General features: G+C 70.5%; 56 protein-coding genes (1 of these 56 cut by a window edge). 29 read left to right on the forward strand and 27 right to left on the reverse strand.

Annotated features, from left to right (window positions below):
* Positions 1-22: 22 nt before the first annotated feature.
* On the reverse strand, positions 23-1,564 hold the full coding sequence (hutH, locus tag HNO83_RS17300; protein ID WP_175338783.1) for a histidine ammonia-lyase: 1,542 nt from the start codon (positions 1,562-1,564) through the stop codon (positions 23-25).
* An 85-nt stretch (positions 1,565-1,649) separates the two neighbouring features.
* Here hutH and HNO83_RS17305 point away from each other — a divergent pair, with 85 nt between their 5' ends.
* Positions 1,650-2,408, forward strand: coding sequence for an IclR family transcriptional regulator (locus HNO83_RS17305; protein ID WP_175338784.1), 759 nt, complete (start codon positions 1,650-1,652; stop codon positions 2,406-2,408).
* Positions 2,409-2,433: 25 nt separating this feature from the next.
* On the opposite strand, the gene HNO83_RS17310 is transcribed toward HNO83_RS17305, so the two are convergent.
* Positions 2,434-2,910, reverse strand: coding sequence for a GNAT family N-acetyltransferase (locus HNO83_RS17310; protein ID WP_175338785.1), 477 nt, complete (start codon positions 2,908-2,910; stop codon positions 2,434-2,436).
* Between the two features lie 87 nt (positions 2,911-2,997).
* Complete coding sequence (locus tag HNO83_RS17315) at positions 2,998-3,516, reverse strand: Dps family protein (RefSeq protein ID WP_349627283.1); 519 nt, start codon at positions 3,514-3,516, stop codon at positions 2,998-3,000.
* 249 nt (positions 3,517-3,765) lie between these two features.
* Between HNO83_RS17315 and HNO83_RS17320 the strand changes: the two genes are divergently transcribed.
* Positions 3,766-4,191: an Hsp20/alpha crystallin family protein gene (locus tag HNO83_RS17320; protein ID WP_175338786.1), complete on the forward strand. Its 426-nt coding sequence runs from the start codon at positions 3,766-3,768 to the stop codon at positions 4,189-4,191.
* A gap of 54 nt (positions 4,192-4,245) precedes the next feature.
* Here the strand turns inward: HNO83_RS17320 and HNO83_RS17325 are convergent, their stop codons facing one another.
* Genes HNO83_RS17325 through HNO83_RS17335 form a run of 3 tightly spaced genes read right to left on the reverse strand, consistent with a single transcriptional unit; the run spans position 4,246 to position 7,340 of the window.
* Positions 4,246-5,325, reverse strand: a complete 1,080-nt coding sequence (locus tag HNO83_RS17325) for a DUF4434 domain-containing protein (protein WP_175338787.1) — start codon at positions 5,323-5,325, stop codon at positions 4,246-4,248.
* A gap of 32 nt (positions 5,326-5,357) precedes the next feature.
* Entirely contained in the window at positions 5,358-5,798 is a 441-nt protein-coding gene (locus HNO83_RS17330) for an SRPBCC family protein (RefSeq protein ID WP_175338788.1), read from the reverse strand.
* Entirely contained in the window at positions 5,799-7,340 is a 1,542-nt protein-coding gene (locus tag HNO83_RS17335; protein WP_175338789.1) for a phytoene desaturase family protein, read from the reverse strand.
* A 232-nt stretch (positions 7,341-7,572) separates the two neighbouring features.
* On the opposite strand from HNO83_RS17335, the gene HNO83_RS17340 reads away from it, so the two are divergent.
* The 6 genes from HNO83_RS17340 to HNO83_RS17365 all read left to right on the forward strand — a co-directional run bounded on the left by HNO83_RS17340 (position 7,573) and on the right by HNO83_RS17365 (position 12,973).
* Complete coding sequence (locus HNO83_RS17340; RefSeq protein ID WP_175338790.1) at positions 7,573-8,034, forward strand: hypothetical protein; 462 nt, start codon at positions 7,573-7,575, stop codon at positions 8,032-8,034.
* A 35-nt stretch (positions 8,035-8,069) separates the two neighbouring features.
* Entirely contained in the window at positions 8,070-9,332 is a 1,263-nt protein-coding gene (locus HNO83_RS17345; protein WP_175338791.1) for a hypothetical protein, read from the forward strand.
* A gap of 330 nt (positions 9,333-9,662) precedes the next feature.
* Positions 9,663-11,732, forward strand: coding sequence for a DEAD/DEAH box helicase (locus HNO83_RS17350; protein ID WP_175338792.1), 2,070 nt, complete (start codon positions 9,663-9,665; stop codon positions 11,730-11,732).
* 180 nt (positions 11,733-11,912) lie between these two features.
* Positions 11,913-12,203 (forward strand): WXG100 family type VII secretion target, encoded by a 291-nt coding sequence (locus HNO83_RS17355; protein ID WP_175338793.1) that lies wholly within the window; start codon positions 11,913-11,915, stop codon positions 12,201-12,203.
* A 31-nt stretch (positions 12,204-12,234) separates the two neighbouring features.
* On the forward strand, positions 12,235-12,726 hold the full coding sequence (locus tag HNO83_RS17360) for a hypothetical protein (protein ID WP_175338794.1): 492 nt from the start codon (positions 12,235-12,237) through the stop codon (positions 12,724-12,726).
* Positions 12,719-12,973: an EsaB/YukD family protein gene (locus HNO83_RS17365; protein ID WP_175338795.1), complete on the forward strand. Its 255-nt coding sequence runs from the start codon at positions 12,719-12,721 to the stop codon at positions 12,971-12,973. Before HNO83_RS17360 ends, HNO83_RS17365 begins: the two co-directional genes overlap by 8 nt.
* 18 nt (positions 12,974-12,991) lie before the next feature.
* Here the strand turns inward: HNO83_RS17365 and HNO83_RS17370 are convergent, their stop codons facing one another.
* Positions 12,992-15,781, reverse strand: coding sequence for a YhgE/Pip domain-containing protein (locus tag HNO83_RS17370; protein ID WP_217499192.1), 2,790 nt, complete (start codon positions 15,779-15,781; stop codon positions 12,992-12,994).
* Positions 15,782-15,879: 98 nt separating this feature from the next.
* On the opposite strand from HNO83_RS17370, the gene essB reads away from it, so the two are divergent.
* Genes essB through HNO83_RS17385 form a run of 3 tightly spaced genes read left to right on the forward strand, consistent with a single transcriptional unit; the run spans position 15,880 to position 21,946 of the window.
* Entirely contained in the window at positions 15,880-17,013 is a 1,134-nt protein-coding gene (gene essB, locus HNO83_RS17375; RefSeq protein ID WP_175338796.1) for a type VII secretion protein EssB, read from the forward strand.
* The gene (essC, locus tag HNO83_RS17380; protein ID WP_175338797.1) at positions 17,010-21,488 is read left to right on the forward strand and encodes a type VII secretion protein EssC; all 4,479 of its coding nucleotides are present in this window, start codon (positions 17,010-17,012) and stop codon (positions 21,486-21,488) included. Before essB ends, essC begins: the two co-directional genes overlap by 4 nt.
* Complete coding sequence (locus HNO83_RS17385; protein WP_175338798.1) at positions 21,485-21,946, forward strand: DUF4176 domain-containing protein; 462 nt, start codon at positions 21,485-21,487, stop codon at positions 21,944-21,946. Before essC ends, HNO83_RS17385 begins: the two co-directional genes overlap by 4 nt.
* Before the next feature lie 62 nt (positions 21,947-22,008).
* On the opposite strand, the gene HNO83_RS17390 is transcribed toward HNO83_RS17385, so the two are convergent.
* A complete protein-coding gene (locus HNO83_RS17390) occupies positions 22,009-22,482 on the reverse strand; it encodes a MarR family winged helix-turn-helix transcriptional regulator (protein WP_349627278.1) in 474 nt (157 codons plus the stop codon).
* Positions 22,483-22,656: 174 nt separating this feature from the next.
* Here HNO83_RS17390 and HNO83_RS17395 point away from each other — a divergent pair, with 174 nt between their 5' ends.
* Positions 22,657-24,030 carry an NAD-dependent succinate-semialdehyde dehydrogenase gene (locus HNO83_RS17395; protein ID WP_175338799.1) on the forward strand — a complete coding sequence of 458 codons (1,374 nt, stop codon included), beginning with the start codon at positions 22,657-22,659 and terminating at the stop codon, positions 24,028-24,030.
* Positions 24,031-24,108: 78 nt separating this feature from the next.
* Here HNO83_RS17395 and HNO83_RS17400 read toward each other — a convergent pair whose 3' ends face one another.
* Positions 24,109-25,245, reverse strand: a complete 1,137-nt coding sequence (locus HNO83_RS17400; RefSeq protein WP_175338800.1) for a nuclear transport factor 2 family protein — start codon at positions 25,243-25,245, stop codon at positions 24,109-24,111.
* 167 nt (positions 25,246-25,412) lie between these two features.
* Between HNO83_RS17400 and HNO83_RS17405 the strand changes: the two genes are divergently transcribed.
* The 4 genes from HNO83_RS17405 to HNO83_RS17420 all read left to right on the forward strand — a co-directional run bounded on the left by HNO83_RS17405 (position 25,413) and on the right by HNO83_RS17420 (position 27,475).
* Positions 25,413-25,790, forward strand: coding sequence for a hypothetical protein (locus HNO83_RS17405; RefSeq protein ID WP_175338801.1), 378 nt, complete (start codon positions 25,413-25,415; stop codon positions 25,788-25,790).
* Between the two features lie 187 nt (positions 25,791-25,977).
* Positions 25,978-26,184, forward strand: a complete 207-nt coding sequence (locus HNO83_RS17410) for a cold-shock protein (protein ID WP_175338802.1) — start codon at positions 25,978-25,980, stop codon at positions 26,182-26,184.
* 88 nt (positions 26,185-26,272) lie between these two features.
* Complete coding sequence (locus tag HNO83_RS17415; protein ID WP_175338803.1) at positions 26,273-26,605, forward strand: DUF7882 family protein; 333 nt, start codon at positions 26,273-26,275, stop codon at positions 26,603-26,605.
* Between the two features lie 90 nt (positions 26,606-26,695).
* Positions 26,696-27,475, forward strand: coding sequence for a TRIC cation channel family protein (locus HNO83_RS17420; protein WP_175338804.1), 780 nt, complete (start codon positions 26,696-26,698; stop codon positions 27,473-27,475).
* 10 nt (positions 27,476-27,485) lie between these two features.
* On the opposite strand, the gene HNO83_RS17425 is transcribed toward HNO83_RS17420, so the two are convergent.
* Positions 27,486-28,370 carry an aminoglycoside phosphotransferase family protein gene (locus tag HNO83_RS17425; protein ID WP_175338805.1) on the reverse strand — a complete coding sequence of 295 codons (885 nt, stop codon included), beginning with the start codon at positions 28,368-28,370 and terminating at the stop codon, positions 27,486-27,488.
* 139 nt (positions 28,371-28,509) lie between these two features.
* Between HNO83_RS17425 and HNO83_RS17430 the strand changes: the two genes are divergently transcribed.
* Entirely contained in the window at positions 28,510-29,889 is a 1,380-nt protein-coding gene (locus HNO83_RS17430) for a pyridoxal phosphate-dependent decarboxylase family protein (RefSeq protein WP_175338806.1), read from the forward strand.
* 63 nt (positions 29,890-29,952) lie between these two features.
* On the opposite strand, the gene HNO83_RS17435 is transcribed toward HNO83_RS17430, so the two are convergent.
* The 3 genes from HNO83_RS17435 to HNO83_RS17445 form a co-directional block, all read right to left on the reverse strand.
* A complete protein-coding gene (locus tag HNO83_RS17435; protein WP_175338807.1) occupies positions 29,953-30,207 on the reverse strand; it encodes a DUF6458 family protein in 255 nt (84 codons plus the stop codon).
* A 19-nt stretch (positions 30,208-30,226) separates the two neighbouring features.
* Positions 30,227-30,391: a hypothetical protein gene (locus tag HNO83_RS17440; protein WP_167552371.1), complete on the reverse strand. Its 165-nt coding sequence runs from the start codon at positions 30,389-30,391 to the stop codon at positions 30,227-30,229.
* A 69-nt stretch (positions 30,392-30,460) separates the two neighbouring features.
* A complete protein-coding gene (locus HNO83_RS17445) occupies positions 30,461-30,952 on the reverse strand; it encodes a MarR family winged helix-turn-helix transcriptional regulator (protein WP_175338808.1) in 492 nt (163 codons plus the stop codon).
* Positions 30,953-31,049: 97 nt separating this feature from the next.
* Here HNO83_RS17445 and HNO83_RS17450 point away from each other — a divergent pair, with 97 nt between their 5' ends.
* Together HNO83_RS17450 and HNO83_RS17455 are read left to right on the forward strand one after the other, a co-directional pair.
* On the forward strand, positions 31,050-32,381 hold the full coding sequence (locus HNO83_RS17450) for a serine/threonine protein kinase (protein ID WP_349627279.1): 1,332 nt from the start codon (positions 31,050-31,052) through the stop codon (positions 32,379-32,381).
* Between the two features lie 39 nt (positions 32,382-32,420).
* Positions 32,421-33,395: a diacylglycerol/lipid kinase family protein gene (locus HNO83_RS17455; RefSeq protein ID WP_175338810.1), complete on the forward strand. Its 975-nt coding sequence runs from the start codon at positions 32,421-32,423 to the stop codon at positions 33,393-33,395.
* Positions 33,396-33,413: 18 nt separating this feature from the next.
* Here HNO83_RS17455 and gap read toward each other — a convergent pair whose 3' ends face one another.
* From gap to HNO83_RS17490, 7 genes are all read right to left on the reverse strand, one after another.
* Entirely contained in the window at positions 33,414-34,412 is a 999-nt protein-coding gene (gene gap, locus HNO83_RS17460) for a type I glyceraldehyde-3-phosphate dehydrogenase (RefSeq protein WP_175338811.1), read from the reverse strand.
* A gap of 208 nt (positions 34,413-34,620) precedes the next feature.
* The gene (locus HNO83_RS17465; protein ID WP_175338812.1) at positions 34,621-35,562 is read right to left on the reverse strand and encodes a GlxA family transcriptional regulator; all 942 of its coding nucleotides are present in this window, start codon (positions 35,560-35,562) and stop codon (positions 34,621-34,623) included.
* A complete protein-coding gene (locus HNO83_RS17470) occupies positions 35,559-35,990 on the reverse strand; it encodes a MarR family winged helix-turn-helix transcriptional regulator (RefSeq protein ID WP_175338813.1) in 432 nt (143 codons plus the stop codon). The genes HNO83_RS17465 and HNO83_RS17470 overlap by 4 nt, the downstream gene beginning before the upstream one ends.
* 34 nt (positions 35,991-36,024) lie before the next feature.
* Positions 36,025-37,458, reverse strand: coding sequence for an argininosuccinate synthase (argG, locus tag HNO83_RS17475; RefSeq protein WP_175338814.1), 1,434 nt, complete (start codon positions 37,456-37,458; stop codon positions 36,025-36,027).
* 23 nt (positions 37,459-37,481) lie between these two features.
* The gene (locus HNO83_RS17480) at positions 37,482-38,099 is read right to left on the reverse strand and encodes a M15 family metallopeptidase (RefSeq protein WP_175338815.1); all 618 of its coding nucleotides are present in this window, start codon (positions 38,097-38,099) and stop codon (positions 37,482-37,484) included.
* 166 nt (positions 38,100-38,265) lie between these two features.
* Positions 38,266-39,966, reverse strand: coding sequence for an amidase (locus tag HNO83_RS17485; protein ID WP_175338816.1), 1,701 nt, complete (start codon positions 39,964-39,966; stop codon positions 38,266-38,268).
* On the reverse strand, positions 39,963-40,997 hold the full coding sequence (locus HNO83_RS17490; RefSeq protein WP_175338817.1) for an agmatine deiminase family protein: 1,035 nt from the start codon (positions 40,995-40,997) through the stop codon (positions 39,963-39,965). Before HNO83_RS17490 ends, HNO83_RS17485 begins: the two co-directional genes overlap by 4 nt.
* Positions 40,998-41,073: 76 nt before the next feature.
* On the opposite strand from HNO83_RS17490, the gene HNO83_RS17495 reads away from it, so the two are divergent.
* Genes HNO83_RS17495 through HNO83_RS17505 form a run of 3 tightly spaced genes read left to right on the forward strand, consistent with a single transcriptional unit; the run spans position 41,074 to position 42,485 of the window.
* Entirely contained in the window at positions 41,074-41,679 is a 606-nt protein-coding gene (locus tag HNO83_RS17495) for a TetR/AcrR family transcriptional regulator (protein ID WP_175338818.1), read from the forward strand.
* Positions 41,680-41,710: 31 nt separating this feature from the next.
* Complete coding sequence (locus tag HNO83_RS17500) at positions 41,711-41,980, forward strand: type II toxin-antitoxin system TacA family antitoxin (protein WP_175338819.1); 270 nt, start codon at positions 41,711-41,713, stop codon at positions 41,978-41,980.
* Positions 41,973-42,485, forward strand: coding sequence for a GNAT family N-acetyltransferase (locus HNO83_RS17505; RefSeq protein WP_175338820.1), 513 nt, complete (start codon positions 41,973-41,975; stop codon positions 42,483-42,485). Before HNO83_RS17500 ends, HNO83_RS17505 begins: the two co-directional genes overlap by 8 nt.
* Here HNO83_RS17505 and HNO83_RS17510 read toward each other — a convergent pair.
* The 6 genes from HNO83_RS17510 to HNO83_RS17535 form a co-directional block, all read right to left on the reverse strand.
* On the reverse strand, positions 42,478-43,530 hold the full coding sequence (locus HNO83_RS17510; protein WP_175338821.1) for an alpha/beta hydrolase: 1,053 nt from the start codon (positions 43,528-43,530) through the stop codon (positions 42,478-42,480). The two genes, HNO83_RS17505 and HNO83_RS17510, sit on opposite strands and share 8 nt — an antisense overlap.
* Positions 43,527-44,438: an alpha/beta hydrolase gene (locus HNO83_RS17515; RefSeq protein ID WP_349627280.1), complete on the reverse strand. Its 912-nt coding sequence runs from the start codon at positions 44,436-44,438 to the stop codon at positions 43,527-43,529. The genes HNO83_RS17510 and HNO83_RS17515 overlap by 4 nt, the downstream gene beginning before the upstream one ends.
* Positions 44,435-45,181, reverse strand: a complete 747-nt coding sequence (locus HNO83_RS17520; protein WP_175338822.1) for a 3-hydroxybutyrate dehydrogenase — start codon at positions 45,179-45,181, stop codon at positions 44,435-44,437. Before HNO83_RS17520 ends, HNO83_RS17515 begins: the two co-directional genes overlap by 4 nt.
* 151 nt (positions 45,182-45,332) lie before the next feature.
* Positions 45,333-46,310: a Gfo/Idh/MocA family protein gene (locus tag HNO83_RS17525; protein WP_175338823.1), complete on the reverse strand. Its 978-nt coding sequence runs from the start codon at positions 46,308-46,310 to the stop codon at positions 45,333-45,335.
* 26 nt (positions 46,311-46,336) lie between these two features.
* Positions 46,337-47,380, reverse strand: coding sequence for an ABC transporter ATP-binding protein (locus tag HNO83_RS17530; protein WP_349627281.1), 1,044 nt, complete (start codon positions 47,378-47,380; stop codon positions 46,337-46,339).
* On the reverse strand, positions 47,364-48,371 hold the full coding sequence (locus tag HNO83_RS17535) for an ABC transporter ATP-binding protein (RefSeq protein ID WP_175338824.1): 1,008 nt from the start codon (positions 48,369-48,371) through the stop codon (positions 47,364-47,366). Before HNO83_RS17535 ends, HNO83_RS17530 begins: the two co-directional genes overlap by 17 nt.
* Before the next feature lie 166 nt (positions 48,372-48,537).
* Here HNO83_RS17535 and HNO83_RS17540 point away from each other — a divergent pair, with 166 nt between their 5' ends.
* The 7 genes from HNO83_RS17540 to HNO83_RS17570 are packed head-to-tail and all read left to right on the forward strand — an operon-like array spanning position 48,538 to position 56,420.
* A complete protein-coding gene (locus HNO83_RS17540) occupies positions 48,538-49,746 on the forward strand; it encodes a dipeptidase (RefSeq protein WP_175338825.1) in 1,209 nt (402 codons plus the stop codon).
* Complete coding sequence (locus HNO83_RS17545) at positions 49,746-51,362, forward strand: ABC transporter substrate-binding protein (protein WP_175338826.1); 1,617 nt, start codon at positions 49,746-49,748, stop codon at positions 51,360-51,362. The genes HNO83_RS17540 and HNO83_RS17545 overlap by 1 nt, the downstream gene beginning before the upstream one ends.
* Before the next feature lie 19 nt (positions 51,363-51,381).
* Positions 51,382-52,344: an ABC transporter permease gene (locus HNO83_RS17550; RefSeq protein ID WP_175338827.1), complete on the forward strand. Its 963-nt coding sequence runs from the start codon at positions 51,382-51,384 to the stop codon at positions 52,342-52,344.
* Positions 52,341-53,240 carry an ABC transporter permease gene (locus tag HNO83_RS17555; protein ID WP_175338828.1) on the forward strand — a complete coding sequence of 300 codons (900 nt, stop codon included), beginning with the start codon at positions 52,341-52,343 and terminating at the stop codon, positions 53,238-53,240. Before HNO83_RS17550 ends, HNO83_RS17555 begins: the two co-directional genes overlap by 4 nt.
* A 31-nt stretch (positions 53,241-53,271) precedes the next feature.
* Entirely contained in the window at positions 53,272-54,444 is a 1,173-nt protein-coding gene (locus HNO83_RS17560) for a M24 family metallopeptidase (RefSeq protein ID WP_175338829.1), read from the forward strand.
* 24 nt (positions 54,445-54,468) lie between these two features.
* A complete protein-coding gene (locus HNO83_RS17565) occupies positions 54,469-55,377 on the forward strand; it encodes an alpha/beta fold hydrolase (RefSeq protein ID WP_175338830.1) in 909 nt (302 codons plus the stop codon).
* Entirely contained in the window at positions 55,374-56,420 is a 1,047-nt protein-coding gene (locus tag HNO83_RS17570; RefSeq protein WP_175338831.1) for an Lrp/AsnC family transcriptional regulator, read from the forward strand. The genes HNO83_RS17565 and HNO83_RS17570 overlap by 4 nt, the downstream gene beginning before the upstream one ends.
* A 25-nt stretch (positions 56,421-56,445) precedes the next feature.
* Here the strand turns inward: HNO83_RS17570 and HNO83_RS17575 are convergent, their stop codons facing one another.
* Positions 56,446-56,743, reverse strand: partial view of an ATP-dependent DNA ligase gene (locus HNO83_RS17575; RefSeq protein WP_175338832.1) — the end only. 1,298 nt of this gene lie beyond the right edge of the window; the window shows 298 of its 1,596 coding nt (coding positions 1,299-1,596); its start codon lies beyond the right edge, outside the window — the gene reads right to left on this strand; its stop codon occupies positions 56,446-56,448.

The raw sequence follows: 56,743 nt of genomic DNA on the forward strand, positions 1-56,743 counted from the left end.
GATGGCTGGGGTCGGGGGTGGGTCAGGGGAGGGGGAGGGTGGCGGCGGCGCGGAGGGCGCCGGAGGCGACCAGGGCGTGCGCGGCCTCGATCTCGGGGGAGAGGTGGCGGTCGGGTCCGGGCCCCGGCACGGCGGTGCGCAGAGCGGCGATCACGGCTCCGGTGCGCGGGCCGGGCTGCAGCGGGGCGCGGAGGTCGGCGGCGCGGGCCGCGGTCATCGCCTCGATCGCGATCACGCGGGCGAGTCCGTCGAGCGCGCGGCGCAGCTTGCGGGCGGCCGCCCATCCCATCGACACGTGGTCCTCCTGCATGGCCGACGACGGGATGCTGTCCACCGACGCGGGCGCCGCCAGCCGCTTCAGCTCGGAGACGATGCCGGCCGCCGTGTACTGCGCGATCATCAGCCCCGAGTCGACGCCGACCTCGTGCGCGAGGAAGGGCGGGAGTCCCTGGTTGCGCGCCGGGTCGAGGAAGCGGTCGGTGCGCCGCTCGGACATGCTCGCGACATCCGCCACCGCGATGGCGAGGAAGTCGAGCACGTACGCGACCGGGGCTCCGTGGAAGTTGCCGTTCGACTCCACCCGCCCGTCGAGGGTCAGGACGGGGTTGTCGACCGCCGAGGCGAGCTCGCGCCCTGCGACCAGTTCGGCGTGCGCGAGGGTGTCGCGCGCGGCGCCGTGCACCTGGGGGGAGCAGCGCAGGGAGTAGGCGTCCTGCACGCGCGTGCACTCCGGTCCCTTGTGGCTCGCGACGATGGGCGAATCGGCGAGCATCGCCCGCAGGTTCGCGGCGGAGACGGCCTGCCCCGCCTGCGGGCGCAGCCGCTGCAGGTCGTCGGCGAACACCGCATCCGTTCCGAGCAGCGCCTCGACGCTCATCGCCGCGGCGATGTCGGCGTCGGTGAGGAGCCCGTGGAGGTCGTGGATGGCGAGCGCCAGCATCCCGAGCATCCCGTCGGTGCCGTTGATGAGCGCGAGGCCCTCCTTCTCGGCGAGCACGACCGGCGGGATGCCGGCCTCGGCCAGCGCGTCGCCGGCGTCGCGCAGTTCGCCGCCGACGCGGACCCTGCCCTCGCCCATCGCCGCGAGGGCGCAGTGGGCGAGCGGCGCGAGGTCCCCAGAGCAGCCGAGCGAGCCGTACTCGTGGACGACCGGCGTGATCCCGGCGTTGAGCAGCGCCGCGTACGTCTCGACGGTCTGCGGCCGCGCACCGGTGCGGCCGGTCATCAGGGTGGAGAGCCGGAGCAGCATCAGCGCGCGCACGACCTCCTCCTCGACCTCGGGCCCGGAGCCGGCCGCGTGCGAGCGGACCAGGCTGGCCTGCAGCTGCGCCCGCCGGTCGCCGGGGATGAACGTGGTGGCGAGAGCGCCGAAGCCGGTGGAGATGCCGTAGTGCGGCTCGGTGTCGTCGGCCAGCGCTTCGACGATCGCGCGGGAGGCGGCGACGCCGTCGAGCGCGGCGGGGTCGAGCTCGACGCGGGCGCCGTGGCGGGCGACGGCGACGACCTCGTCGATGGTCAACGGGCCCGCGCCCACGGTCACGGTGATGGTCTGGGTCTGGAGCATGCACCGATCATCGCGCCGGGTGACCGGCGGCGGACCGGGACTAGGCTGCTCGGTGTCCGGTATCCCAGACGGAGTGGAGGATGGGATGAGCAAGGTCCCTGCGGCCGAGAACACGCTGCGCATCCTCGGCTTCCTCGGCGCCCAGCGCGGCCCCGTGCCCGCCGCCGCGATCGCGACCGCGCTCGGGCTTCCGCGGTCCACCGTCTACCACCTGCTCGCGGTGCTGTCCGAGCACGGTTACGTGTTGCACTTCCCCGAGGCGCGCCGCTACGGCCTGGGGGTCGCCGCGTACGAGCTCTCCAGCGGGTTCTCCCGGCAGCAGCCGCTCAGCAGGCTCGGGCGGCCGATCGTGGCCTCCCTCGTCGACGCGATCGGCGAGTCCGGTCACGTCGCGGTGCTGCACGGACGCGACGTCGTCTACATCGTGGAGGAGCGGGCGCGACGCCGGCCGCGTCTGGTGACGGATGTGGGCGTGCGGCTGCCCGCCCACCTCACCGCGAGCGGACGCGCGCTGCTGGCGACGCTGCCGGCGGAGCAGCTGCGCGCGCTGTACCCGGACGCCGCCGCCTTCGAGGACCGCACCGGCTCCGGCCCGCACTCCTATCCCGAACTGCGTCGCCTCGTCGCGGAGGCGCGCGAGCGGGGCTACGCGACCGAGGACGGCGACGTGACGCCTGGCTTCGCCTCGGTCGCGGTGTCGGTGCGCGACCATGCCGGCTGGCCGGCCGCGGGCATCGCGGTCACCTTCCCGCGCGAAAACGTGCCGCCCGGCGAATGGGACGCCCTGGCCGACAGGGTCCGAGCGGCGGCCGCGGAGCTCTCCCGCCGCATCCGCGGCAGCTGACCCCGGTCGCGGAATCCGGCGGCACTCAGGACGCGGGCGTGGCCTGCGGCAGCGGCTTCGCGTAGCAGACCGAGTACGGGTCGCCCGCGTAGGGGCCGAAGTTCGGGATGCGGACGTAGCCCGCGCGCTCGTACAGCGCGATCGCCGCGTGCTGCAGCGGGCCCGTCTCGAGCCGTAGCTCGGCGACTCCGGCGGCCGTGGCGGCTTCCTCGACCGCGACGAGCAGCTGCCGCGCCAGGCCGCGCCCGCGCGCGTCCTCGTGCACGAACATGCGCTTCAGCTCGGCCTCCCCCGACTCGCCGAGCACCAGCGCGGCGATCCCCAGTGCGCGTCCGTCGACCCGCGCCGCGAACACCGTGACGCCCGGCTTCTCCAGCTCGGCGACATCCAGCAGATAGCAGCTCTCGGCGGGATAGAGCGAGAAGGCGAACTCGTCGCTCAGCCGCAGCAGCTCCTCCAGGTCGGGCTGACGGGGCGGTTCGAGGCGGATCACGGTCGGCACGCCTCGATGCTATCCGCGGCGTGTGACGACGGCGTTTCGCGCGGCGCGGGGGTGCGGTCGGGAAGGCACCGGCCGCACCCCGCCGGCTCACGCCCGGTCGGGCGTGCGGTTCTCGGCGCTGACCATCCAGGCGAACTGCTCGAGCCGCTCGATGATCGCGTGCAGCAGGTCGGCCGAGGTGGGGTCCGCCTCGTCGACGTCGTCGTGCACGTCGCGCATGGTGCGCACGACCGCTTCGAGTCGCTGGGTGATCAGGTCGACCGTCTCGGACGTGTCGACCTCGCCGTTCGGGAACTCGGGGAGGCTCGTCTGCTCGGCCACCGTGGCACTGCGGCCGTCGGGGGTGGCGTGGAGCGCGCGCAGACGCTCGGCGACGTCGTCGCTGAACTCGCGTGCCGCCTCGACGATCTCGTCGAGCTGCAGGTGCAGGTCACGGAAGTTGCGTCCGACGACGTTCCAGTGCGCCTGCTTGCCCTGCAGGTGCAGCTCGATCAGGTCGACGTGCACGCGCTGCAGGTTCTGCGCCAGCTCGGCCGACGCGACGAAGCCGTGCTCGGCGTGCTCGCGGCGCGTGGGGGCGACCCCGACCGTGCTGGTGCGGCGCACGGCAGCGGTCTTCGGGGCGGTCTTCTTCGCGGTGCTCTTGCTTGCGTTCTTGGTCTGGCTTGCGGCCACGGTGGGTCCCTTCTGCTCGATGGACACCGGTCACCGTAGGCCTCGGCGAGCCAGGAGGGAACCGGGTTGACAGCGAGCGGAAACACTTGGCACTCTCGGTGTGAGAGTGCTAAAATCCTTGGTCGAAAAGAGGGGCGAAAGAGCCTCTCACCAGCTCAATCGAAGAAAGGGGTACATCCAATGGCCATGTCGTTCGATCCTTTCTCGCAGTTGGACCGGATCGCTCAGAGCGTCTTCGACACGAGCCGCCAGCCGCGCCTCATGCCGGTCGACCTGTTCCGTGAGGGCGACCGCTACATCCTGAACGCCGACCTCCCCGGCGCCGACCCGGCGTCGGTCGACGTCGACGTGGACGGCCACCTGCTGACCATCCGCGCGGTGCGCAGCGCCGCCGACCGCGACGGCGCCCGTTGGCTGGCTCAGGAGCGGCCGTACGGCGCGTACATGCGCCAGTTCACCATCGGCGACGACGTCGATCCCGAGGGCATCACCGCCTCGTACGACAACGGCGTGCTGAGCGTCATGATCCCGATCGCCGAGCGGGCCAAGCCGCGGAAGATCGCGGTGGAGTCGACGCGCTCCGAGCAGAGGGCCGTCTCGTCCTGATCGAGTGCGGTCGGCGCCCGATGCCCGGCGGGCGCCGACCGCGTCGACGTCAGGTCAGCGGGCGGAGGTGTTCCACTCGGCGAACGGCGTGTGGAACACGTCTGTCCCGAGCGTCCACGGGCTGTACTGGTTCGTGTAGCTCCAGGATGTGTAACCGCTCACGTAGGGGCGAACGGTCTCCACGTCGCGGGCCAGATCCGGGATCGGCTTCGAGCGACCGAGGCCGTCGTAGAGGTCGGCGTTCGACCAGAGCGCAGTACGGTCGCCGGCCGCCTTCACCGCGGCCGCGGTGGCCGCGAACTTCGTGGTGAGTTGCTGCGCCTGGGTCTCCGCGTCGCGGAAGGGTCCGCACACGCCGTCGGCGCAGTCGCCTGCACCGTCCTGCAGCGCGAGCACGGTCACGGGTGCGGCGGAGAGGATGCGGGTCCACATGCTGGTCCACAGCGAGGCGTTCGGCAGGGCTGCGACGTTGTAGTACGGGGAGGCCATCGTCTTCTGCGCGGTCGACGCGGTGGCAGCTGCCGCCGTGAGACGCGCGTAGTAGGACGTCAGCGCCTCGCCTGCGTTCCAGGACCACGCGTAGTTCGAGTTGACCTCGGAGCCGAGATACCAGCCCTCGATCACGTCGCGGAATTCGCCGTATCGCGTATCGAGATCCTGGATCACGGCCTCGGTCATGGCGGCATTGGCGGTCGTCGTCGCGGACACCGTCGCGTCGTCCGGCGAGAACCAGGACGAATCGGGGAGGTACGTGCCCAGCCAGACCGTCAGGCCGGAGGCGCGGGCACCGGTGAGCAGCGGGGTCACGGCATCCACGGGGGAGCGGCCCTTCGAGGTGGCCTGCTGCACTCCGGGAAGTGCGGTGGGGTAGTAGGCCCGCGCCGCGGCGGTGTCGCGAGCCACCGCGCCGTTGAGGACGACGGTGCTGATGCCGGCCGCCGTGAGGTCACGGAACTCCTGGGACCATCGCGTCGCATCCCAGTCCGCGACGGTGGCGGCTGAGATGAACGACGACGGGATCCGGCTGTCCGGAGGCGCCTCCCCGCGGGCGGATGCGTGCGCGGGCGCTGCTGAGAAGACGCCGGCGGCGGCTGCGGTCATCGCGAGAGCGGCGAGGATCCGGGTGAGTGACATCGCGATCTCGTCCGTCGAGGTGGGGTGCGTCGTCAGGAGGCGGCGCGCCCTCGCGCCACCCATTCCAGGCGCCGCAGGCTCTCCCGGTTCCGGATGTGCAGGATCGCGTCCGCGATCGGCTCCGGGATGAGCGCCACCGGTCCGGAGGCGGCGTGCTCCTCCATCCGGACGACGCAGCCAGCGCCCCTCGGACGCACCTCGACGATCACCCGCTCCGTGCCGAACGGGCGGGTCCTCGCCTCGAGCGCCATCCGCCGCGGAGGATCCCACTCGTCCACCCTGGTGGCGTCGTTGAGCACCAGCGGCCAGACGCCGATCGAGTGGTGCAGCCGCGAGCCCGTGGCGGGGTACCGGTCGTCGGCCGCGCGGAGGCGGGACGCGCCCACGACCCAGGTCGGGTACACCCACGGGTCGGCGAGGACGGAGAAGACCTGCTCCGGGGTGCAGGCCATGCGGCGGACGTTGACGGACATTCAGGGCTCCCGGAGGGTCGGCGGCGTGATGGAGTCGGGGATGGGGAACGACGCGGGCGGCGTGGCGACCTGGCCCGGTGCGGGGGAGAGGTCGGGCATCCGCGTGACGCCGAACGAGTGGCGGAGCGCGCTGCGGGCCGCGTAGTAGCCGCCCAGCCCGTGCACTCCGGGACCCGGTGCGGCGGAGGCGGAGGCCAGGTAGAGCCCGTGGCCCGGCATCCGCCACGGGTCGGAGGAGAGCACGGGACGCGCGACCAGCTGGGCGAAGTCGGGCGAACCGGCGGAGATGTCGCCGCCGTGGTAGTTCGGGTTGTGCTGCTCCATCTGCCGGGCCGTCATCGTGGAGGTGCCCAGGATGAGGTCCCGGAAGCCCGGCGCGAACTGCTCGATGCGCCGGATGATCGCCTCGGTCCGGTCCTCGGTCGAACCGCGCGGCACGTGCGTGTACGTCCACAGCACGTGCTTGCCCGCAGGGGCGCGGGTCCCGTCGAACAGCGACGGCTGCGACACCAGCACATACGGCGGGTCGCTCTCCCATCCCGCGGCGACCGCGTTCTCGGCGGCGGCGATGTCCCGGCGGCTGCCCCCGAGGTGGACGGTGGCGGTCTCGAAGAGCTCGGGGTTCGTCCACGGCACGGGACCGGCAAGCGCGAAGTCGGCCTTGAAGACGCCGTTGCCGTCACGGAATCGGCCGACGCGGCGCAGGTAGCCGGGAGCCAGGCGATCGCCGGCGAGACGGGCCGCGTCCGCGACGTGGGTGTCGAAGACGACGACGCGCGACTCGGGGAGCTCGGCCAGCGACTCCACCGGCGTCCCGGTCACCACCTGGCCGCCGTGCGCCTCGATGTCGGCGACCATCGCGTCCGCGATGGCCTGGCTTCCGCCGACCGGGATGGGCCAGCCGCGCGCGTGCGCGTACGTGGCGAGCGTGAGGCCGGCGGCAGCTCCCGCGACGCTCGGCAGCGGGAGCGTCGTGTGAGCGAAGACGCCGGCGAGCAGCGCGCCGGGCGCCTCGGTGCGGAACGGGAGCCCCCACCACGGGCCGCCCTGGGCGAGCGCGGTCAGCCCGAAGCGGGCGGCGACGAGTGGATGCCGCGGCACCTGGAGCAGCGCCGACCCGGTGAACTGCGCCACGGCATCCGCGTGCTCCACCAGGGGCCCGAGCAGTGCGCGCCAGGCGGGGCCGTCGACGCCGAGGTCGTCGGCCGTGCGCTCCAGGTCGAGGTACGCCATGGCGACCCGTCCGCCGTCGAGCGGTGTGCCGTAGGAGGCGGTCGGCACGACGAAGGGGACGCGCCGGGCCAGCCCGAAGCGCCGGAAGAAGCCGGAGGCGAAGGCCAGCGGGTGCACCGCGGAGCAGATGTCGTGCCGGAAGCCGGGAAGGGTCACCTCCTCGGTTCGCAGCCCGCCGCCGACGGTCGCGTTGCGCTCGTAGACGCGGACGGAGAGGCCCGCGCGCGCGAGCGTGACCGCGGCGGACAAGCCGTTGGGGCCGGATCCGACGACGACGGCGTCCACATGTTCGGCGGATGCAGAGCTCATACGTCCCTGTATACCCCGGGTGCCCGCGGAGGCCGAGGGAGATCGGCAGCCCGCTCACAGCATCCATCGCGGACGAAGGCTCACTCTCGGCGGGGAACGCCGAGACGGTGAGCCGACTCGGGGCTGAGGCAGTCGCGTGGGCCGATGATGGTCCGTACGACCTCGATGTGTCCGGATTGTGGTCGGAACGTTTCGCTTCGAGCGCTGGTGTGAGAGCTCCTCGAGTGCCGCGATGAGTCGGCGTCATCCCGCGCTGACTTTCGTCGCAGCTCGCGCCGTCACTACGCTCTGGTGGACATGGAGCTACTTGAACGCGTTGAAGGGAGTGCCCTATCGCGGCAACGTGCGGCTGCACCCGAGCGAGAGGGCTGTGTTCGTCGCGCCGCTCGAGATGGTGGGAACGGAAACAGACCGCCTGATCGGTTCACGGGGTTCAGAAGTGGTGCTCACCACTCGCCGGCTCGTCGTCAGCAACGGCACCGGTGTGTTCAGCTCCGACGTCTCCGACATCGCCGCTTGCCGGCTCGTGCAAGAACGCTGGCTCCTGCAGAAGGTCAGCTACGTGGCGATCTCCCTTCGCAACGCGGTCGCTTTCGACAATCACGGAGTACTGACCGGATACCGGCTCTACTTCAAGAAACGCTCAGCCGAACGCGACGAACTCGACCGCATCGTCCGCGGCCTCCTCGCATGAGTCCGTCCGAACGCTGCTTCGTCGACGGTGTGCCCATGGAGGGCGTACCCGGTGAGGGGTCGGACGCTCCGCCCTGGTCCGACGGCTCGAACGATCGCGTCGTCAACGCCATCGTCATCAGCGAGGGTTATCTCGTCACAGTGGGTTACTGGCTTCCCGGCTACCGTCTCGTAGACGACGTGGCGTGGGAAGAGGCGCTCGCCGAGGAGTTGTTCGCCGAACTCGAGGCCGTGGTCGTCGTCGACCGTCTCGTGATGACGAACCTTCGGACCCAGGGGAGGCGGGGCCGCGCGATCGAACGCTGGTACCTGTGCCGACTCATCGAAATGCCCGACCTGGACGGTCGAGTGCGATACCTCAGCCGCGACGACGTGGAGAGCGGCCACCTGGAAGACTTGGAGGGAGAATTGCTGCGCACCCTCCTCGACAGCTGGCCCGACTATCTGGACACGCTGGCGGAGGTGCCTCACCCTTCGAGCCTCGAACTGCTGGAAAAAGAGTCGGTGGTCTTCGTCGGAGGCGTGACGAAGATCGAAACAGACGACGACGAGCAACCGATCGCAGGGAGCGGCTCCCAACTGATCATCACGAACCGCAGACTGATCGCCCTCCACGGCCACGACGTGGTCTTCCGCGCCGACGCCTCACAGATCGCACGCTGCGCGCAGGCGGCGGGCGGACTCTTCCACCGTCCGTACGTCATCATCACGTTCTGTACCGCGGTCAGTCTCGACAGCGGGAACCGGCCGCTCACGACCATTCGCGCCCACGTACCCGAGGTCTCTGCGTTCCGCCGACTGGTCACCATCCTGGCCCACCTCGAACGCCCACCCGGAGAGCTCCAGCGAGTCCTCCGTCAACACTTCGAAGAACGAGTGAAGGCGCTCGACGGCACGGCGAAGCTCGAGACGGAGGGCTCCCCCGAGGCATACGAGGGGAGGTCGGTTCCGATCGGTCCGGGATGTGTCGGGGTCGTGCTGTACCTGCCGTCCTACGGCGGCGGAACGGTCTCCCTCGACGACCAAGCGTTCCCGGAGGTGGAGCTCACCGGCGACCCCACCGCCGATATCGCAGAGATCGACGAGGTCCTGGACATCGCGATCGCCGGCCGGGCCACGACATTCCGTTTCGGGTCAGGCGGATGCACAGAAATCACCGGGCCGCGGGGCGTCCAACGGCGCTGGCTCAACGCACTGCCATGGCCGGGATGGCGCCGGCGTGCGGTCACGACCCATTACCTTCCCTACCGGCCTGGTGCCGCCGGGGCCCGGAATGGCGCCGGCGCCCAGAGTGCCTGAGTTCGTACCGGAAGGCTCGGCAGGGCGGAAGCCGCAGCAATGCGGGTGTCGCTCGCGGGTTCACTCCATCGCCCGCATCCCGGTCGTCGGTCGACCGCGCTGGGATCGGCAGCCCGCTCACAGCATCCATCCGGTACAGTAGGTCAGTCGGCTCTTGACACCGCGCCTGCCGCGCGGATGGGTTTGTCAGTCAAGTGGGCCGGTTCCGCACCCGATCGGCGGTGTGGATCACATCAATCGTGAACGGCCCCGGACACAGTTCGCCCGGGATTCATTCGGTACGTTTCGGCGTGCCGCCGCGCACTCTAGACCAACCCAGGAAGCACATCCATGCCCGGATACAACAAAGACCGACGATCGCAGCCCTCCCGCGGCGGCGCCCCCAAGGGCGGCCAGCGGAGCCCGAAGCACCGCGGCTACCGCGCCGAGGAGACGGCTGCGCCCAAGAAGGCGCGCTGGAACGCGGAGGACCGCGCCGCGCGCGGCCGTGCCGTCTACGGCGCCCGCGACGACAACGCCGCCGGCGGCCGTGGCCGCGGCGAGCGTCCCAACTGGGAGCCCCGCGGCAAGGACGCGCGCCGCACCGAGCGCGTGTGGGAGGAGCGGGCGCCGCGTCGCGACCGCGAGGACCGTCCGCGCCGCGAGTACGACGACCGTCCGCGTCGTTCGTTCGACGACCGTGCCGAGCGTCCGCGCCGCGAGTTCGACGACCGTCCGCGTCGTTCGTTCGACGACCGTGCCGAGCGTCCCCGCCGGGATGCCGGCGACCGCACCGAGCGTCCGCGCCGCGAGTTCGACGACCGTCCGCGTCGTTCGTTCGACGACCGTGCCGACCGGCCGCGCCGTTCGTTCGACGACCGTGCCGACCGTCCGCGTCGCGACAACGACGACCGTCCGCGCCGTTCGTTCGACGACCGCGCGGAGCGTCCGCGTCGTGAGTACGACGACCGTCCACGTCGCCAGTTCGATGACCGTGCCGACCGTCCCCGTCGTTCGTTCGACGAGCGTGCCGAGCGTCCGCGTCGCGACAACGACGACCGTCCGCGCCGTTCGTTCGACGACCGTGCCGACCGTCCCCGCCGCCAGTTCGATGACCGCGCCGAGCGTCCGCGTCGCGACTCCTCCTTCTACCCGTCGCGCGACGAGAAGGCGGCCTTCCAGCCGACCGACGACGTCGTGCTCGAGCGGCTCGAGGCGGAGGCCATCCAGGCGGAGGACGTCGACGGCGTGACCTTCGGCGACCTGGGCCTCGGCGGCAACATCGTCCGCGCCCTCGCCGAGCTCGGCGCCGAGAAGCCGTTCCCGATCCAGGCGGCCACCCTGCCCGACGTGCTCGCGGGCAAGGACGTGCTCGGCCGCGGCCGCACCGGCTCCGGCAAGACCATCGCCTTCGGCGCTCCGCTCGCCGAGCGGCTCATGCAGCTGTGGGCGGAGTCCGGCAAGTCGGGCGGGAAGCGTCAGCTGGGCCGCTCCCCGCGCGCGCTGATCCTCGCCCCGACCCGTGAGCTCGCGCTCCAGATCGACCGCACGGTGCAGCCGATCGCGCGTAGCGTCGGCCTCTTCACCACGCAGATCTACGGCGGCGTCCCCCAGGGCCGCCAGGTGGGCGCGCTGCAGCGCGGCGTCGACATCGTGATCGGCACCCCCGGCCGCATCGAGGACCTCGTGGAGCAGGGCCGTCTCGACCTCAGCGAGGTCGTCATCACCGTGCTCGACGAGGCCGACCACATGTGCGACCTGGGCTTCCTGGAGCCGGTGCAGCGCATCCTGCGTCACACCGCAGAGGGCGGCCAGAAGCTGCTCTTCTCGGCCACGCTCGACTCCGGTGTCGCGCAGCTCGTCGACGAGTTCCTCGTCGACCCGGCTGTGCACGAGGTCGCCGGCGAGGACCAGGCGTCCTCGACCATCGACCACCGCGTGCTGGTGATCGAGCACCGCGACAAGGGCGCCATCATCGAGCAGCTCGCCGACCGCGACGGCAAGACCCTGGTCTTCGCCCGCACGCGCGCCTTCGCCGAGATGCTCGCCGACCAGCTGGAGGACGCCGGCATCCCCGCCGTCAGCCTGCACGGCGACCTGAACCAGTCGCGCCGCACGCGCAACCTGGCGCAGCTCACCAGCGGCCGCGTGAACGTGCTGGTCGCGACCGACGTCGCCGCCCGCGGCATCCACGTCGACGACATCGACCTGGTCATCCAGGCCGACGCTCCGGACGAGTACAAGACCTACCTGCACCGCTCCGGCCGCACCGGCCGCGCCGGCAAGCAGGGCACGGTCGTCACGCTCATCCCGAAGCAGCGCCAGCGTCGCATGAACGAGCTGCTCGGCCGCGCCGAGATCGAGGCGGACTTCGTCCCCACCGCCCCCGGCGACGACCTGCTCCTCACCCTGGCGCAGTAACACCCGCGCCACCCCAGCTCAGAGCTCCTGAGTTCTTCGACCTTTTCGCTGCGAATCGGTCGAAGAACTCAGGAGCTCTTTGCGTCGTGCGGCGAGGTCATTGCGGACATCGAGCAGCGGCTTGCAGTACGGTTGTGATACTTTTCAGCGAAACATCAGTTCGAGATGAAAGGTGCCATTATGGCGATTATCAGTGTCACCCCCGAGCAGCTGAAGAGCCAGGCGAAGGTGTACCTCACCGCCAAGGACGAGATCGAGTCGGCGGTTCAGAAGGTCAACAGCATGAACAGCACCATCGCCGAGGAGTGGAAGGGTGCGGCGTTCGAGGCGTACCTGACCCAGTACGACCAGCTCTACTCGGAGGTCGTGAAGTTCGAGCAGCTCCTCGAGAGCATCAACGCTCAGCTCAACTCGTACGCCGACACTGTTGCGGAGCGCGATGCCCAGGATGCGCAGAGCTTCGGCTTCTGAGCGTTCGGCCCGACGCGTGCGGGCGGCGGCCGTGGCCCTCAGCGTTGCTGGGGGCCTCGGTCTGTTCGCCGGCGCCTCGACGGGTGCCGCCGCCGAATCGGGCTCGGGCGCCGGCGGCAATGGCGACGGCAGCCTTCACCTGATCCCGGAGATCATCGCGAACGAGCGGCTCAGCACTGCGGGATCCGCGGAGTTCGCGATCACCGCGCGGCTCTTCCTCCCCCCTGTGGAGAGCCAGGCCCGCCGAGTCGAGCAGTCCAGAGCGGCCGTGACGAACGCCGTCGACACGATCACCTTCGAGGGTGCGGAGAACGCGTCGGCGGCCGATGATTTCGCTCGGATGCGCAGCCGCCTGTTTCAGGACTACTCCCACCAGGCCATCCCTGGCACGGCGAACGACGATGTGATGCAGGGCACGGACCTGTGGTTCGTCGTCCTCATCGCCGCCTCCGTCCCCCTCGGAGGGCTGGCCGCATTCCTCGGTTTGAAGATGGCGTCACGGAGAGCGAGTGGACATGCCTGATCGGCACATCGACATCAGTCTCGAGTTCAATGGTCAGCAGCTGGACCTGCGGGTCCCCACGGCGGTCACGCTCCTGCGGCTGTCAGAGCTCATCGGCACGGTGCTCGCCCAGCGCGGCATCCGGATGCCGCCGCGGTGGCGCCTTCGACTGAAGGACAAGGCGTTGGCTCTCGGTGACTACGATGTCATCGATGACTTCCCGGTCGGCGACGGCGATGTGTTCCAGGTGGTCTCCGCCGCCGACTGACGCGTCGAGATCGACTTCTCACCGGCGCGCGTCCTGAGCCGCAGCGGCCCGGCGCTTCCGACGAACCAGTGTCGCAGACAGTGCTCCGATCAGAGATCCCGCCGCGAAGATCGCGATCCAGCGGTAATCGAAACCGTCGCTGTGGACGGCCGTGGAGCGGGGCGTGACGTCCTTGGCCGTGACCGGATTGGCGAGGACCTCGTAGATCTTCGCCGGGTCTGCGCCGGTGGCGCGGGTGTTGGAGAGCACGGTCGAGAATCGACTGCTGAATGTGCTGCTCTCGGCGACTCCTGAACTGCCGGCCGCGATCGTTCCGTTCATGGCACCGAGCAGTCTGCTCGTCTCGGCCTGTGTTCTCTGCACCCCGGCGAGGAGGTCGTCGAACTGAGCGGAGTTGTCTTCGATCAGTCGTGCGCTGCCTGCGACCGCTTCCGCGTTCCGGCTCGACGACTCCACGAGCTGGGTGAGGTTCTTGTACAGCGTCGGGCCGGTCGTCTCGTCGAGGTAGAGCTCCGCCCGTCCCGGCTTCTGGCCGTCCCAGGCTGTGGTGGTGAGTTGGATGACGGTGTTGGACTTCGCCGCCCAGAGCTCGGGAGCCGCGTTGACGCTGGTGATGGCCGCTGCGTACCACGCCTCGAGCTGCTTCAGCGCGGTCGTGAAGTACGACTCTTCGAGCTTCAGCTCGGACAGCGCTTCGACGTTCTGCTGCGTGATGGACTGCGACTGCTTCACGATCGCGAGCTGGGCTTGCAGGGCCTTGATGTTGTCGATGCCGAGCCGTCGATACGCCTCCACGTCGCTCTCGTGGAGTCGGGCGGCGATCGTCTCCGGATCGACGACACCGTACATGTTGTAGACGGAGGCTCTGCTGTGCGCCGGGAAGTCTCCGCTCGCCAGCACGGCGGTTCTGAAGGAGGACTCCTTCTCGCCCGGGGCGCCGTAGAGGAAGCGGAGGAGGTTCGCCGCGGTGGCGATCTGTCCGAGGTAGTCGGTGGTGGCTTTGAAGTCATCGGTGAGGTCGATGGCCGAGGCGCTCGCGGGCATGAGCACGTACCGGTCGCTTCCCAGACTGCGCGACTCCGACACCGCGGGCGAGATCTCCTGCGCTGCGTATTCCACCAGGATGTCGCCGCCGAGGTCGTGGAGGTCGATCGCGAGACCGAGCGCGACGGTGAGCGGCGCCGATCCGTTCGTGTTGTCGATGGTCGCGACGCCGGTGGCCTCGTCGATCGTCATCAGCTCCGGCGCGGGAGGGGGGCCGGCGGGCGACACCGACAGATCCGTTGGGTTCAGGCCGACGGGCAGCTGAACGCGCACCTCTTGCCGGACACCGGCGGGGACCGTGACGGGGAGCGTCTTCGTGACGGTCTGGTTCATGCTCCGTTGACTGGCGGGCAGGATGTTGAGGGCGGGGCCGGCGATGTTCATGGCGTCCGCGTAGCGCTTGATGAGCGCCAACCGGCTCTCGTACGGTGCGGCCGTGAAGTCCGTCGCGGTCTCCAGGCTGCTGAACAGCGCTGCGTACATCGCCGGGTCGGTGGAGATGCCTCGGACGAGGGCGTCCAGCTCCGCCACGTATGCCGATCGCGGATCGGAGGAAGCCGATCCCGAGGCGAAGCTCTTGGCCACCTTGTTGGCGAGCGCCTGGCGGGCGGAGGCCGCGGGCAGCGTCGCGGGGTCGACGGTCGGCACTGCATCCGAGCCGGGACCGAAGTATTCGCTCAGCAGTCGCCGGATGAGTCGGTCGAGCTGGTCCGTGGACGTGGCGAGAGCGGTGTCCTGCTCCCTGAGCGATCCCGTCACGCCTGCGATGGTCGTGTTGTAGCGACCGGCGAGGTCCTCGTACCCTGTCACCGTCTCGCGGAGGTCCGTCAGCGCCCCGGTCGGCATGCCGTCGCCGTCCACAGAGGCGAGGCCCTCGAAGCCCGACCAGGAGCCGTCGCCGGAGCGCAGCACGTCGACGTGAGCGGAGAACGCCTCGCGGAAGAAGTCGGAGTCCGATGCCGCCTGATCGCCGATGGCGGCGTTGCCGTTCAGCGCGTTGGTCTCGGCGATCCGCTCCTGCAGGGAGAAGTAGTCCGAGAGATCCGGCTGCTGGGCCGCGAGCGAGTCGCCGATCGAGGTGAGGGTGCCCGTCGTCGCAGTGGTGAACCCGTTCTGCGCCTGGATCCAGGCGGAGTTCATCGATCGCAGGATCTCGGCCATGCTCTCGGTCCGCTTGTACCCTTCGTCCGTCTTGCCGAGCTCTGGCTGGAGACCGTTCGCCACCGTCCCCACGAGCTTCGAGTAGCGGTCGACGACGGTCTCCATGCTCACCTGTGCGCCCGAGATGTTGTCGGCCACGCTGGCGAAGTACATCTTCACCACCCGGGTGTTGAAATCGCGGAGGATCGTGGAGACCTCGTTCCGAAGGCGCTGCTCCGACAACGGGTCGCCGGAGGCGAGCCGGACATCGATCACGGCCTTGGTGGGGTCGATGTCCTGGAGGGTGAGGATGTCGTGGGAGAACGATCTCGGAAGCACGATCACCGCATCGACCGCGTCGTCCGAGTAGGCCCTCTCCGCCACTCCGCGCGAGACGACCTCCCAGTTGAATCGGGCGTCGTTCGACACGAGGCCGACGAACTCCTTGCCGAAGACATAGTCCGTGCCATTGAACGTGGCGGGCTCGTCCTCGTTCACCAGCGCGATCGTGGATGCGCCCGGTCCCGTGACGGCGGCGGTCCCACCCACCGAACCGGACGAGGCGATCAGGAGGCCGGCGACACCGAGGACCGCCAGTCCGATGAGCAGCTTCTTGAGCACCATGCCTCCGGTTCGGATATCGAGAATTCGTCTATTATAATAATGCGGGACACTGTATGTCAGTGTCGCGCTAGGATATCGGAACGGTGGGGAGCAGGGCGATGAGACTTTTCGACGGGCGGGACACCGTCTCGTTCGAGCGCGCCGGCGATCGCGTGACGGTACTCCTGACCGGGGCTCAGATCCGGGCGGCCTCGGTCGACATCGTGCGACAGCACGTCACGTTGCTCGACGAGTGCCCCGAGGAGTACCAGGCTGCGATCGCGTACACCGTTCCGGCCGGCGCGCGGACCGTGCGTGAGGCGGCGGCGGAGGCGAAGACGCGGTTGGCGAAGCTGCAGGCGGCCCAGAGGCTCGCCGCGCTGCGCACGTCCCCGGGCGCTTTCGCCGTGCCGTTCCTGCACCCGGAGAACGTCGTGCTGACCGGGGCGGGCGCTGTGCCTGTCCACTCGGGGCTCATCGGGATCCTGACCCCGACGGCCCTCGACAGCGAGCTCTTCCTGCGCGGCTACAAGGCGCTCGTGCTCAGCATCCTCCATGCCCGGCTCCCGTTCGAGAAGCTGCTGGACGGATCCTCGATGTTGCGCGACCCGTTCAGCGAGCGGATCGCTGCGTGTACGACTGTCGACGAGGTGGCCGCGCTTGTCGATATCGAGGCGGAGGCCGAAGCGCGGGAGTCGGAGAGCCGCACCCTGACCCTCCCGCGCCTGCGGCACCGGCTGACGACCGTGCTGGGGGCGACCGCCGCGATCGCGTCCCTCGTGCTCGGCTGGTTCACTTGGTCGTCGTACGCCGTCGCGCTCCCGAAGCAGGAGGCGATCATCGCCGCCCAGTCCAGCTTCGTGATCGGGGACTACGGCCAGGCGCTGACCGATCTGAGGGACTACTCATCCGTCGATCTCCCGAAGTCCGCGCGCTACGTGCTCGCGGTGAGCTCCGTGAAGCTCGCGGATCTGTCGTCCGCCCAGAAGGACGCTGTGCTCAACAACATCTCGACCAAGACCGACGACAACACGCTCGACTACTGGATCTCCCTGGAGAGAGGGGACCTCGAGCGGGCGCTGAACCTCGCTCAGAACGTCGGCGACGACCAGCTGACCCTCGTCGCCTACACGGACCTGTTCCAGGCGACGAAGCTCAACACCGCGATGGCCGGTGCGGAGAAGCAGAAGCGCCTGGAGGAGTACTCCAAGAAGATCGAGGAACTGAGCGCACGACTGGGCGGTGAGGAGTGACCGGCGCCGGGCCCGCGGCGTTCGGCGAGGAGAGGACGGACGATAGGCCGGTCGGTCTGGTCGACGACCGGCTGGACTCGGCGGACGTCCTCTTCAGCGTCTACGTCCTCGACGAGGAGCTCACCCGGATCTCGTTGACCTCGCGCCACCCCTCCACGATCTGCGGTGAGCTGACCATCGGCGCGATCGGGGACCGGGTGTTCGTCAACGGCGGTGCCGTACCGGCGGGCGTCGTCGAGGTCGACGGTCATCGGCTCCTGGTGGTGGACGCGGCCCGCGCCGAGACAGCCCACATCGTCCTCGACCGCGGCGCCTCCTTCATGATCGGCGACGCCGAGACCGCAGGAGCCCGCACGAAGGCCTCAGGCACCGTCGTGATCCACGGCGACGAGCTCACGCTGGTGCCCGCCGACGATCTCATGTACCTCAACGTTCGGCGCGTCCCGGCGGGAGGCGCGGTCCACGACGCCGGAATCGGCGACGCCGTCCTCACGACGGCGTACCTGCTCGAGAAGCGGGCGGACCAGTGGCGCCTGACCTCGTTCGCGGACGGAGTGGAGATCCTTCCGGCCTCCGTCCTGCATCAGGAGCCGACGGCCGAGTTCCCGCCCGACTTCCCCGACTACCGGCGCAGCCCCCGCATCACGGTCGAGCCGCCGTCGGATACCGTGCGCATCCAGAAGATCGAGCCGCCGGAGAAACCGGACAAGAACAGCATCCTCAAGGCGCTCCTGCCTCCGCTCGGAATGGTCGCCGTGGGTGTCGTGACCAGCGTGGTCTCCGGACGCAACCCGCTGTTGATGATGGGCATGGGGATACTGAGCATCCTGACGGCGTCCTTCACCCTCTCGCAATTCCTCGGCGAGAGGCGCGAGCGACGGAAGCGAGACAGATCCCGTCGCGACGAGTACGAGCGCTATCTGCTGAACGTCGTCGCCTCGCTCTCCCGGCACGCGACGAGGGAGAAGGAGGTGCGCGAGTACGCGGCCCCCAGCCCCGCGGAACTCGTCGACATGGTGGACCGGTACGACCCGCGGATCTACGAGCGGTTGCCGCACAACAAGGATTTCCTTCAGGTCTCCCTCGGCGTGGGGGACACTCCCGCGACCGTGACCGTCACGGCGGAGGTGGACGAGCGCGACGACGACGAGGACGCCCGCCGGGTGACGACGCTGGCCGAGCGGTTCGCGATCCAGCGCAGCGCTCCTGTCCCCGTGAACCTCCGGGCCCAGACCGTCGGCTTGGTCGGGGCGGGCGACACCGTGGCCGCCGCCGCGCAGAACCTGATGTTCCAGGCTGCCGTCTTCCACTCCTACCGGGAGGTGAATGCGATCGCCCTGGTCTCCGCGGAGTCGTACCGCACCGACTGGCGTCGGTGGCGCTTCCTCCCGCATTTCACGATGCAGGGACTCAACGTCCGCGGGCTCGTCCACGACGCACGGACCCGGGACATGGTTCTGAACAGCTTCACGCAGATCCTGGCCCAGCGCAGGCAGGCCCTCCGTCAAGCCGGTCGCGAGAAGCCTGCCTTCTTCCCGCACTACGTGTTCGCCGTGCTGGACGGTTCCCATCTGTCCGGACACGGGATCAACGAGTACCTGGCAGAAGACCTCACCGAGCTCGGTACGACCGTGATCTGGTGCACCGAGGACCGGAAACTGCTGCCCGAGACGGTCACCGCCCTCGTCGACTACGCCAACAGGAGCGCTGGGACGCTGGTCAACGACGAGAGTGCGTACGTGGGCAGGGAGTTCATCCCCTACCAGACCCCGCAGGGCCTGGAGCGCGCACTGCGACGGCTCGCCAACCTCCGTCACGTGGAGGTGCAGAAGAACGCCGTGCCGGCTTCCGTGACGTTCCTCGAGCTGTACGGCGTCACCCACGTCGACGACCTGGGAGTCGCCGGCCGATGGGCATCGGCGGACACGTCCAAGACACTCGCCGTCCCGCTCGGCCTCCGGGGCAAGGACGACGTGGTCGAGCTCAACCTGCACGAGCGCGCACACGGCCCCCACGGCTTGGTGGCCGGGACGACGGGTTCGGGCAAGTCCGAGATCGTCCAGTCCTTCCTGCTCTCCCTGGCGGTCAACTTCGCTCCGGAGGACGTCGGCTTTTTGCCGATCGACTTCAAGGGCGGCGGTATGGCCAACATGCTCGCCGACCTCCCCCACCTCCTCGGCTCGATCACGAACCTCGACGGCGCGGCCTCAGCCAGAGCTCTCGCGTCCATTCGCGCAGAGCTCCAGAAGCGCCAGCGGCTGTTCGCCCGGTTCGGGGTGAACCACATCAACGGTTACACCCGGCTCTACAAGCAGGGGAAGACCGGAGGACCCCATGCGGGAGGACGCGAGTATCCGTCGAAGCCGCTCCCGCATCTGTTCCTGGTGTCGGACGAGTTCGCGGAGCTGAAAGCGAATCAGCCGGACTTCATGGACGAACTGGTCTCGACGGCACGGATCGGCCGGTCGCTGGGCGTGCACCTCATCCTGGCCACGCAGAAGCCGAGCGGCGTGGTGAACGACCAGATCTGGTCGAACAGCCGTTTCAAACTCGCCCTGAAGGTCGCCGATGCCTCCGACTCGAACGAGATCATCAAGACTCCTGACGCGGCGAGCATCGTCGAGCCGGGCCGGGCGTATCTCCAGGTGGGCAACAACGAGATCTATGAGCTCTTCCAATCGGCATGGTCGGGTGCGGCATACGAGCCGGACAGGACGCACGTCGAGACCGTGGACGAACGCATCTACCTCATCAACGGATTCGGGCAATACGACCTGTGGACGCAGGACCTCTCCGGGGACGAGGACGCCGAGGAATCCCGCGCAGAGACGGCGACCGAGCTGAGCGCGGTGGTCGCCCACATCGCCGACATCGCCCGAGACGCCGGCTCGGTGCTCCCCGACAAGCCATGGCTGCCGCCGCTTGAGAGCAGGATCGTCACCCCGCCCGTCGACGATGGTCCCGGAATCCCGCTCGGGCTGCTCGACATCCCGAGCCGGCAGGCGCAGGAGGTATACCGCTTCAGCCTCGAGGACTCCGGTCACACCGCTGTCTTCGGCAGCCCCGGGTACGGGGCCTCCACCCTGCTGCAGACCCTGGTGCTGAACCTCGCCCGGCAGCAGACGCCGGAACGGCTGCAGGTCCTGCTTCTCGACTTCGGAAACAACGGACTGCTCCCACTCGCGCCGCTCCCGCAGGTGGCAGACATCGTGACGCTCGAAGAGGAGGAGAAGCTCCAGAAGGCCATGGAGCGACTCGGGTCCGAACTCGCCGACCGGAAGCGCCGGCTCCGTGCCGCCGGCGTCGCCACCCTGGCTCAGTACCGGGTGAAGACGGGGGAGTCGCTGCCGATCGCGCTCACCGTCCTCGACGGCTACGACGCCATCGCGCAGGACAAGCGCAAGGAGGCGATCGATACCCAGCTCATCCAGGTGCTGCGCGAGGGCGCCGCCCTCGGGGTCTACCTGGTCTTGACCGCGAACCGGGCCAACTCGATCCGGATGAACATGAGCAGCAACATCCCGAACACGATCGGCCTCTATCTGAACGACGAGGCAGATGTCGCGAGCCTCTTCGGCCGCGACCGGGTGATGCAGAGCGAGGTCCTCGGTCGCGGGCAGCTCCAGCTCGACGCGCCGACCGCGATCCAGTTCTTCCTGCCGTGCCACGGCGACGACGATGCGACGGTCCTCGACAACCTCGAGAAGGAGGTCGCTGCGATGGCAGGGGCCTGGACGGGTGCGCGCCCGGAGCCGATCCCGATGGTGCCGCAGGAGCTCACGATGGAGGTCTTCGGCGATCGCCTGGAGCAGAAGGCGGCGCGCGACCGGCTTTTCCTGGGGCTGAACAAGAGGACCGCCGAGCCCGAGAGCTTCGAGCTCTTCACCGGCAAGAGCCTGGCGATCTTCCCCGGGACGGCGAAACAGGCAGCGGCGACGTATCCGTTCGTGCTCGAGAGTCTCGCCGGTGCGATCGCCGCCGAGGAACTGGTGGTCATCGATGCTCATGACGCGCTGAAGCCGCACTTCGCAGCCACGGAATGCCTTTACCTGGGCAAGGTCTCGCTGAGACTTCACGCGGACGCGCTGAAGAAGGCGCTCACGGACCTGGTGGAGCATGGCACGCAGGTACGGCGGTGCATCGTCATCAACGGTATGACCGATGTCTTCGACAAGCTCATGCTCTCCAATGAACAGGTCGCGGAGTTGCTGGGCGTCGGCGGCGCCGACGCCCAGCTGATCCTTCTGGACCAGGTCTCGAAGGTGAATGGCAACTTCACCTTGATCGGACCGCTGAAGGAGAACGTGGACCAGATCCTCTTCGGGGGCGACCTGTCGGCGCAACGCTTCGTCGACAATCTGCCTCTCGCCGTGCGGAGGCAGACGCCCGGCAAGAACGTGCTGCATTCGCTCACGGACGACGAGCTCTGCGAGGTCGTCACCCCCACTGTTCAGCCGAGCGAGGAACGACGATGACCCTCGAACTCACGGACGACCTTCTCGGCCTCGGCTCGGTCGTGCGGTTGGAGAGCGAGAGCGCGTCCGGCTTGTTCGTCGTCCTTGCGCGCGGGGCGTTCCGGCCGGATATGGAAGGCACCGAGGTGGTGCCGCGCTACCTGGTGGGCGCACACCCCTACGGCGAGGCGCCGGATCGCGAGACGTTCCCGATCCTCGCGACGGAAGTCCGATCCGTGGTGCATCACGGGTACACGGATGCGGCCGACACGGAATTCATCGAAGACCTCCTCGACCAGATGGAGAACGGGCGGCGAAAAGGGACCTCCGCGGAGCATTTCACGGGGGCTCTCACGGTCATCCCCGATGCACAACCGACGATCGAGGAGAGTGCGGACTCCGAGCGCGCCCGCGCCGACCCGTTCTTTCTCCTCCGCGGGCTCATCCAGCAGGAAGAGCCAGGTCGGGGCCGACCGTAGTCCGGCCGGTCATCCTCGCGGAGGAACGGATACGGGGGTCGAGAACCGAAGACCCGCCGCCCTCACTTCGCGTCGTGCAGTGCCAGCGTGAACCGCCCGTCGTCCGACGGCTCCACCCCGGCGGCGCGGGCGAACGCGTCGAAGGCGCGGGCCGCGGCCTCCCGGTCGTCGTCCGGCATGGCGGCGATGACGGCGGCGATCGCGTCGCGGCGGTGGCCGATGACGCGTTCGACGAGGCGTTCGCCCTCCGGGGTGAGGGTGAGGCGCACGTAGCGGCGGTCGTCGGGGTTCGATTGGCGCTCGATCAGGCCGGCGCGCACCAGCTTCTCGGCGGCACGGGTCGCGTTCGAGGCGTGCACGCCGAGCTCGGTGGCGATGTCGCCCGGGTTCTGCGGGCCGCGCGTCGCGATGCGGACCAGGATGCGCAGCTGCGGCGAGGTGACGATGTGGTCGACCTCCATCACCGACCTCGCGGCCACCCGCATCAGTACGTCCGCGGCCCGGAGGGCCGCCTCAACGGGTTCGTCGTCGCTCACGGCTCCTTTCTACCGTGAACCCACCCCATTGCGGGTGCGCAACGCTTGCGAGCCCGCCTGTACGCTGTGTCCACCCCGTCCCGGACCCGTAGACGACGTGTCGAGACGCGGCAGGGCCTGACCTCGTATTCTCGAACCTGGGCCAGTCCCGTTTCAGCGAAGAAGAGGAGCGACATGAGCTACGCCGTGACCAACCCCGCCACAGGCGAGACGGTCAAGACCTTCGACACCATCAGCGACGCCGACCTGCAGGCCGCGATCGCTGCGGCCGACCACGCGTTCCGCACGTGGTCGCGGTCCACGTCCGTGCAGGAGCGCGCGGCCCTCGTCCGCCGCGTCGGCGAACTGCACGTGGAGCGGCGGCAGCAGCTGGCCGACATCATCGTGCTCGAGATGGGCAAGCCGGTCGAGCAGGCCCTCGGCGAGGTGGACTTCGCCGGAGCCATCTACGAGTACTACGCGGACCACGCGGACGAGTTCCTGAAGGACGAGCCGATCCGGCTGCTCGACGGCGACGGCTCGGCGGTCGTCCGCCGCTCGCCGCTCGGGGTGCTGCTCGGGATCATGCCGTGGAACTTCCCCTACTACCAGGTCGCCCGCTTCGCCGGACCGAACCTCGTCATCGGCAACACCATCCTGCTGAAGCACGCGGAGCAGTGCCCGGAGTCGGCGGCCGCCATCCAGCAGATCTTCCTCGACGCGGGCTTCCCGGAGGGCGCCTACGTCAACATCTACGCCAGCCACCCGCAGATCGAGACCGTGATCGCGGACCCGCGCGTGCAGGGCGTCTCGCTCACGGGCTCCGAGCGTGCCGGTGCAAAGGTCGCCGAGATCGCCGGCCGCAACCTCAAGAAGGTCGTGCTGGAGCTGGGCGGCTCCGACCCGTTCATCCTGCTCTCCACCGACGACCTGGATGAGGCGGTGCAGAACGCGGTGGACGCGCGCCTCGACAACAGCGGCCAGTCCTGCAACGCCGCCAAGCGGTTCGTCGTGATCGACGGCCTGTACGACTCCTTCCTCTCGAAGTTCACCGAGAAGCTGGCGGAGGTGGAGGCGTCCGACCCGACCAGCGAGGACTCCGCCCTCGGCCCGCTCTCGTCGCTGAAGGCGGCGGAGAACCTCGACGAGCAAGTCAAGCGCGCGGTCGACAACGGCGCGACGCTGGTCCGCGGCGGCGGCCGCAACGGCGCGTTCTTCGAGACGACCGTTCTGACCGACGTGACCTCGGAGAACCCGGCGTCGAAGGAGGAGTTCTTCGGGCCGGTCGCGCAGGTGTTCCGCGCGAAGGACGAGGACGACGCCGTGCGCATCGCCAACGACACCCCGTTCGGCCTCGGCTCGTACCTCTACACGACCGACAAGGACCAGGCGGAGCGCGTGGCCGACAAGATCGAGGCCGGCATGGTCTTCGTGAACGTCGTGCTCGCCGACGGCGCGGAGCTGCCCTTCGGTGGCGTGAAGCGCTCCGGCTCGGGCCGTGAGCTCGGCCGCTTCGGCGCGGACGAGTTCGTCAACAAGAAGCTCATCCGCGTGGGGAGCGACTGGTAGGTCGCGTCGCGCAGAGACGAAGGAGTCCCCGGCCGGATCGGCCGGGGACTCCTTCGTCTCTGCGCGAGGCGGGTCGCCTCAGTTGAAGGTGACCACGACCTTGTCACCGTCGATCTTGATGTCGGCGCTGATGTAGCCGGCCGCGCCGGTCAGGTTCTCCGATGCGGGGTTGCCGCTGAAGTCGGTGCCGGTGATGACCGCGGAGAACTTACCGGGGCCGATCTTGAACTGGTAGTAGGAGTCGGCGTCGTCGATGGCCACCGTCGGCGACTCGTCCACCTTCACGGCGACGGTCGACGAAGACACGGCCAGGTTGCTCGGGTAGCTGAGCTCGATCCCGCAGTCCTCGATGTCGTAGTACGACGTCTTGGTGGCGCACTCGGCGTAGTGCGCGTCTACCTGCTTCTGCACCTCGTCCAGGTACGCCTTCGACGGTGTCAGCTTCAGGTTCTTCAGCTGATAGGTGTCGGCGGCGACGGTCAACACGGGGGAGCCGTCCAGCTCGTAGAACTTATTGGGGGCCTGGATGGTGTAGACACCCGGGTACGCGATCGTCTCCGAGTCGGCGGAGGTGATGGAGTGCTCCGCCCCCGGCACCGAGTAGCCGGGGATGGTGGAGGACACGTAGGGCAGCTGGTACGTCAGGCCGCGGCTCACGTACCAACCCTTGTCGTCCTTGTCGAGCTCGATCGTCCCGCGGTAGGACTTGCCCGCGAGCTTGTAGGTCACGCTGACCTGGGTGAGGTCGGAGCTGCGGCTGCTGAGGGTGCGGGCGACGGTCGGGGCGGTGATCCGCTTGGCCTGGCCGAGGACCTTGTCCGTCAGCAGGAAGTCCTCGTCGCCGCCGTCGAGCCGCGCCAGCTTGTTGGCGGCGGAGGCGTTGCCCTTGGCGATGTCGTTCAGGTACTCCTGCGCGACCGACTTGGCGCCGGATCCCCCGAGCAGGTTCGCGAGCAGAACGATCGCCACGATGACGACGGCCGCGAACGCCAGCGCTCCACCGATCACCCACCACACCCAGCGCGGGACCACGGGCTTCTTCTTCTCGGCCGGCGGCTGGCCGTACGCGCCGGGCTGCGGAGCGGCGTACGGGTTGGGCTGCGGTGCGGCCTGCTGCTGCGGCGGGACATCCGGCGCGACCGGCGCAGGCTCGGCGGCGGCGGGCGTCGCGCCCTCCGCCGGTCGCTCGTTCTCGGGCACAGTCGGGTCGCTCACGATTCCCCCTCATCGACATGTACGGCTGGGCGTCCACCGAGAGGACGCGCGCCGCTAAGAGAACTCTCAGAGAATACCAGTAAACCCGTATGCTGCCCGCTGGCCCAGCGGCGAAGATCATCCGGTGGGACGATTCCGCCGGCCGTGTGCCGTGCTGGGATCGGAGGATGACGGTTCCCCCGCCCCGATCGGCGCCCACGCCGCAATCCCCGCCCACACCCCGGCGGCTGCTCGCGTTGCTCGGGGTCGCGCTCGCCGGTGGTCTGCTCGTCTTCCCTCCTCTCCTCGTCGCGGGGATGGCGGCCGCCTACATCCGCGCCTGGCTCGGCCTCGGCTCCATCGACCCCACCTGGAACGACGGCGACGGCGGTCTGGTGCTCGTCGCAGTGGTCGTCGTGCTGCTCCTCCTGGTGGCCGTGGGCGCCGCCGTGGTGGCGATCTCGCGGCGCGGACGCGTCCGTCCCGCACCCGCCGCAGCCCTCTCCATCGCCGTGTCCGTCGCCGTCGCCGTGCTCGCCGTGCAGGCGATGACGTCGCTCGGCTGACCGATTCCCAGCGATCTCCTGTAGTCTGGCGGGAACCTGACCTGCCGTTCTCTCCTGACGAGCCTCCGCACGCATACCCGCGCCGCGGAGCGCTCCTCCCGATCCGGCTGTACACGTCCGCGCAGAGCGCGGTCACCCGGGGCCGCCCACGCGGCCCCTCTATTTGGAAACACGAAGGAAAGAAACGATGGCCACAGGCACCGTTAAATGGTTCAACACGGAAAAGGGCTATGGCTTCATCGCCCCGGATGACGGCTCTGCCGACGTCTTCGCCCACTACAGCGAGATCCAGTCGACCGGCGGATTCCGCAACCTGGAAGAGAACCAGAAGGTCGAGTACGAGACGACCCGTGGGCCGAAGGGCCTGCAGGCGTCCGACATCCGCCCCCTCTGACGCGTGACGGCGCGGGACCGGCTCTCCGGTCCCGCGCCGCACCTCTGAAAACGGCCGTCCAGGGCGTACCGTGTGCCCGGGAGGCGACATGGGATACCTGGTCTACGACAGCAGCACGGTCATCAACTTCGACGACCGGGTGCTCGCGCACCTCGAGGTCGTCATCGTGTCCAAGCTCCGGCGCAAGGAGTCCTTCGCCCTGAGCTGGCGCGAACCGTCGGACAACGGCGACGGCCGGACGACCATCTGGGTCGATCCGTCCATTCCGCTCCGCTTCCGCTTCGCAGGCTCCCGTCCTCCGACGCTCGACCGGGAGTGGATCGACAAGCTGGCCGCGGCCGCCGCGAGTTCCGCCGGGCTGATCGCCATCGACGAAGACGGCCAGCAGGTCATCGGCTCGACGCACGAGCGCGGCCTGTAGTCCCCCCCCGACGCTGTCTCTCGGCAGCGGCACCCCCTTCGCTACCGTGTGCCTGCGGCGCTCTGCTCCGCCGCGGACGAGGGGGACGGCATGCACCCGACGGAGCTCACTCTCGGCACCTGGACGGTGTTCGGCGGAGGCACCTTCGTCGACCTGATCGCGGCGACGACGAACGCGCTCAATGGCGCCCTGCTGGCCCGGCGCCCCGACCACTTCCGCGACTACACGTTCGTCGGGATCGTGCTGATGGCCGTCATCGGCGGCATCGCGGGCGGAGTCACCCGCGACGTGATCCTGGAGGAGCCGCCGTCGGCGTTCACGAACCCCGCCTACATCGCGTTCTGCCTCGTGGCGGGGGTCGTCGGCTATTCCGTGGCCTACGCCGGAGGCCAGCTGTTCCGTGAGGGACTGTTCCAGTTCATGACGTCGTTCTCGCTGCCCTGGTACGCGATCATCGGGGCGCAAAAGGCGGTGGAGGCCGGCTACCCGGTCCTCGGTGCGCTCGCCATCGCCGTCATCGCGCCGACCGCCGGGCGGTTCCTGATCGACGTCACCAGTGGGGTGACGCCGAAGCAGTTCGTCCGCGGCGAGTGGTTCATCGCGACCGCGGTCGGCACGGGCCTGATCTGGATCGTGCTCGACGGGGTGGGCGTGCCGTACTGGCTGAGTGTCGCGGCCGCGTTCCTCGCCGGGTTCGTGTTCCGCGTGCTCGCCCTGTATCGCGGGTGGGAGGAGCCGCTCGCCCGGGGCCCGAAGGGGCTCAAGGTGCACCCGGACAGGCGGCCGCTGCTCGGTCGCAAGCTGGCGGGCCGGTCGCAGGAGGAGCTCCGGATGCTCGGCCTCGCGGTCGACGACGGCAGTGCCGGCTGACGGCCGGGCGTCAGCTGTCGTCCGCACCCAGCTGGTCGAGCGCGTGGCGGGCGAGGCCGGCCATGCGCGGGTTGTCGTCCGACGCGGTCGCGAGAGCGGAGGCCATCGCGACCGCCCACCCGCGTGCGCGGCGCCAGGTGGCCGTGTCGGGCGGAGTGGGGAGCGCCAGGCGGAACCGCTCCCGAGCGTCCCCGTCGAAGGTCAGCCACGCGGTCGCGAGGTCGGTGGCCGGATCGCCGGACGTGACGTCGCCGAAGTCGAGCACCGCGCGCAGGCCGCCGTCGGCGTCGAGCAGCAGGTTGCCCGGATGGAGGTCGCCGTGGAGCAGCAGCGGAGGGCCGTCCCAGACGGGCGCGTCGAGCGCCTCCCGCCAGGCCTGTTCGAGGGCGGCGACCTCCATCCGCCCCGAGAGCGAGCGCAGCCGGAGGCCAACCGTCTCGTTCCGGTCCGCGAGCGGGACGCCGCGCACGGGGTTGCGCGGAGCGTCCGGCGCCGGGACGGCGAGCTCGCCGAGGAAGAGCGCCAGCGGCTCGGCGAGCCCGGCGCGGCGGACCGCGGCGACCGAGGCTCCGTCGACGCCGTCCACCCACTCGACGACGCTCCAGGGCCAGGGGAACGTCTTCGACGGGACGCCGACGCGCACCGGCGCGGGCACGGGCACGCTGACGCGGGCGGCGATCGCGGGCAGCATCCACTGCTCGTGCTCGATGAGGTGCGCCGCGACCTCGCGGCGCGGGATGCGCACGGCCAGGGCGTCGCCGAGACGGAAGAGCCGGTTGTCCCAGCCGTCGGACACCAGCCGCAGCGGCCCCGCGAGGTCGGGATGCTGCTCGGCCAGCAGACGCGCGACGAGCGCCTCGTCGACGGGGATGTCGGCTGCCGGGGTGTCGCTCACCGCTCGACCGTAGCAGGGCGGCGCGGATGATACCGCGGCGCGCACGAATCGTGCGCTTCGGTCTGCAATCCGCCGATTCCCTGCGTTCAGAGCCAAACAGATGCGCGGTTCTGTGTGCGAGCATAATCGGGGAGGTTCCATGACCGAGAAGTCCACCGTGTCCGCCGAGCGCATGCACGCCGTCACCCCGGAGACCCGGGAACTCGTCGACCTGGTGCTCGAATACTCGCGCCGCCGCATCCTGAGCGAGGACACGCCGCTCGACAAGCCGCTGCCGGAGTTCGAACTGCGCCGCCTCGCCGGGCAGACCGTCTCCGAGCGCGGGATCGGCGCCGAGCGCGCGCTCGCGCTGTTCGAGCACGTGCTCGCGCCCGCCTGCATCACGACGGACCACCCGCGCTACCTCTCCTTCATCCCGACGGCGCCGACCAAGGCAGCGACGGCGTTCGACCTGGTCGTCTCCGCGAGCGCGGTCTACGGCGGCTCGTGGCTCGAAGGCTCCGGCGCCGTCTACGCCGAGAACCAGGTGCTCTCCTGGCTCGCCTCCGAGTTCGGGCTCCCGCCCACGTCGGGCGGGGTGTTCGTGCAGGGTGGGACGCTCGGCAACCTCTCCGCGCTCGTCGCCGCGCGCGACGCGGCCCGCACCGAGCGGGGCAACCCGTCCGGCCGCTGGGTGATCGTGTGCAGCTCGGAGGCGCACTCGTCGGTGTCGTCGGCGGCCCGGGTGATGGATGTCGACGTCGTCGCGGTCTCGCCCGGCGAGTCCGGCGTGCTCGCGGGAGACGCGGTGCGGACGGCGCTGGAGGAGTACGGCGACGCCGTGTTCGCGGTCGTCGCCACCGGCGGATCCACCAACTTCGGGATCGTCGACGACATCGCCTCGATCGCCGCCCTGAAGTCGGAGTTCTCGTTCTGGCTGCACGTCGATGGCGCCTACGGCCTCGCGGGCATGCTGTCGCCGCTGGCCCGGCACCGCTTCGCCGGTGTCGAGGACGCCGACTCGGTCATCGTCGACCCGCACAAGTGGCTGTTCGCGCCGTTCGACGCGTGCGCGCTGATCTACCGCGACCCGGAGGCCGGCCGTCGCGCTCACACGCAGCACGCGGAGTACCTCGACACCCTCACCGAGACGGTGGAGTGGAGCCCGTCCGACTACGCCGCGCACCTCACCCGCCGGGCGCGCGGGCTGCCGTTCTGGTTCTCGCTCGCCTCCCACGGCGCCGCGGCCTATCGCGACGCGGTCACCGCCTCCATCCGCCTGGCGGAGCGGATCGCCGACGAGATCGAGGGACGGGAGGGATTTCGGCTGGTGCGCCGGCCGCAGCTGTCGGTGGTCGTCTTCGAGCGCGACGGCTGGAGCAAGGAGGACTACGCCGTGTGGTCGGCCCGGCTGCTGGAGGAGCAGCGGGCGTTCGTGACGCCGAGCTCGCACGCGGGCCGCCCGAACACGCGGTTCGCGGTGCTGAACCCGCTGACCACGTTCGAGGACCTGGTCGGCATCCTGGACACCATGGAGTGATCGCCGCAACGACGAAGGCCCCATGCTCGCGCACGGGGCCTTCGTCGTTCGAGAGGGAGAGTGTCAGACGATGTCGTCCGACTCGCTCGCCCGTCGCGTCACACGCTCGCCCGTCGCAGGATCGACGGCCGTGCGGGTGGTGGCGACAGAGGAGCGACGCCGGGTGAGCAGCACGATCCCGATGATGATGCCGATGACTCCGGCGACCATCAGGATGTAGCCCACCAGGTGCAGGTCGATCCAGCCGACCTGGAGGTTGAGGGCGAACGCGAGGATCGCTCCGATGACGACCAGGAAGATGCCGGCGCCGAGACTCATCTGTGCCTCCCCTCCGGGCCTAGACCCGTCGGCTTCCGGTGAGCAGCCGCACCAGCCAGACGATCACGGCCAGGACGAGCAGGATGATGCCGACCCACAGGAGGAAGTTCAGCGACTGCACGAAGCCTCCGGTGAGCAGCAGGATGATCGCGATGATGGCGATGATGATGAGCAGGATGTTCATGGAGAAGTGTCCTTTCCTAGACAGGAACCAGCAAACGACTGGTTCAATTGCCTAGCAATCCCCTTGACTTCAACTCCGTTTCGGCCTACTTGAGCGCTCGGATGCGATCCGGTCGACGGTCTCGCGCATCTTCGTGAGGAACCGGGTGACGGTCTCCGCCTCGTCCGGGCTGAGCTCCGCGGTGGCGGCGTCGATCTGCTCCTGCGCCGCGGCGAGCAAGGGGCCCGTGTCCCCGAGCGCTGCGCCCGTCGGGACGAGCTCCACCGATCGCTTGTCGGTTCTGCTGGGCCGCCGCTCCAGGAAGCCGGCGCGCACCAGGCGGTCGACGAGCAGCGTGGTGGAGGCGCTGGAGACGCCGAGGTACGCGCTCACGTCCTTCGCGAAGGTGGGGCGACCGGCGGCGGTGTTGTCGAGGATCAGACGGAGCGCGAGCAGGTCGTTCTCGCCGATTCCCATGGCGGCCCCGGTGCGGCGGCGCATGGCGGCCTCGGCGGCACGGTAGACCTGCAGCGCTTCGAGAACGCCCGTGTCGGGCCGCGGCTGCTCCGGTTCGTGCTTCACTCCTCCCAGTCATCCCCCGCGGCCTCGTCGGCGCAACGGGGGTGGACCCGACTGTCGGCGGATTCACGGCGACGCGATGCGCGGGTATGCTCGCGCGGTGGACGAACGAGTACTTCTCGACCGCTATGTGCTGCGGGATCGGCTGGGACGCGGCGGAATGGCGACGGTGTTCCGTGCGTTCGATCGGCGCCTCGAACGGGACGTCGCCGTGAAGCTGTTCGCTCAGGGAACAGCCGTCGACGACGCCCGGCGGCGGACCGAGGCGACCATGCTCGCCCGGCTGAGCCATCCGCACCTGGTCGGATTGCACGATGCGCACCTGGCCGCCGACGGCGACAGCACCCCCAGCTTCCTGGTGATGGAGCTCGTGGACGGCGAGGACCTCCGCACGAGACTGCAGGACGGTCCCCTTCCCCCGGAGGATGCGGTGGAGGTGATGGCCGGCATCGCGGAGGCCCTCGTCGTCGTGCATGAGGCGGGCATGGTGCACCGCGATCTGAAGCCCGGCAACATCCTGCTCGCCGACGCGAGCGTGCCGGGCGGGCGGCCGGTGGTCAAGCTCGCCGACTTCGGTATCGCGCACCTGGTCGGCTCGGAGCGGATCACCACGATCGGCACCGTCATCGGAACGGCGGGCTATCTCAGCCCGGAGCAGGTCTTCGGCGGCGAGCCGGGACCGTCGGCGGACATCTACTCGCTCGGGCTCGTCGTGCTGGAGGCCCTGACGGGCGTGCGCGAGTATCCGGGGACGCCGGTGGAGGCCGTGGCCGCGCGGGCGGCGCGCGACCCCCGCATCCCGGCCTCCCTCCCCGAGGACTGGCGCGGGCTGCTCGGCGCGATGACCTCGCGCGACCCGGCGCTCCGGCCGAGCGCGCTGGAGGTCGCGGTGATGGCGCGCGAGCTCGCGCCCGAGCTGGCGGGCTGGGCGCCCGAGGAGGCCACCGTTCCGCTCGGCGACACCGCGCCGACCGTGGTGCACGCGCGTGGGGCGGGGGCGGCCGCCGCGGGTGGAGCGGCCTTCGCCGCGGCCGGTGCGGCGGCCGCCGCCGGGGGTGCGACCGGCGCGACCCGGCTGCTGCCGGCGACCCGGCGCCGTCGCCGCGGCATCCTGACCGGCGGCGCCGTCGCTGGCTCGATCCTCGCGGTGGCCGCGACCCTGGCCCTCGGAAGCATGATGGCTCCCGCGAGCGAGGAGCCGCAGAGCGTCCCGACGACGCCGCGTCCGACGCCGAGCGTGCAGGCGCCGCCGGCCACGGTGACGCCGGTCGACACGACGACGCAGCAGCCGCAGCAGGAGGAGGACAGCTCGGACCAGCAGCAGGTGCAGCAGGAGCGGCCGGCAGGCCCACCCGGCGGCAACAAGGGCAAGGACAAGGGGAACGGGCCGGGCAAGGACCACGGCGGCGGCCCGGGCAAAGGCAAGGACTGACCGCTTCCCGACCCGCCCCTTCGCCGGTACTGTCGGGGGGTGCCCGAGCAGACCAAGACCGCCGCGATCATCGTCAACCCGGTGAAGGTGGATGAGCCGGCCCTCCGCGAGGCGCTCGCCGCCGCGGAGCAGCGCCACGGCTGGGGCGAGACGATGTGGATCGAGACCACGGAGGACGACCCCGGCGCCGGTCAGGCGCGGGAGGCGCTGGACCGCGGCGCCGACGTCGTGATCGCCGCGGGCGGCGACGGGACCGTCCGCACGGTCGCAGAGGCGCTGCAGGGCACGGGCGTGCCACTCGCGCTCCTCCCCTCGGGGACGGGCAATCTGCTCGCCCGCAACCTGAACCTCACCCTCGACGACGTGGAGAACGCCCTCGACTCCGCCTTCGGGGGCGACGACCGGCCGATCGACGTCGGCGTCGTCGAGCTGCGCGACGGCGACGGTCCCACCCGCAAGCATTCGTATCTGGTCATGGCGGGGGTCGGCATCGACGCGCAGATGATCGCCGCCACCGACGACGACCTGAAGGCCCGGCACGGCTGGCTCGCCTATGTCAAGGCGATCGGGACGGTGCTGCGCGACAAGAACGAGCTGCGCCTCCGGTACGAGCTCGACAAGAAGGGCGTCCGCTCCGTGCGCGCGCACACGGTGCTGATCGGCAACTGCGGGTCGCTGCCGGCCAACATCCTGCTGCTCCCGGAGGCAGCGGTCGACGACGGCGAGTTCGACATCGTCGTGCTGCGTCCGGAGGGCTTCATCGGCTGGGTGCAGATCGCCGTCAAGGTCTTCTGGGAGAACGGCATCCTCCGCCGCACGACCGTCGGCCGCCGGCTGATGGGCGCCGACCGCGAGGTGCGCGCGATGAACTACCTGAAGGGCCGCGAGTTCGTGATGCGGCTGAACCGGCCGCAGGAGGTCGACCTCGACGGCGACCTGTTCGGACGCGCGTCGGCGCTGCGGACGTGGGTGGACCCGCTGAGCCTGATCGTGAAGGTGCCACACGTCGATTGACGTGCGGCACCACACGATTCAGGAGCGCGCCAGCAGCTCCAGCGTGTCGACGACGCGGTTGGAGAAGCCCCACTCGTTGTCGTACCAGGCGACGACCTTGATGTGCCGGCCGTCCACGCGGGTCAGCGCCGCGTCGAAGATCGACGAGGCCGGCTGCCCGGTGATGTCGCTCGACACCAGCGGGTCGTCGGCGTAGTCCAGGATGCCGCGCAGCGGTCCGTCGGCGGCGGCGCGGTAGGCGGCCAGAACCTCGTCGCGGGTGACGTCGCGGGTGACGGTCGTGTTCAGCTCCACGATCGAGCCGACCGGCACAGGCACCCGGATGGAGTCGCCCGAGAGCTTGCCGTCCAGCTGGGGGAGCACCAGGCCGATCGCCTTCGCGGCGCCGGTCGTCGTCGGCACGATGTTGACCCCGGCGGCGCGGGCACGGCGCAGGTCGCGGTGCGGGCCGTCCTGCAGGTTCTGCTCCTGGGTGTAGGCGTGCACGGTGGTCATGAAGCCGTGCTCGATGCCGGCGAGGTCGTCGAGCACCTTGGCGAGCGGTGCGAGGGCATTCGTGGTGCAGGACGCGTTGGAGACGATGACGTGCTTCTCGGGGTCGAAGGCGTCGGTGTTCACGCCGTACGCCAGGGTGACGTCGGCGCCGTCGGCCGGCGCGCTCACCAGGACGCGCTTCGCGCCGGCGGTCAGGTGGGCGCGGGCGGCCTCGGCGGAGGTGAAGCGGCCGGTGGACTCGAGCACCACATCCACGCCGAGCTCCGCCCAGGGCAGGTCGGCCGGCTCGCGCTCGGCCAGCACGCGGATGGGCGCGCCGTCGACGACCAGGGTGTCGCCGTCGACCTCGACGGTGCGGCCAAGACGGCCGAGCGAGCTGTCGTACTTCAGCAGGTGGGCGAGGGTGGCGGGCGCGGTCAGGTCGTTGATCGCGACGACCTCCAGCGCGGAGTCGCGCTCCAGCAGGGCGCGGAGGGTGTTCCGGCCGATGCGGCCGAAGCCGTTGATGGCGATGCGGGTCATGGGTTTCCTTTCTCGAACCGCATCCATGCTGCGCGCCAGTCCCGCCCGACGACAGTGGCGCGCAAGACGCCTTGCGCAAGCATCCCGCCACACATCGCGCCAGGCTCCACAAGCATCCCGCCACGCCCGCCACCCTTGGCCGCCGAGTGGTGAGTCGTCGCGGTCATCCACGCTGAGTGGTGACAAGATGCGGCGACTCGGGTGGCGATCAGGCCGAGAACGTGTGCCGGTACTCCGTCGGAGAGGTGCCCAGGATGCGCTGGAAGTGCAGCCGCAGGTTCGCGCCCGTGCCGAGCCCCACCCGGGCCGCGATCTGCTCGACGCCCAGGTCGGAGCGCTCCAGCAGCTCCCGGGCGAGGTCGATCCGGGCGCGCAGCACCCACTGCATCGGCGTGTAGCCGGTGTCCTCCACGAACCGGCGGGAGAAGGTGCGGGCCGAGACCTTGGCGTTGCGGGCGAGCACCTCCAGGGTCAGCGGCTCGGCGAGGTGGGCGAGGGCCCACTCCCGCGTCTCCGCGAACAGGTCGCCGAGCGGCTCCGGAACGCTGCGCGGCACGTACTGCGCCTGGCCGCCACTGCGGTACGGCGCCGCGACCAGCCGGCGGGCCACCCGGTTCGACAGCCCGACGCCGTGGTCGCGCCGCACCAGGTGCAGGCAGAGGTCGATGCCGGAGGCGGCCCCGGCGGAGGTGAGGATGTCGCCCTCGTCGACGAACAGCACGTTCTCGTCCACGCGCACCAGCGGATGCCGTTCCGCCAGCGCGCGGGTGTAGTGCCAGTGCGTCGTGGCGCGGCGGCCGTCGAGCAACCCGGTCGCCGCCAGCGCGAAGGCCCCGGTCGAGATCGCCGCGAGCCGCGCGCCGCGCTCGTGGGCGGCCAGCAGGGCGTCGACGACGGCCGCGGGCGGCTCGGTGGTCGCCGGCGTGCGGTAGCCGGGCACGAACACGGTGTCCGCGTGCTCCAGCGCCTCCAGGCCCTCCGCGACGTGGTACGAGAGGCCGTCGCCTCCCGTGACCAGGCCCGGCGACGGGCCGCAGACACGCACCTCGTACGGCATGCTCGGCCGGTGCGAGAACACCTGGGCCGGGATGCCGACGTCGAGCGGCTTCGCGCCCTCCAGCACCAGGACGGCGACGCGGTGGTCGCTCATCGCGGAGCGGACACGATCTGCAGCAGGGCCGCGCGCAGGGCGGACGGGTCGTCGACCTGGGGGAACACCTCGTCCTCCAGCCCGCGCACCGCGGCGAACGCGGCACGGCCCGCGTCGGTGATCGCGAGCACGTGGCGGCGGCGGTCGACGGGATCGGGCGCCCGGGTGACGAGGCCCTCCCGCTCCAGCCGGTCGACCGTGCGCGACATCGTCTGCGGCTCGACCTGCGCCATCCGGGCGAGGTCGGACTGCGAGTCGAAGCCGAGCTCGAGCAGGTGCAGCACGATCAGGCCGGCGTGGGTCAGCCCGCGCTGCTCCAGAGCCTCCGCCCAGGCGCGCTCGACGGCACGGGATGCGGCCCCGAGCAGCCGGCCGAGCGGCCAGTTCTCGGGCCGGTGCTCCTCGGCCTCCGCCTCACGCCTGTCCACCCCTCCATCGTACGGATGTTGGGGCCGGGCGGGGTCAGTCGGTGCCGGAGTCGAAGGCGGCGCCCTCGGAGCTGAGGTCGATGTCGCGCGAGAGCGCCTCGTCGACGGGCTCGACGCCCTCCAGGATCGCGCGGGCGCGACCCTCCTCCAGCTCGCCGACGAGTTCGCCGGTCGGGCCGCCGATGAGGCCGGCCGCTGCGTACTGCTCCAGGCGGGAGCGGGAGTCTGCGATGTCGAGGTTGCGCATGGTCAGCTGGCCGATGCGGTCGGCGGGGCCGAACGCGGAGTTGCCGACGCGCTCCATCGACAGCTTCTCCGGGTGGTAGCTGAGCGCGGGACCGGTCGTGTCGAGGATCGTGTAGTCGTCGCCGCGGCGCAGGCGCAGCGTGACCTCGCCGGTGATCGCCGAGCCGACCCAGCGCTGCAGCGACTCGCGCAGCATGAGCGACTGCGGGTCGAGCCAGCGGCCCTCGTACATCAGACGGCCGAGGCGGCGGCCCTCGTTGTGGTAGTTGGCGACCGTGTCCTCGTTGTGGATGGCGTTCAGCAGCCGCTCGTAGACGATGTGCAGCAGGGCCATGCCCGGCGCCTCGTAGATGCCGCGGCTCTTCGCCTCGATGATGCGGTTCTCGATCTGGTCGGACGCGCCGAGGCCGTGCCGGCCGCCGATCGAGTTGGCCTCCAGCACCAGGGCCACCGGGTCGTCGAACTCGACGCCGTTGATCGCGACCGGCCGGCCCGCCTCGAAGCGCACCGAGACCGTCTCCGGGACGACCTCGACGTCGTCGCGCCAGGCGGCGACGCCCATGATCGGGTCGACGATGTCGAGTCCGGCGTCCAGCTCCTCCAGGCGCTTCGCCTCGTGGGTGGCGCCCCAGATGTTGGCGTCGGTCGAGTACGCCTTCTCGCTCGGGTCGCGGTACGGGAAGCCGCGGGCGACGAGCCACTCGCTCATCTCGGTGCGGCCGCCCAGCTCCTCCACGAACGCAGTGTCGAGCCACGGCTTGTAGATGCGCAGGCGCGGGTTGGCGATCAGGCCGTAACGGTAGAACCGCTCGATGTCGTTGCCCTTGTAGGTGGAGCCGTCGCCCCAGATCTCGACGCCGTCCTCCAGCATCGCGCGCACCAGCATGACGCCGGTGACGGCGCGGCCGAGCGGTGTGGTGTTGAAGTAGGTCTTGCCGGCCGAGCGGATGTGGAAGGCGCCGCACTGCAGCGCGATCAGCCCCTCCTCGACCAGCGGGCGCTTCGCGTCGACCAGGCGCGCGAGCTCGGCGCCGTACTCGGTCGCACGGCCGGGGACCGCGTCGATGTCGGGCTCGTCGTACTGGCCGATGTCTGCGGTGTACGTGCAGGGGATGGCCCCCTTCTCACGCATCCACGCGACCGCGCAGGAGGTGTCGAGACCCCCCGAGAACGCGATGCCGACTCGCTCACCGACGGGCAGACTGCTCAGAACCTTGGACACGGCATCCAGCTTAGCGGCGGAGGCTAGCCCCGGCCGTCGGGTGACTGCGCGGGGCATTCGCCCCCCGGCGTCGTGCGCATCTCGAAGTGCCACGCCTCGTTCGCGTAGACCTGGCAGAGGCCCCACTCGTTGCCGAAGCGGTTCAGGAAGTCCATGGCCCGGGCGTCGGCGATGTCGACCGCTTCGCCGCGCACGTGGGCGGAGTCGGCGCCGCGTTTGACCCACTTTCCGGCCTCCTCCTCGCTGCCGTACCGGCGGACCGCCTGGGCGAAGAGATGCTCCTGATAGCGCTCGGACCGCCAGCCGTCGGCGATCGTGATGTCGGCGCCGTCACCGTCCTGCTTCATCGCCGCCTGAGCGTGGCGCGGAGCGGCGAGGAGGTCGGGGGAAAGGCGGGAGACGGCGGGCTTGTCGCTGTCGAGCGGGAGGGACGAGCCCTCGGGGATGTAGCCGTCGTCGTCGGTCAGCGCCGCGTCGTCCGCCGCACCCCCGTGGTCGCCGGACGTAGCGGCGGGCGCGCGCTCGGGCAGGCCGGCGGATTGGGCGAGCGCGCCGGACTCCGCGGTCGAGCAGCCCGCCAGGGTCGCGGCGAGCAGCAGGGACAGCGCGGCGCCGATGAGGCGCGACCGGGATACGTGCATACCGTCCACGCTCGCATCGCCCCCGCCGCGGCCGCGTCCCCCTCGCGACGCATCCCCGTCCTCCTCGCGACCGACCCGCCCCAGCCATCAGCTCCTGAGCTTTTCGAGTTTCGGCGGGCGATTCGCTCGAAGAACTCAGGAGCTGATGGTTGGGGAGGGTGACGAATCAGGGGAGGGGCGGGGTGCGCGGGGGCGCGGTGCGGCGCGGGGCGAGGCGCTCGAAGGCTGCTGCCAGGGCGAGCAGCGCGTTGTCGTCGTAGGCGCGGCCGGCGAAGGTGAGGCCGACGGGCATCCCGGTGTCGGGCATCGTGCCCATCGGCACGGTGACGGTCGGGATGCCGAGGTGCCGCGGCACGAGGTTGCCGTTCGCGACCCACACGCCGTTGCGCCAGCCGAGGTCGGCCGAGGCGGGGTTAACGTCCATGTCGGCCGGCGCGACGTCGGCCACGGCCGGGAAGACGACGGCGTCCAGGCCGAGGGCGTCCATCCACTGCTCCAGGTCGACGCGGCGGGTCTCCTCCAGGCCGCGCAGGCCGTCCGCCAGCTCGGGGATGCCCTCCAGCGTCGTGCCCGGATGTGCCCGCACCCACGCGGGGTAGTCGGCGATGTCGTCCTCGAAGCCGTCGTAGCGGTCCGGTAGCGCCCCCGCCGGCTGCGGGAAGATCCGCGCGCCGTCGACGTCGGCGAGGGTGCGGAGGGCGGGGTCGCCGTTGGCGGCGAGGAAGTCGTCCCACGCCCACGCCGACAGGTCGACGATCTCGCGGCGGAGGAATTCCGGCCGCACCAGCCCCCGGGTGGCGATCGTCGGCGCGCCGGGCCGGTCGCCCTCGTAGTTGCTCACGGCCGGGAAATCGACCTCGACGACCGTGGCGCCCGCCGCCTCCAGGTCGCGCCGAGCGGCCTCCCAGAGCGCGATGACCGACGGGCGCGTCTCGATCCGCTGACCCGTCGGCCCGCCGATGCCGGGATGCTCGGAGGTGCCCGCCTCCGGATCCGCGTCGATGTACATCCGCGGGACGCCGACGCGCCGCCCGGCGAGGGTCGCCCCCTCCGCGAGCGCCGGATACGACGGCGGCCGCACCTCGGACGCGCGGGGCAGCGGCACCCACGGCTGAGCGCGCCAGAAGTCGCCGCGTGTCTCCTCGTCGTCGGCGACGATCACGTCCAGCACCTCGAGCAGGTCGGCCATCGTGCGGGTGTGCGGCACAACCACATCCATCGTCGGCACCAGCGGCCAGTTGCCGCGCACCGAGATGACCCCGCGCGACGGCGTGTAGGCGCAGAGCGCGTTGTTGGATGCGGGCGCACGGCCCGACGACCACGTCTCCTCCCCGAGCCCGAACGCCGCGAAGCTCGCCGCCGTCGCGGTGCCGGAGCCGTTCGACGAGCCGGAGCCGAACGCCGCCGTCAGGTAGTCCCCGTTGTACGGCGACTCCGCCCGGCCGTAGACGCCGCGCTGCATCCCGCCGTTCGCCATCGGCGGCATGTTGGTCAGCCCGAGCAGAATGGCCCCGCCTGCGCGCAGCCGCTCGATGGTGAACGCGTCGCGCTGCGCCACCAGATGCTCGAACGCGGGCGAGCCGGCCGCCGCCGTCAGCCCGCGCGCGAGGTAACTGTCTTTCGCGGTGTACGGGATGCCGTCGAGCGGCCCGAGCGTGTCGCCCCGCGCCCGCCGCTCGTCGGACGCCCGGGCCTCCGCCAGCGCGTCCGGGTTGCGCACGACCACGGCGTTGAGCCGCGGCCCTGCCGTGTCGAACGCGTCGATGCGTGCCAGGTACGCCGTGACCAGCTCCACGCTCGTCGTCTCGCCCGCCTCCAGCGCTCGCCGCAGCTCGGCGATCGGCGTCTCGACGACGTCGACGCTCATGCGCCCACCGCCGGCTGCTGCTGGGTGATGCAGTGGATGCCGCCCCCGCGCGCAAAGATCGGCCGCGAGTCCACCATCGTCACCGTCCGGCCCGGGTACACGGCCTCCAGGATCTCGGTCGCCTCGGCGTCGGCCCGCTCCTCGCCGAAGCCGCACGCCACGATCCCGTCGTTCACGACGAGGTGGTTGACGTAGCTCCAGTCGACGAAGCCCTCCTCGTCGCGCAGGGTGGCCGGAGCCGGGAGCTCGACGATGTCCCAGGGGCGGCCTGCGGCGTCCGTCGTGCCGGAGAGCAGGGCGTGCAGCTCGCGGGACACCGCGAAGTCCGGGTGCTCGGCGTCCCGCTGGGTGTGCAGCAGCAGCCGTCCGGGGGAGGGGATGGTCGCCACGATGTCGACGTGCCCGTTGGTGCCGAAGTCGTCGTAGTCGCGGGTGAGGCCGCGCGGCAGCCAGATGGCGTGCGTCGCGCCGATGGTGCGCGCGAGCTCCGCCTCCACCCGGGCCTTGTCGGCGTACCGGTTGCGGCGCGGGTCGAGCTGCACCGTCTCGGTGAGCAGCACCGTCCCCTCGCCGTCCACGTGGATGCCGCCGCCCTCGTTCACGAGCAGCGAGCTGATCAGCTCGGCGCCGGTCCGCTCGGCGACGAAGCGCGCGATCTCGGCCGATTTGCGCCACTCGGCCCACTCGGGGTCGCCCCAGCCGTTGAAGGTCCAGTCGACGGCGCCGAGCACGCCCGGTCGCTCGTCGTCGACGACGAAGGTCGGGCCGAAGTCGCGCATCCAGAACTCGTCGAGCGGGGCCTCCACCTGCTCCACGTGCGAGCCGAGCATGCGTGCCGCGCGCTCGCGCTCGCTCGGGTCGACCACCATCGTGACCGGCTCGCACTCGGCGATCGCGTGGGCGACGGCCGTCCACGAGGCGTACGCCTCTTCGGCCGACGCCGCGTCGTCGCCGAGGGTGATGCCGGCGCGGGGGAACGCCATCCACGTGCGCTCGTGCGGTGCGGTCTCTGCGGGCATGCGCCAGGTCATCGGTGTCCTCCGCGGTTCGGCGGCTTGTTGATCAATTGATCAATAACGTGCCGAACGTACCTATACTGAGCGGACCATGTCAAGAGCCGCCCGCCGTCCCCCGGCCGAGCGCCGCGCCGAACTGTCGGCCGCCGCGCGCGACCTGGCGCTCGCCGACGGCCTCGCCGCGGTCACGCTGCGCGGCGTCGCGGCGCGGGTGGGCGTGGCCTCCGCGCTCGTGTCGCACTACCACCCGGCGATGGATGAGCTGGTCGCCTCGGCCTTCACCGCCGTCGTCGGCGCCGAGCTGACGGAGGTGCGCACCCTGCTCGCCGCATGCGACGGAGCGACCGCGCGGCTGGCCGCGCTGCTGGGCACCCTGCTCGACGGCAGCCGTGACGACGTGACGCTGGTCTGGGTGGAGGCGTGGGCCCTCGGTCGCCGCAACGAGGCGCTCGCCGCGGCCGTGCGGGAGCAGATGGACGCCTGGCAGGAACTCATCCTCGGCATCCTCGACGAGGGCGTCGCCGTCGGCGAGTTCACGGTGGCGGACCCGGCGCAGACGGCCTGGCAGCTGCTCGGCATGATCGACGGCCTCAATGCGCAGGCCCTCGTCCGCTGGGGCGCGGGCGGCGACCGCGCGCCGGCACTCGCCCGCGCGGTCGAGGGGATGCTCGGCGTCCCTCCCGGCGCCCTCGCATGAGTGTACGGCGAATTGCCGTACACTGTGAGGTATGACCGTCAAGGACAAGAGGCTCGAACTCCGGGTCACCGGTGAGCAGAAGGACCTCATCGAGCAGGCCGCCGCTCTCGAGGGCCGGTCGGTGACGGACTTCTCCACCCACGCGCTGACCGAGCACGCGCACGAGGTGATCCGGCGCGAGCACCAGCTGACCCTGGACGCCGAGCTCTTCGACGCGTTCCGCGCCGAGCTCGACCGGCCGGCAGAGGTGCTGCCCGGACTGGCCGACCTGTTCCGCCGGCCCACCGTCTTCCGTGACTGACCTCTGCGCTCCCCGGCCGCTGAAGGCCGGTGACATCGTGTCCGAGTTCGACTGCGGCTCGGAGGAGCTCGACCGGTGGCTCCGGGCCTGGGCCAGACACAACGACGCGAACGGGGCATCGCGCACCTACGTCTCGGTCGACTCGGAGGACGACCGGGTGGCGGGCTTCTATTGTCTCGCCGCCGGCTCCCTCACCCGCAGGGAGGCGCCGGGCCGGCTCTCGCGCAACATGCCCGACCCGATCCCCGTCATCCTCCTCGGCCGGCTCGCCGTAGACCGCCGGTACGCCGGGAAGGGACTGGGAGCGTCGCTCCTTCAGCACGCCGTCCTCCAGTCGGCGCGGGTGGCTCAGGCGATCGGGATGCGCGCGATCGTCGTGCACGCGAAGGACGACGGCGCAGCCCGCTTCTACGAGCGATACGGTTTCGTCCGCTTCCCCGGGAACGATCGCGTGCTGTACCTGCGGGTCGCGGACGTCGAGGCGACCGCGGCGTCGCTCAGCTGATCCAGGCGAGCAGCTCGGCGCGGAACTCGTCCGGCTTCTCGATGTGCGGGGAGTGGCCGCAGTCGTCGAAGACGACCTCGCGGGTCGTGCCGCCGGCCGCGGCGTACCGGTCGAGCACGGCGCGGGTCTGCGCGAGCATCGGCTGCGGCGGCGCGACCTCGTCGCCCGGCCAGCCCGGGATGACTCCGGCAGCGCCCAGCTGGTTGAGGTCGAAGAAGGAGGCGTCGCCGACGATCGCATCCACCGCGCCGTGGATCCACAGGATGGGCGGCTTCGCGGGCGAGTCGACGATGCCCGTCGTGTCGAAGTGGGTCGGGGCGAGGGTGTTGAGCACGCCGCGGGTTCCCGGCGCGAAGCCCGGCCAGTGCTCGGACGGCCCTGCGTCGCCGGGGTAGTTGTCGGGCCCGGTCGCAGTGGAGAGCATCGACTCCACCCAGAGGTCCTCGTACTCGGAGTCGAAGCCGGGGGCGACGTACGAGGAGCGGTAGACCGCCCGCGGGGAGGTCGGCGACTCCTCGCCGGTGTCGCCGGCGGCGAGGCGGGCGACGAAGTCGGGGTTGGCGCCGCCTCCGCCCGTGCCGGACGCGTCGGGATTCAGCAGCGAGCCGTCCGCCGCCGTGCCGCCGAAGCCGTACGGCGAGACGGTGGAGACGAGGGTCAGCGACGCGACCAGGTCGGGCCGGTCGAGCAGCAGCTGCATGACCACGCCGCCGCCGAGGCTCCAGCCGACGATGTGCACGGCGCCGAGGCCGAGCTCGTCGGCGACCGCGGCGACGTCGTCGGAGAAGTCGCGGACACCGCGGGTGGCATCCACCGGGAGGGTCTCGCTGTCGCCGAAGCCGCGCAGGTCGACCGCGACCGCGCGCACGTCGGCCGGAAGCGAGAGCATCAGCGGCTGCCAGAACAGCGCCGACGACACGTTGCCGTGCACGAGCAGCACGGTCCGGGTCGGCTCGCCGTCGGCCGGCCGTTCGAGGACGTTGGCGGTGTAGCGGGGAGTGCGCACCGTGCGGGCGTCGATGCCGGGCAGCAGCGTACCGGTCATGCTGGGGTCTCCTTCGGGTCGGATGCGGGGGTTCGGGATGCGGGGCCTTCGAGCGCGGGCAGGATCTGCTCCACCCCGCGCTCGGTCATCAGGATCGTGTAGTGGTTCACGTCGTTCGTCTCATGGAAGCGCGCGAGGGGCAGCCGCCTCCGCCACTCGGCGACGACCTCCGGCGCGTACAGCGGCGGCCCGTCGAGCAGGCCCCGCGGCGCCCGGAAGAACTCGATCGGCAGCCGCAGCCCTTCGAGCGCCTCGGTGTAGCCGTCGTCGCCGTACAGCTCCAGCGAGTTGACCGCAACGGCGCCCTCGCTCGCGCTCGACCGCAGGCGCGGCGCCTCGCCGACGAGGTCGTAGGCGACGTAGGCCGCGAACGCGTCGTTCCACCACGGGCCGATCGCGGGATGCTGCCGCCAGAACTCCTCGTACTCCGCAGGCGACGCGAACGTCCGCCGCAACCGGGCGAGCGCCGGACCGAGCACGGCCTCGGCGACCTGCTCGTGCGGGATGCCGGCCGGCCGGACGAGGGGGAGCCCGCCGTCGATCAGCACGAGCCGGTCGGTGCGGCCGGGGTGGCGTTCCGCGAGACGCACCGCCACGAACGCGCCCATCGAGTGCCCGGCGACGGTCGCGCGTTCGACGCTCAGCGCATCCAGCAGCCGGGCCAGGTCGTCGGCGTGGTCGTTCAGCGTGAACGGGCCGGGCAGGTCGCCGCTGCGGCCGCGGCCGCGCAGGTCCGGTGCGATCACACGCGTGTCCGGCAGGGCGTCGGCGACCAGCTGCCAGGCGAGGTGATTGGCGGTGATGCCGTGGATGGCGAGCAGCGGCATCCCGCCGGCGTCCGGATGCCACACCCCGCCGGCCAGCGTGCCGCCCGCGACCGGCGCCGCGACCGGCGCAGGTGCCGTCACCGGGCGCTCCAGCCGCCGTCCATGGTGTAACTCGCGCCGGTGACCATCCCGGAGTCGCCGCCCGCCAGCCACAGCGCGAGGCTCGCGACCTCGGCGGGCTCCACCAGGCGCTTGATCGCGGCCTCGGTGAGCATCACCTTCTCGACCACCTCGTCCTCGGGGATGCCGTGCAGCCGCGCCTGGTCGGCGATCTGCTTCTGCACCAGCGGCGTGCGCACGTAGCCGGGGTTGATGCAGTTGGAGGTGACGCCGTGCGGGCCGCCCTCCAGCGCGGTCGTCTTCGACAGTCCCTCCAGCGCGTGCTTCGCGGTCACGTATGCGGACTTGAACTCGGAGGCCCGCAGCCCGTGGACGCTGGAGATGTTGACGATCCGCCCGAACCCGCGGTCGTACATGCCGGGAAGTGCGGCGCGGATGAGGAGGAACGGCGCCTCCACCATGATCCGCAGCATCAGCGCGAACGTCTCCGGCTCGAACTCGGGGATCGGCCGCACGTGCTGGATGCCCGCGTTGTTGACCAGGATGTCGGTCTCGACCGATGCCTCGGCCAGCTCGCGCGTCTTCGAGAGGTCGACCTCCCACGCCTCGCCGCCGATGCGCTCGGCCACCGCGCGGGCGGCGTCACCGTCGAGGTCGGCGATCGTGACGCGGGCTCCCGCGGCGGCGAACGCCTCGGCGCAGGCCAGCCCGATGCCGCTCGCGCCGCCGGTGACCAGCGCGCGCCTCCCGGTGAGATCGGTCATCCTCGACGCTCCTTCCGGCTGGGCCCGCGCCGACGCGGGCCCCCACGCCGCGACTCTAGCCCCGCGCCCGGCCCGCATGCCACCCTCCGAGATTCCTGCCGAATCCTCGTTATGGCGCGGCGAATACGCACATTCGGCACGAATCGGGAGGTCAGTAGGTGAGGCCGATGCGCTCCCGGATGGTGTCGAGCGTTCCCATGATGGCGACCGACTGCGACAGCGGCAGACGGGAGTCCTCCCCGCCGCCCGCCGCGATGAGCCGCTCGACCGCGCGCGCCTGGTACTGCATCCCGCGCCCGTCGATTCGCGACTCGTACGTCTCGATGACGTGGCCGTCCGGCGCGACGACGCGGAAGCTCGTCGGGGCGTAGAAGGTGGCGTCGAGCTCCACGCGGGCGTCGGTGCCGACGATCGTCGCGCTGTTGTCTCCGGCGGCGTCGAGCTCCGTGGTCAGTGCGGCCTGGGCTCCCGACGGGTAGCCCAGGAGGATCGACGTCTGCCGATCGACACCGGTGTCGGTCGGTGCCGAGAGGGCGAGCACCTTGTCCGGCGCCCCGAGCACGTCCCAGGCGAAGGAGACGGGATAGATCCCCAGGTCGAGCAGGGCGCCGCCGCCGAGCGCCGGGTTCAGCATGCGGGCCGCGGGGTCGGGGTTCGTGCGCTGGTTGTGGTGGGCGACGACCGAGCGCACCTCGCCGAGCGTCCCGTCGCTGAGCACCTCCTGCAGCCGCTCCATGTGCGGCAGCCATCGCGTCCACATCGCCTCCAGGGCGACGAGACCGGCGGCGTTCGCGGCGTCGGCGATCTGCTGCGCCTCCCGCTCGTTCATCGTGAACGGCTTCTCGACCAGCACGTGCTTGCCCGCCGCCAGGGCCAGCAGCGCGTTCGGCGCGTGCTGCGGGTGCGGCGTCGCGATGTAGACGACGTCGACATCGGGGTCGGCGACCAGCTCCTCGTAGCTGCCGTGCGAGCGCGGGATGGCGTGGGCGGCCGCGAACCGCGCCGCCGACTCCGGGGTGCGCGAGCCGACCGCGGCGACGGTGTGGCCGTCGAGCTGCAGGTCGCGGGTCATGGCGGCGGCGATGCCGCCCGTGCCGAGGATGCCCCAAGCGGGCGAGGAGGTCGTCATGCGGTCATCGTACCGACGGGCCGGAGTCAGCCGACCGGGAGGCCGACGGCCTCCTCGGCGTGGTGGCACGACACGTCGCGCAACGGGATGCCCGGCGCGTCGAAGGGACGCAGCGGCGGGACGACCGCACGGCACTCGTCGGTGGCCATCCAGCAGCGCGGGTTGAACCGGCAGCCCGACGGCGGGTCGACCGGCGACGGCGGCTCCCCGGCGAGGATGCGCCGCTGCGCGAGCCGTCCGCGGCCCTCGCGCGTCGCGGTGGGCGTCGCCGAGAGCAGCGCCTGCGTGTACGGGTGCGACGGGGTGTCGTACAGCACGTCGGTGTCGCCGAGCTCCGCGATCCTGCCCAGGTACATGACGGCGACCCGGTCGGCGACGTGGCGCACCACCGACAGATCGTGGGCGATGAACACGATCGAGACCCCGAGCCGGCGGCGGATGTCGCCGAGCAGGTTGATCACCTGCGCCTGCACCGACACGTCCAGCGCCGACACCGGTTCGTCGCAGACGAGCACATCCGGGTCGAGAGCGAGCGCCCGGGCGATCCCGATGCGCTGACGCTGACCGCCGGAGAACTGGTGCGGGAACCGGGTCAGCATGTCCTCGCCGAGGCCGACCAGCTCCAGCAGCTCGACCGCGCGGGCGCGCCGGTCGGCACGGTTCATCGCCCGGGCCGCCGCGATCGGCTCTGTGACGATGTCGAGCACCGTCATGCGCGGGTCGAGGGAGGCGTACGGGTCCTGGAAGATCATCTGCACGCCCTCCCGCAGCCGCTTGCGGTCGCGCGCGCGGCCGCGGCTCACGTCGGTGCCGCGGTAGGAGAGGGTGCCGTCGTCCGGGCGCTCCAGGCCGACGAGCATCCGGGCGAGGGTCGACTTGCCGCAGCCGGACTCGCCGACGATGCCGAGGATCTCGCCGGCGTGCAGGTCGAGCGAGATGCCGTCGACGGCCGAGACCTTCGCCGAGCGCAGGGCCGAACCGGTCGAGAACCGGCGCGCGAGGCCGCGTGCGCTGAGCACGACGTCGGCCGCGGGCGCCTCGGCGGACAGGGTTTCAGGGGACGAGTTCACCGATGAGCTCCTCGGATCGGATGCAGGCGGCCCGCCGACCGGGGGCCACCTCCTCGAGCGGGGGACGGACGCTGCGGCAGGCCTCGACGGCCAGGTGGCAGCGGGGGTGGAACGAGCAGCCGGAGGGCACGCGGGCCGGACTCGGCGGCGACCCCGGGATGGTGAGCAGGTCGGACCCGCGCTGCGCCGCCTGCGGCACCGACCGCAGCAGCGCCTGCGTGTACGGGTGCGCCGGCCGGGCGAAGACGGTGTCCGCGTCGCCGGACTCGACGATCCGCCCGGCGTACATGACCGCGACCCGGTCGGCCACCTCCATCACGACGCCGAGGTCGTGCGTGATCAGCAGCACGCCCATCCCGAGCCGGTCGCGCAGCGAGCCGAGCAGGTCGAGGATCTGCGCCTGCACGGTCACGTCGAGCGCGGTCGTCGGCTCGTCGGCGATCAGCAGCTCGGGCTCCAGCGCGATGGCCATGGCGATCAGGATGCGCTGCCGCATCCCGCCGGAGAACTGGTGCGGGTAGTCGTCGACGCGGCGCTCCGGGGCCGGGATGCCGACCAGTGCGAGCAGCTCGGTGGCCCGGGCCTTCGCCTCCTTGCGGGAGGCGCCGCGGTGCACCCGGAACAGCTCGCCGATCTGGTCGCCGATCGACATGACCGGGTTGAGGGCCGAGAGCGCGTCCTGCAGCACGAGGGCGATGCGCTCGCCGCGGAGCCGGCGCCGCGGCTCCTCGCCGAGGGTCAGCAGGTCGACCTCGCCGAGCCGGAGCACGTCGGCGGTGACGCGGGTGTCCTCCTCGCCGAGGCCCATGATCGCCCGGGCGGTCACCGACTTGCCCGAGCCCGACTCCCCGAGCAGGGCGACGAACTCGCCGCGGCCCACCCGGAGGTCGACCTCCCGGACGGCGGGGATGTCGCGGCCCGCGCCCGTGAAGGAGACCGAGAGGTTGCGTACCTGCAGCACGTCCGTGCTGTGCGCATTCACTGTGTCCACGTCGACATCCTCGCATGTGAGTCGTTTCCGGAATGTTTCAATCAGGAAACATCCGTGCCGAATTTCTGAATCAATGTTGACACAGCTGCCGGATATCCGCGAGATTGGCTCCTGTTGCGCCTGAATGCGCAGCACCCCCACCCCTCACCAGGACGAAGGAGACAGCGTGCTCGACCCAGCACCGCGCTACACCGGCTACACGGCCTACGACTACCTGGAACCCGGCAAGGACTACCGCGAGTTCCGCTACGCGAAGCAGATCAACCGGGTGCCCGAGTACGCCGGCCTCGACCTCAGCGACGCCCAGAAGGAGCGGACGACGACGCTGCTCTCCGAGTCGACGGTCATCTCGCTGCACGACCACGTGCAGGTCTTCCCGGAGGACATGACCCAGCTCCGCGACCACATCCGCCAGGGCCGCGAACCAACCGGCTACCAGGGGCTGTCCCGCTCCGGCATCACCGCCGTGTTCGACAACGGCATGGACGGCACCTGCTGCATCTCCAGCGACGCCGGCTGGAAGTACCAGGACGTGCTCTTCGACCTGGGCGTCCGGATGGCCGACCTCGCCCACCAGGACTTCGTGATCAAGGGCGAGACGATCAAGGACATCGAGTACGCCGCCGAGACCGGCCGCATCGCGCACATCTTCGCGCTCGAGGCCGCGACGCCGATCGAGAACGAGGTCGACCGGCTCGACGTGCTCTACGGGTTCGGAGTCCGCCAGATGGGCATCGCGTACTCCGAGGCCAACTACCTGGGCTCGGGGCTCAAGGAGCGCGGCGACGGCGGGCTCACTTACTTCGGCGAGCGCGCCATCGAGCGGATGAACAAGCTCGGCATCGCCATCGACGTCTCCCATTCGGGCGACCGGACCGCGGTCGACGCGATCAAGGCCTCCACCATGCCGGTGTTCATCACGCACGCCGGCGCCCGCGGCCTCTGGCCGACGAACCGCATGAAGACCGACGAGACGATCATCGAGTGCGCGAAGCGCGGCGGCGTCATCGGCATCGAGGCGGCCCCCCACACCACGCTCTCGCCGCAGCACCCTCGGCACTCGCTGGAGTCGGTCATGGACCACTTCCAGTACTGCGTCGACCTGGTCGGGCTGGAGCACGTCAGCTTCGGACCGGACACGCTGTTCGGCGACCACGTCGGACTGCACGACGCGTTCTCGTCCAACCTGTCCCTCGGGCAGGCGCACGGGAAGGTCGACTACGAGAAGGTCGAGTACGTCGACGGTCTCGAGAACCCGGCCGAGGAGTTCTACAACATCATCGGCTGGCTGGTGAAGCACGACTACTCCGACGACGAGATCCGCGCCGTCGTGGGTGGCAACACTCTTCGGGTCCTGAAGGAGGTGTGGGTCTGATGCGCCCACGGAAGATCGCGGTCGCGGCGGCCACCCTGGCGGTCGCGGCCCTGGCACTGAGCGCCTGCGCTCCGAGCGCACCGCCCGCGGCGAGCACCGCGACGGCCGGCTCGGCCACGCTCACCATCGCCACGACGACCGACGTCGTCAACTACAACCCGCTGATCGGCAACAGCCGCAGCGACTACTGGATCACCAACCTGATGTACCCGCACCTGCTGGAGATCGCGAACGACGGCTCGAAGGAGCCGCAGCTCGCCACCAAGTGGGGCTACGTCAACGACACCACCGGGTTCTACGAGATCCGCGACGACATGAAGTGGAGCGACGGAGAGCCGCTCACCGCCGAGGACGTCGCGTGGACGATGAACGCGGTCAAGAAGGACAAGCCCTCCGGCACCTTCTACGGCCAGCTCGGCAACCTGGACACGGCGAAGGCCGTCTCCAAGACCCGGGTGGAGTTCACGCTCACCAAGCCCGACTCCTCGATCGTCGAGGAGATCGGCTTCTGGGGCAACATCGTCCCGAAGCACATCTTCGAGAAGGCCGCCTCGGTCGCCACCTTCCCGAACGACGGCAAGGACGGCGGCTGGGTGAGCGCCGGTCCGTACAAGCTGACGAAGGTGCAGGTCGGCCAGAGCTACACGATGGACCGGGTGGACGACTACCCGCTGGTGAAGGGCGGCACCCCGCTCTCGGCCAAGGTCGTGTACCGCGTCTTCCCGGACATCAACACCGAGATCCTCGCCCTGCAGAGCGGCGAGGTGGACGCGATCGCCAACGCCCTCCCGCCCGCGCAGGTCGCCAAGCTGAAGAGCACGAGCGGCATCACGGTCACCGAGTCGGTCGGTCTCGGCTACGCCCACATGACCTACAACATGAACAACCCGGACCTGGCGAAGCTGGAGGTGCGGCAGGCGCTCTCGCAGGCCGTCGACTACGACGCCATCCGCAAGGTCGTGCTGCAGGGGCAGGCGGTCTCCACCGGCTCCAGCCCGCTCATGCCGGTGCTGAAGGACTACTACGACAAGTCGATCAAGGAGTACTCCTTCGACACCGACAAGGCGCGGTCGCTGATGGAGAAGGCGGGCTACACCGCAGGCTCCGACGGCATGTTCCCGGTGAAGTTCCGGCTGATCTACTCGCTGCAGGACAGCGTCACCTCGCAGTGGGCGACGCTGGTGAAGGACAGCGCGGCGAAGGCCGGCATCCCGATCGAGCTGCAGGGCACAGAGCGGAACACCTACCTGGCCATGACCAACAAGGGCGACTTCGACATCTACGCCGGCAACTTCGCGATCATGGACGACCCGGTGACGAACATGACGCTGGCCTACCTGCCGAAGGGCGCCATCAACTACTCCTACGTCGACGACCCGAAGCTGAACGACCTGATCGCTCAGGGCACGGCGACGACCGACAAGAAGGAGAAGGTGAAGCTGATGCAGGAGGCCGCGAAGATCGTGCGGGACAACGTGTACGACAACATCATGTACACGCAGAACCTGTACTTCGCGTCCAGCTCCAAGTGGACCGGGTTCGTCTCGAAGCCCAGTGAGCTCCTGTCCATCGTCAACCCGGTCTCGGTCGCCAGCGCGCACCCGACCGGCAAGTAGCGAAAGCGAGGCCGCCCCCGTGTCCCGGTTCCTGTTCCTCCTCCCGAGGCTGGGGAGGGGAGTGCTCACGATCTGGTTCGCCGTGACCGTGACGTTCCTGCTCCTGCGTCTGCTCCCCGGAGACCCCGCGCTGGCCGTCGCCAGCCCGAACATGACCGAGGACACGAGGGCGGCCCTGCTCAAGCAGTACGGGCTCGATCAGCCGCTGATCGTGCAGTACGGCATCTATCTGTGGCAGTTGGTCCAGGGAAACCTGGGGGTCTCGTTCACGCAGTCGATTCCTGTGCTCGACGTGCTGATGCAGAGACTCCCGTGGACCCTGCTGCTCACGGGCACCGCCCTGGTGCTCACGGTGGCCGTCGGCATCCCGCTCGGGGTGCTGGCGGCCTCCCACCGGGGGCGTTTCCTCGACAAGGTCGTGCAGATCGTCGGGGTGACCGGCCAGTCCATCTTCGTGCCGAGCATCGGCGTGCTGCTGCTCTTCGTCTTCGGGCTCATGCTGCACTGGCTGCCGATCGGCGGCGCGTACGACCAGGACGCCTACGGGCTCGCCTGGTACGGCTCGGTCGCCAGCCACCTCATCCTGCCCGCCGTCTCGCTCATGCTCGTGCAGCTCGGCTCGTACGTGCTGACGATGCGCTCGACCCTCATCGACGCGCTGGGGGAGGACTACACGACCCTCGCCCGCGCCAACGGCCTGCCCTACCGCCGGGTGCTGTGGAAGCACGCCCTCCGCAACGCGCTGCTGCCCACAACGACCCTGATCGGCCTGCAGCTCGGCTTCCTCGTCGGCGGCGCGGTGCTCACCGAGACCGTGTTCGCCTACCCGGGCATCGGCCGCGGCATCTACGAGGCCGTCACCCAGCTCGACTTCCCCGTCCTGCAGGGCGCGTTCCTCATGCTCGCCATCACCGTCGTGGTCGCGAACATGCTCACCGACACCGTCTACGGTTTCCTCGACCCGAGAGTGAAGAAGGCATGACCCAGGCAGCAGTCGTCACCGAAGCCGCCGTCGGCGTCGAGCCGGTCGCGCTCTCGAACGGGCGCGCCGCCGCCCAGACCTGGCGCGCGTTCCGGCGCGAGCCGCTCGGGATGCTCGCGCTCGCCGTGCTCATCCTGCTCACCGTCGTCGCGATCGCGGCCCCGCTCATCGCGCCGTACCCGCCGAGCTACGGCGACCCGGTGCTGGCGCCACCGAGCGGTGCGCACTGGTTCGGCACCGACAGTCTCGGCCGGGATGTGTTCGGCGAGGTGGTCTGGGGGTCGCAGCAGAGCATCCTGGTCGCCGTCGCGGCCTCCGCGATCGCCATCGTCGTCGGCACGGTCGTCGCGGTCGCCGGCGCCTACTTCCGCCGGCTCGACGGCTTCATCAGCGTGGTCGTCGACCTGACGCTCTCGCTGCCGGTGCTGCCGCTGATGATCCTCATCGCGGCGCTGGTCGGTCCGAGCACGACCACGATCATCCTGGTCGTGGCCGCCTTCTCGTGGCCGGAGGTGACCCGGCTGGTGCGCTCGCAGGCGCTCACCGTGGTGCAGCTGCCGTACGTCGACGCCGCCCGGCTGATGACGTCATCGCCGATGTGGATCATCGTGCGCCACGTGGTGCCGGCCGTCACGCCGGTCATCGTGGTCTCGGTCGTGGTGACCGCGTCCCGGGCCGTGCTCTCCGCCGCCGGCCTCGCGTTCCTCGGCCTCGGCGACCCGAACGTGTGGTCGTGGGGCCGCATCCTCTACGAGGCGCAGCAGTCGGGCGCCATGTCGAGCGCCTGGTGGCTGACCCTCTTCCCGTCCATCGCGATCCTGCTGCTGGTGCTCTCCGCCACCCTGCTCTCGATCGCCTACAACGACGCGCGCAACCCGAAGTCGCGCCGCCGCTGAGCCGACACCGCCGTTGAACCGAGGAGTTCCCGTGTTCCCCACCCGCCTGACCGCCGATGCGCTGGACCGCATCCAGGACCGCGTCCGCTCGCGCCTGGCCGACGAGGGCCTCGACGCCCTGCTCACCGACTCGCCGGAGGACGTCGCGTACCTCACCGGGTTCTTCCACCACCCCAGCGAGCGGCCGGTGGCGGTGTGGATGGACGCCGACGGCGGCACCGTGCTGCTCGTCCCCGAGCTCGAGCGGGAGAACGCGGAGCGCCAGTCCGCCCACGCCGACATCGTCTCCTATCCGGAATTCCCGGGTGTGCTGCCGCCGTTCCGTGCCCTCGCCTCCCGGGTCGGCCGCGCGGGCCGGGTCGGCTTCTCCACCGGGATGACCTGGGAGCGCCAGACCGCCGCCTTCGCAGAACTCGACGCTGCGGAGGCGGTGGCCACCCCGCTCGTGACCGTCGCGCGGTACGTGAAGCTGCCGGAGGAGATCGCGCTGCACGCGGAGGCCGCCCGCATCACGGACCTCATGCTGGAGGCCGGGGTCGCCCTCATCCGCGAGAGCGTCGCCGCCGGCGGCGTGCTGCCGAGCGAGGCGGAGCTGGCCTCGCACGTCGGGGGTGTCGGCGTCTCGACGATGTACGCCGAGCACGACGACGTCATCGTCGTCTCCCCGCTCGCGGGCGGCCTCGTCTACGCCGGAGCCAACTCCGCGTACCCGCACGGGCTCCCGTCCGGGTACCGGCTGCAGCCCGGCGACACCTTCATGCTCTCGCTCGGCTGCGCCGTCGGCGGACGCTTCGTCGAGGGGGAGCGCACCTTCGTGCTCGGCACGCCGACCGCGGAGCAGCGGCGCTACCACGACGCCGTCCGGCTGGCCCAGGCGACCGGGAGCGCAGCCATCCGCCCCGGCCGGGAGTGCCGCGCCGCCAACGCGGAGTGCCTCGATGTCATCCGCGACGCCGGCCTCGGCGGGTACCTCCGGCACCGGCAGGGCCACGGCATCGGGCTCGGGATGCACGAGCCGCCGTGGCTGGAGGACGGCGACCCGACCGTGCTCGCGGCGGGCATGATCGTCTCCAACGAGCCCGGTATCTACATCCCCGGGCACGCCGGGTACCGCATCTCCGACTCGATGCTCGTGACCGAGGAGGGCTCGCGCCCGCTGACCGCGTTCCCGCGCGACCTCGACCACTGCACCATCGACCTCTGAACCGCAGAACGAAAGGACCACCCTGTGAGCACCGACGTCTCCCCCGAATTCGCCAAGGCGACCACCACCGCACAGTTCGTCGAGATCAACGGCAACCGGCTCGCCGTCGAGGTGCTGGGGCCGGAGGGTGCGCCCATCATCATCACGCACCACGGCGCGCCCGGCCTCGGGTCGCGGGCCGAGCCGCGCGCCAGCTTCGGCCGGCTGGCGGACGAGTACCGGGTCGTCGTCTTCGACGCCCGCGGCTCCGGCGAGAGCGAGGGGAACGGCGAGTTCAGCCACGAGCAGTGGGCGGCCGACATCGACGCCCTCCGCGAGTGGATCGGCGCCGAACAGATCATCATGGCCGGCGGCTCCTACGGCGGCTTCATGTCGCTCGAGTACGCGACGCGGTATCCGGAGAGGGTCGTGGCCCTGGTGCTGCGCGACACGGCCGCCGACAACTCCCACTCGGAGCTGTCCCGCAAGAACGCCCTGGCATCCGACCGGGTGACCGTGGACATGGAGAAGTTCGACCGCATCGACGAGGGCCTGGTACGCGACAACGACGACCTGCGCGACTGCTGGCGCGAGATCCTGCCGCTGTACGACTTCGTCTACGACCCGGAGGCGGTGGAGCGGAAGGTCGAGGCGACCCCGTACCGGTACGAGGCGCACAATTACGCCTTCTCCAAGAACCTTCCGACCTATGATCTCAAGGGGGCGCTCCCGGGGATCACCGCACCGACGCTGGTGACCGTCGGGCGCACCGACTGGATCACCCCGGTCTCGTGCTCGGAGACGATCGCGTCGCTCATCCCGGATGCGCGGCTGGCGATCTTCGAGAAGTCGGGCCACTCCCCACAGATCGAGGAGGCGGAGGAATGGACCAGGACGGTGCGGGCCTTCCTGCACGAGGTGGTGCCTCCGGTGCGGAGCGCGGCGTCCGAGTGAAGGCCCTCGATACCCTCGACGACCTCGACCGCAGGATCATCGTCGCGCTGCAGCACGACGGGCGGGCGAGCTGGACGGCCATCGCCGACATGGTGGGCAGCTCCTCCGCGACGGTCGCCCGCCGCGGACAGCAGCTGGTCGCCGACGGCGTCGTCCGCATCGCCGTCGTGCCTGCGCTCGGCAGCTCAGGGCAGGTGGACACGTTCCTCGTCCGGCTGAACTGCCGCCCGGGCACGCAGCTGGAGGTGGCAGCTGCGCTCGTCGAGCACGCCGACGTCCGCTTCCTGACGCTCGTGACCGGGCAGTACGACATCATGGCCGAGGTCGTGGTGACCGGAGGCGCCGCGCACTACCCGCAGCTCATCCAGCAGCTGCAGTCGATCGCCGGCATCAAGCGCTGGCGCAGCGACCTCATCATGCACGTGCACAAGGTGCGCCACGACTGGAGCCGCCAGCTGTTCGCCGAGACGATGAAGCTGCCGCAGGAGGACGAGAAGACCTCGCTCGTCGACGCGGACGTCTGCGCGCCGGACCACCTCGACGAGGCCGACCGCCGCATCCTCGCCGCCCTGCGCGACGACGGCCGGGTCACCTTCCAGGCCATCGGCGACCGCACGGGGATGAACGAGTCGAGCGTGCGGCGCCGGTTCGACCGCATGCGCGCGAACCGCTGCCTCGACATCCTCACCCTGGTGCCCGCCGCGGCGCTCGGGATGGGGGCGGAGACGCTGCTGCTCGTGAAGGTGGCGCCGTCGCGGCTGGAGGCTGTGGCGGAGGCGCTGTCGGCCTACCCGGCGGTGCGGTACCTGGCGTCGCTGCTGGACGACAACTCCCTCTTCTGCGAGCTCATCACGCCCTCGGTCGCCGAACTGAACGAGTTCATCTCGCACACCCTCTCGGTACTCGACGGGGTGGAGGGCTGGACCGGCGCGATGGAACTGCTGTACCTCAAGCGCGGGTTCATCGAGACGCCGTGGTGGCGGGCGCAGGTCGGCTACGAGGCCGACGCCGCGACCGGGGAACAGGAGCGGCGGAGGGCCTGAGCGCTGCCGGATCCGGCTCGGGCGGTCAGCCGCGCAGCAGCGACCGCAGGGTCTGGATGGTGTCGGCCTCGCCCGCGTCCTTGTCGTCGCGGTAGCGCTTGACCCGGGCGAACCGCAGCGCGATTCCGCCGGGGTAGCGGCTGGAGCGCTGCACGCCGTCGATCGCGATCTCGACGACCGTCGTCGGCGCGACCCAGACCGTGCCGGGGGTGCGGCGCACCTCGATCTCCTGGAAGTGCTCGGTCTGCCAGGCGAGCAGCTTGTCGGTGAGCCCCTTGAACGTCTTGCCGACCATGACGAACCCGCCCGGCTCGCCGAACTCG

Origin of the sequence: Leifsonia sp. C5G2 (genome assembly GCF_013359685.1) — a bacterium.
Classification (GTDB): domain Bacteria; phylum Actinomycetota; class Actinomycetes; order Actinomycetales; family Microbacteriaceae; genus Leifsonia.

Bases quoted from the DNA above. Each gene is read 5' to 3' on its own strand.
- gap (WP_175338811.1), bottom strand. From the start codon at position 34,412: ATGACCCGCATCGCCATCAACGGCTTCGGCCGCATCGGCCGGAACACC.
- HNO83_RS17345 (WP_175338791.1), top strand. From the start codon at position 8,070: ATGGAGGGCGTACCCGGTGAGGGGTCGGACGCTCCGCCCTGGTCCGAC.
- HNO83_RS17525 (WP_175338823.1), bottom strand. From the start codon at position 46,310: ATGACGACCTCCTCGCCCGCTTGGGGCATCCTCGGCACGGGCGGCATC.
- HNO83_RS17335 (WP_175338789.1), bottom strand. From the start codon at position 7,340: ATGAGCTCTGCATCCGCCGAACATGTGGACGCCGTCGTCGTCGGATCC.
- HNO83_RS17465 (WP_175338812.1), bottom strand. From the start codon at position 35,562: ATGAGCGACCACCGCGTCGCCGTCCTGGTGCTGGAGGGCGCGAAGCCG.
- essB (WP_175338796.1), top strand. From the start codon at position 15,880: ATGAGACTTTTCGACGGGCGGGACACCGTCTCGTTCGAGCGCGCCGGC.
- HNO83_RS17495 (WP_175338818.1), top strand. From the start codon at position 41,074: ATGTCAAGAGCCGCCCGCCGTCCCCCGGCCGAGCGCCGCGCCGAACTG.
- HNO83_RS17325 (WP_175338787.1), bottom strand. From the start codon at position 5,325: ATGTCACTCACCCGGATCCTCGCCGCTCTCGCGATGACCGCAGCCGCC.
- HNO83_RS17385 (WP_175338798.1), top strand. From the start codon at position 21,485: ATGACCCTCGAACTCACGGACGACCTTCTCGGCCTCGGCTCGGTCGTG.
- HNO83_RS17305 (WP_175338784.1), top strand. From the start codon at position 1,650: ATGAGCAAGGTCCCTGCGGCCGAGAACACGCTGCGCATCCTCGGCTTC.
- HNO83_RS17410 (WP_175338802.1), top strand. From the start codon at position 25,978: ATGGCCACAGGCACCGTTAAATGGTTCAACACGGAAAAGGGCTATGGC.
- HNO83_RS17415 (WP_175338803.1), top strand. From the start codon at position 26,273: ATGGGATACCTGGTCTACGACAGCAGCACGGTCATCAACTTCGACGAC.
- HNO83_RS17485 (WP_175338816.1), bottom strand. From the start codon at position 39,966: ATGAGCGTCGACGTCGTCGAGACGCCGATCGCCGAGCTGCGGCGAGCG.
- HNO83_RS17395 (WP_175338799.1), top strand. From the start codon at position 22,657: ATGAGCTACGCCGTGACCAACCCCGCCACAGGCGAGACGGTCAAGACC.
- HNO83_RS17330 (WP_175338788.1), bottom strand. From the start codon at position 5,798: ATGTCCGTCAACGTCCGCCGCATGGCCTGCACCCCGGAGCAGGTCTTC.
- HNO83_RS17440 (WP_167552371.1), bottom strand. From the start codon at position 30,391: ATGAACATCCTGCTCATCATCATCGCCATCATCGCGATCATCCTGCTG.
- HNO83_RS17340 (WP_175338790.1), top strand. From the start codon at position 7,573: ATGAGTCGGCGTCATCCCGCGCTGACTTTCGTCGCAGCTCGCGCCGTC.
- HNO83_RS17405 (WP_175338801.1), top strand. From the start codon at position 25,413: ATGACGGTTCCCCCGCCCCGATCGGCGCCCACGCCGCAATCCCCGCCC.
- HNO83_RS17545 (WP_175338826.1), top strand. From the start codon at position 49,746: ATGCGCCCACGGAAGATCGCGGTCGCGGCGGCCACCCTGGCGGTCGCG.
- HNO83_RS17490 (WP_175338817.1), bottom strand. From the start codon at position 40,997: ATGACCTGGCGCATGCCCGCAGAGACCGCACCGCACGAGCGCACGTGG.
- HNO83_RS17355 (WP_175338793.1), top strand. From the start codon at position 11,913: ATGGCGATTATCAGTGTCACCCCCGAGCAGCTGAAGAGCCAGGCGAAG.
- hutH (WP_175338783.1), bottom strand. From the start codon at position 1,564: ATGCTCCAGACCCAGACCATCACCGTGACCGTGGGCGCGGGCCCGTTG.
- HNO83_RS17430 (WP_175338806.1), top strand. From the start codon at position 28,510: ATGACCGAGAAGTCCACCGTGTCCGCCGAGCGCATGCACGCCGTCACC.
- HNO83_RS17320 (WP_175338786.1), top strand. From the start codon at position 3,766: ATGGCCATGTCGTTCGATCCTTTCTCGCAGTTGGACCGGATCGCTCAG.
- HNO83_RS17510 (WP_175338821.1), bottom strand. From the start codon at position 43,530: ATGACCGGTACGCTGCTGCCCGGCATCGACGCCCGCACGGTGCGCACT.
- HNO83_RS17365 (WP_175338795.1), top strand. From the start codon at position 12,719: ATGCCTGATCGGCACATCGACATCAGTCTCGAGTTCAATGGTCAGCAG.
- HNO83_RS17370 (WP_217499192.1), bottom strand. From the start codon at position 15,781: ATGGTGCTCAAGAAGCTGCTCATCGGACTGGCGGTCCTCGGTGTCGCC.
- HNO83_RS17435 (WP_175338807.1), bottom strand. From the start codon at position 30,207: ATGAGTCTCGGCGCCGGCATCTTCCTGGTCGTCATCGGAGCGATCCTC.
- HNO83_RS17480 (WP_175338815.1), bottom strand. From the start codon at position 38,099: ATGCACGTATCCCGGTCGCGCCTCATCGGCGCCGCGCTGTCCCTGCTG.
- HNO83_RS17350 (WP_175338792.1), top strand. From the start codon at position 9,663: ATGCCCGGATACAACAAAGACCGACGATCGCAGCCCTCCCGCGGCGGC.
- HNO83_RS17420 (WP_175338804.1), top strand. From the start codon at position 26,696: ATGCACCCGACGGAGCTCACTCTCGGCACCTGGACGGTGTTCGGCGGA.
- HNO83_RS17555 (WP_175338828.1), top strand. From the start codon at position 52,341: ATGACCCAGGCAGCAGTCGTCACCGAAGCCGCCGTCGGCGTCGAGCCG.
- HNO83_RS17500 (WP_175338819.1), top strand. From the start codon at position 41,711: ATGACCGTCAAGGACAAGAGGCTCGAACTCCGGGTCACCGGTGAGCAG.
- HNO83_RS17520 (WP_175338822.1), bottom strand. From the start codon at position 45,181: ATGACCGATCTCACCGGGAGGCGCGCGCTGGTCACCGGCGGCGCGAGC.